Origin of the sequence: Streptomyces sp. NPDC057743, assembly GCF_042798755.1 — a bacterium.
Lineage (GTDB): Bacteria > Actinomycetota > Actinomycetes > Streptomycetales > Streptomycetaceae > Streptomyces.
The window spans coordinates 57,672-113,315 of sequence record NZ_JBHVJX010000018.1 but is presented as its reverse complement, the minus strand read 5'-3'; the positions used below and the strand labels follow the sequence as shown (position 1 = coordinate 113,315).

Below are 55,644 nucleotides of genomic sequence, written 5' to 3'. Positions count from 1 at the left end.
CCCATCCTGGTTGCGGCGAACCACGACCCCCGCCACTACGCCGACCCCGCCCGGCTCGATGTCACCCGCCACCCGGCTGGCCGGGCCGAGGACCACGTCGGTTTCGGCCACGGCATGCACTACTGCCTGGGGGCCAGCCTGGCCCGGCAGGAGGGCGAGGTGGCCTTCGGCAAGCTACTCACGCACTATCCGGACGTGTCGCTGGCGGTGGCGCCGGAGGAGCTCCGACGCATACCGCTGCCGGGCAACTGGCGGCTGAGCGAGCTCCCGATCCGGCTCGGCTGAGCCCTCGGGGCACGGGCCGGGCTCCTCCACTCCTCTCCGTGGGGCGACGGAGCCCGGTTCCGCCGTGGGGCGGCGCGGCCGGGTGGGATTGGCTTGGCTTGATGCGGCTTAGTCTGTTGCGAATTGGATTGATACGGCTGGGCTTGTTGTGGATTGACCTTGTTGTGGTTTGGCGGGGCGTGGTGTGTGGCGGTGTGCGGTGCGGGGTCATCCTTCGTTGGGCGGGGAACGTCGGTTGGAAGGCGTCGGGTTGGGCTCCGGGCCGGGAGGCGGTGCTTCTCTACGGGCCGTAGTGGGCGTGGGCCGCCCATTGGTTCGGTTGCGTGGGGGCGTTCGCCCGGAGGGTGCGGACGGTCTGGTGGAGGGCGCGGGCGGGGGTGGGTTGGAGGCTGGCGTGGAAGAGGCGAGCGGTGTGGGTGGCGATGGTGTCCGTTACGGGCCAGAGGGGCGCGACGACCTGGGTGAAGCCGGCGAGGTGCATGGCGGCACCGAGGTGGACGGCTTCGTCGGCGAGGCGGTCGGGGTCGGTGGTGGTGCAGGTCGAGAGGTAGCAGAACTCGGCGTCGGTGAGACGGAGTCGGGATATCTCGGAGAGGGTGAGCGGCTGGTCGTGGAGGACCAGGTGGTCGATGTGGGGGTGGGTCGGGTCGGCGACCGTATGGCCGGCGAAGTGGAGGTGGCTGGTAGTGGGGAGGGCCGCCAACAGCCTTGTGTGGGTGGCTTCTTCGTCGTCTAGCAGCAGGGTGTCGGGGCCGTAGTGGTGGGCGGCGTCCTGGGCCTCGGTCGGGGCGCCGGGCAAGGGTGCGAAGCCCAGGGTGCGGGACATCGCCACCGCCAGGGGTGCGAGCGGGCGCGGCTGTGTGCCTCGGCGGGAGGCGGTGCGGACGGCCACGGCGAGTGCCGCGATGGTCGGGGTGTAGGAGGGGACCGCGCGGTCGAGGAGGGTGCGGGTGCCGTCCGGGTCGGTGTGGTGGCCGGCGGCGTGCAGCGGGAGCAGGGCCAGGGGGCCGGTGGCGGAGAGCCAGATGCGGGGCAGTTGAGCGGCGTCGGTGTGGTGGTCGAGGGCGTGGTGGTCGGGGGTGTGGGCGAGGTGGTTGAGGACGGGGAAGGCCGTGGTGTCCCAGAGCCATTCCAGCGTTGCGCGGAGGTACACCTGGGCTGCGTGACTCTCGGCCGGTGCAGCGTCGGGGCTCTCGGCGGTGCGCCATGCCTCGACGAAGCGTGCGGCGCGGGTCTTCGCCTCGTCGTACGAGAGGCCAGGGAGCGGTACGGCGGTCACTCCGCTGCTGGTGAGGATCAGCGCGTCACAGCGCAGCGGGCTGGTGTTGACGGTCACCACCGGGCCGCCGGCGGCCGCCGGGCGGAGTGCGGCGAGCCGTGGCGGTCTGCGGAAGCCGTCCAGGCCGGGCAGGTGGCGGATCTCGGCGAGCAACGCGTTCCACTGCTCAGCCAGTTGGTGGCGCCGGTCGAAGGTGGCCGGGGCGGTGGCGAGGGCGATGCGCAGCTCCGCCAATCGGGCCGCGAGCTGCGGGGCGGTGGCCCGGAGGCCCTCGGCCTCGCCGTGGAATCCGAGGGCGCTGGTGAGCAGGGTGCCGCGGGCCCGTTCGAGGAGTTCCAGGGCGCGGGCGGGGGCGTCGGGGCCGCCTGCAGTGAGGACGGCCGCCGCTGTGTCGGCAGCCAGGCCGCGGGCGTGCCCGTTCAGTTGGGTCTCCGAGGTGCTGCCGTGTAGTTGGTGGGGCACGACCTGGGGTAGCGGCGCGACGGCCCGGGCGTACGCCGCGGCGGCCTCCCGGTGACGGCCGGTGGCGGTCGCCAGCTCCGCCAACGCGCGGTGGAGCCGGACCAGTTCGTGCGGAGGTCCGGTGGCGTTACGGGCGGTGGCCTCGGCGAAGGCGTGTGCCTCCCGCAGGAGCTTGGTCTCCGGTGCGTCGCCCTCGGTGTGCCGTTGGCGTTCCAGGAGGGCGGCGGTCAGGTGGGCCAGCATGCCCGAGCGGATGCCGTGGGTGGGGCGGGCAGTCTCAATGGCCTCGCGCAGCAGGGCAATCGCCTCGTCGAGGGCTTCCGGGCGACCGGTCCGACGGGCCCGCTCGCGCAGGCTGCGGGCGAGGTCGCGGAGGTAGCCGGGCCGTTGCGGGTCGTCGGCCCCGCACACCGCCACCGCTTCGCGGTGCACCGCGATCGCCTCGCGCAATGAGGGCGGTTCGGCGGGCCGTTGGTCGGCCGGGGTGGGGGCAAGGTAGGTGGAGTGGGCGGGGCCATCAGGTGGGGCGAAGTGGCTGGCCTGGTCGGGAGGATCGGGAGGGTCGGGGTGGACCGGGCTGTTGGGCTGGTCGAAGTGGTCGGCCTGGTCGGGGTCGTCGAGGTGGTCGCCGGTGAGGGTCTCGGCGCAGTGGTCGTGGAGGGCGTTGCCCAGGCGGCTGAGGGCGCTCGCCAGGGCGGTGGGGTTGCCGCGGCGGGCCCGTCGTTCCTCGGCCGCCTGGCGGTACAGCGCGATGGCGTCATGCAGCACGTCCGCCAGCCCGGTGCGCCGATATTGGGCGTGCAGCACCTCCGCGTGGTGGTCGAGGACCCCGTCCCGGCCCGGGGCGGGGAGCGGTTGGGGCTCGCCGCGGACCAGTTGCACGGCCTCGTCCAGTGCGGCTCCATCGCCGGTGGCCCGATGGCGCTTCACCAACAGGCCGGCCAGGCGGGCCCGGTAGGGCGTGACGTCCGGGGAGCCGGCGGGGGCAGCCCGGACGGCGCCGCGGCAGGCGTCGATCGCCGCGCTGAGATCGGCGATGGTGCCGGTGACGTCGTGGCGCAGCGACAGGTGCAGGCCGAAGGCGTCCAGTCGGGCCGCCAACCGCTCGCTGTCCGGCGGGGTGTGTCGGAGGGCTTCCCGGCCGCGGTCGATCGCCTCGTCGAGGTCGTGGCGCTCGTGGGTGTGCCGGTAGTGGTCGCCGATCACCTGGGCGTGGTGGGCGACGGCGTCTGCCCATTGCGCTCCGCCGGCGGGGATGAGCAGCAGCAACTCGCGGCCGAGGCGGACGGCCTCGGCCAGCGCGGCGGCGTCGCCCGTCTCGCGGTACGCCGTCTGGAGGGTGACCGTCAGCAGGCGCAAGGAGCGTACGCGGTCCGGACGGTGACGTGGTGTCAGTTCGAGGAAGGGGCGGAGGACCGCGGCGTCCCGGTGTGGTCGACCGCCACGAGGATCGAGCCCGCGGGCGGCCGTGACGAACTCCTGGGAGAGTTCCTCCCGTCGTCGCAGGCCGGCGAGCACCTGGCGGCGCACCTCCCGGGGCACCCTGGGGCCGTTCAGACGGCGCCCGGACCGCAGCGCCTCCAGTACCGCGGCGGCCTCGGACGGCACCGCGTCCCGCTCCCGGGCGTAGACGTGGGCCAACGGCCTTAGGGACGCCTCCCGTTCGGCGTGATACGCGCCCTCTGCGCCGGCGACGTGCTGGAGCCAGCGGGCCATGCCGATCGCGTGCAGGGCCGCGAGGTCCGGCCAGTTGGTGTCGGCCGTGGTGATCACCAGCCGGGTGATCGAACCCTGTCGTTCCAGCAGCCGGAGCTCGGCGAGATCGCCGGTGTCGCGGACGGCGGCGATGGCGTGCCGCACCGCGATGAGCAGCCGGTCCCGTGAACCGTCCCGTGAGGAGTCCCTCGCCGGGTCCCGTGAAAGCTCTCGCATGGCGCCTCCGTTGGACCGAGAAGGCGGTGGCCGGTATTCACCCCCGTGGAGCCGCACGGCGGTTCCCCTCCCGCCCGGCCCCTGCGGACTCCTTAAGCAGCACAGCATAGGACTCATCGGGCCGGCAGCACATGCCCCCCGCAGCGCCGATGGGGGGTGGCGAAGAATCCGCGCGGCGGCCGTCGTTGCCTGCCTCAACGCGCCGCGCCAGGAGCCCGGGCGGCGCCGGACTCGGGGTGCCGTCGGGGGCTCACCCGCTGGGTTCCAGACATAGCCGTGGCCACGGGTGCGGAGGCGAGCGACGTTGTGGCTATGGCTATGGATATGGATATCGCTGTGGCTGCGGCCTAGATTCCGATTGTGGGTGTGGGTCTGGTTGCCGACGTGGTCGTGGCTGGGGTGGATGGTACGGCTGCTGGGCCGTGTGGGCGAGAGTCGGTTGGTTTCGATCACGACACAACCGTGCCTTGCGGAGCAGGTCGGTCGCGTCAACCCGTGGTTCGCACGTGGCGGGCCCGTCGGCTCAACCCCAGGTATGAGGCTTGCCCCCCGGTACCAAGGTGGCGGGAAGTGGGGCCGGGTATGAAGGTGGTTTCCCAATTCGCTCGTCGGCAAGTCGAGTTGGGGGCATCCTCCGGCTCATGCCGCGGTGGCGTGCTCGGTTCGTGGGGCCGTCGACGAGCAGTGCGGGCGCCCCGATCGGTCCGACTGCCCGCGCAAGTCGGACAACCGGTCCAGGAGTTGGTCGCGGACGGCGGCCAGCTCGTCTATGCGGCTCTGGAGCAGGGCGAGCCGCTGCTCGAAGACCTCGATCTTGGGGTTGGGGTCGGCGCAGGCGTGCGAACCGGTCAACTCGTCGCGCAGGCAGCCGTCGAGCAGCCGCAGGTCGTCGGTCGTCAGGCCGGCGGCCAGGAGCAGTCGGATGTTCGCCACCACCCGCACGGCACCCTCGCCGTAGCTGCGGTAGCCGTTGGTTGAGCGGTCGGGACGGAGTAGGCCCTGCTCCTCGTAGTAGCGCAGCGCTCGGGTGGTGGTGCCGGTGGTGCGGGCGAGTTCCCCGATGCGCATGGTGTTCTCTCTTCTGGCGGCTGGTGTCCAGAGGGAGGGTAAACCTTGCCGTCGACGTGAAGGTCAAGTTGGGTGGGGTGGTGTGGGGTGGAGTGGAGTGGCAGTGAAGCCGGGGCGTGGTCAAGTCGGGTCGTAGTCAAGCCAGGGCCTCGGCGAGTGGGAGCTCGTCGAGTGGGGTGAGGACGACGACCGGGATGGGGCGTCCGGCGCGCTCCCGGAAGGTGGCGAACTGCGGGTCGGCCGCGACCTGTCGGTGCCAGAGGTGGTCCCGGTCGGCCCCGATGGCCTCGGTCGCGCGGGCCCGGTAGATGCGGGTGCCGACCTCCACGGTGACCTCGGGATGGGCGATCAGGTTTCGGTACCAGGCCGGTGGGATGGTCGCGCCCCCGTTGGAGGCGAAGACGGCGAACCGCCCCGGGGCGTCGGTCAGATAGCAGACCGGCGTGGTGCGCGGCCGGCCGGTCCTGGCCCCCCGGGTGGTCAGCAGGAGCAGCGGCCGCCCCGCGAACGGGTCGCCGACCGCGCCCTCGTTGGCGCGGAACTCCGCGATGACGCGACGGTTGACCTCGTTGTCCCCCGAGGCGAGGTGGTTACGGTGCGATTCCCTCGGAGCGCTATGGGCGTCGTGGAGGTCATGGACGTCATGGACGTCATACAGTTGCTGGCCGGATTCGTGTGGCGGTCGCTCGGTTTCATGCGGCTTCCAGTCAGCTGCATTTTCATGCGGTTGCCCTGCGTAGCTGTCGCGGTTCTCGTCCACGGTGGCGTACTCCTGGTCGTCGTGTTGTCGTGTCGGCTGATGCTGCTCACGCGGGGGCGTGGGCAGGTGGTGGGCTGGTGACTACGCGCTGGTGGCTCTGGGCCGTGCGCTGCGCACGGCGCTGGGGCTGGGGCTGGGTCTGGGGATTAGCGCTTGGGCTTCATGTGGCGGCGCTTCATGTGGCGGCTCCGGTGGGCGAGTTGGGGTTCCGTTCGCCGCCGTGACCCCCGCCGACGGCGTTCCGGGTCGCGTTCCGGGTTTCGTTCCGGGTTGCGGTCGAGGCCGTTCGGCGCCGTTCGCTTCGGTGTTCGGCGCAGGCGACCGCCAGGGCGAGGAGGGCCACCAGCCCGCCGGCCACGGGTACCCAACGCAGCGCCGCCCCCATGGCGATCACCTGGCCGCCGAGCCAACCGCCCGCCGCGATACCCAAGTTGAATGCCGAGCTCTGCGCGGTCAGGGCCAGGTTCCTGGCCCGCTGCGATGCCACGTTCAGCATGCGGGTGTTGACCGCGGGGATGACGGCGTAGTACGCGGCCCCGAAGAGGAAGAGGGATGCGATGGCCACGGGCCGGACGTTCGCCGACGCCCCCAGGAGGAGCAGCGATCCGGCGAGCACCAGTACGCCGAGGCGCACCGCGCCGGTCACCGAACGGTCCGCCAGCTTCCCGCCGATCAGGTTGCCGGCCGTGCCGCCGATACCGAAGAGCAGCAGCAGGACGGTGACGGCCGGGGCGCTGACGCCGAGGGTGTGGGTGAGCAGGGGCGTCACATAGGTGTACGCGGTGAATGCGGCGGCGGCGCTCAGTGCGGTGACCGTCACCACGGACTGCACCCGGCGCTCCCTCAACACCCGCAGTTCACCGGCCCGGGGACGGTCGGCGTCGGCGCCAACGTCTGTGACGACATCCGTGACGACATCCGAGGCAGCACCCGAGGCGGCATCCGTGACGACATCCGAGGCGGCATCGGAGGCGGCATCCGAGGCGGCATCGGAAGCAACGTCCATGGCGACATCGATGGCGAGGCCCGAGGTGGCGTTCGCGGCGTCGGCTGCGGCGGGCCGCTCGTCTCGGGCCAGGGCGAGCACGGGGCCCGTGACGGCGGCGGCGAGGAGCGCCACGGCCACGAAAGTAGCGCGCCAGGACAGCCATTGGCCGAGAGCCGTGCCGATCGGCAGGCCGGCGATCATGGCCAGGCTGAGGCCCAGGGAGACCCGGGCCACCGCCGTCCCGCGTTGGTGCGCGGGCACCGCGTCCGCGGCCAGGCCGAAGAAGAGCGGCATCAGACCGGCGTGCGCCAGCGCGGCCACGACCCGGCCGACCGCGATCACGGGGAAGGCCGGTGTCGCGGCAGACACCGCGTTGCCCAGGACAAACAACGTCAGCAACACGGCCAGTAGGGTCCGTCGGCGGGCCCCGGTGGTGGCCAGCGCCAGCAGCGGCCCGCCGACGACCACGGTCAGCGCGAAGGTGCTGACCAACAGGCCGGCCGTGGACAGGGAGATGCCGGCATCCGCCGCGAGTTCCGGCAGAATTCCGGCGATCATGATCTCGCCGGTGCCGAGGGTGAAGGCGCACAGCGTCAACACGGCCAGCGCTGTTGGAGCCGCGGAGGTCGGCTCGTCCCACGCCCTGGAGGCGTCCGAGGTGTTCATGGGTGCCACCCTCGACGTTCACGCCGGGGTGAAGGTCAAGTCGTCCCTCCCCGCTCCTTCCCCACCCGCAATTGGCTGGCACCGGCCATCCGTCCCGTTGACCATCGACGGATGGATGTCTTTCTGGCCACCGGCCGTCTCGCGCTCCGTCCGTTCACCGACACCGAGTCCGACCTCGACCTGGTGGTGGAACTCGACAGCGACCCGGAGGTCATGCGGTACCTCACCGGTGGCCATCCGATGACGCGCGAGGAAATCCGGGCCGAGTCCTTCGAGCGGATGCTGTCGGGCGGCTTCTGGGCCACGCAGCTGCGCGCCACCGGCGCATTCCTGGGCTGGCACTGCCTCAGCCCGGTCAACGACAGCCCGGTGAACACGGCCGATCTGGGGTACCGCCTGCGCAGGTCCGCCTGGGGCAAGGGGTTCGCCACCGAGGGCGCGCTCGCCCTCGTCCGGAAGGGCTTCGGCGAGCTGGGGTACGACCGGATCATCGCGGACACCATGTCCGTCAACGCGCGCTCCCGCCGCGTGCTGGAGAAGTGCGGACTCTCCTACGTCCGCACCTCCTTCGAGGACTGGCCCGACCCGATCGCGGGCGCCGAACAGGGCGATGTGGAGTACGCGCTGACCCGCGAGGAGTGGCTGGAGCGGATGGAACGGAGGGAACGGAGGGAACGCCAGTAGGGGACGCTCCCGGCCCGTGGGGACGATAGACGGCCCCGGCCCAGCCAGCCCAACCGCGCGCCGGCACCACGCCCCTCCCGCCCCCCAACTCCCCTACTCACCCCACCCATTGACGAAAGGTATGGACCAATCTACGGTGTGCGCACCACCCCCCGTTCCCCCCACCCCATCCCCCAATTCCCCGCCCTGATCCCCCGTCACTGACGCTGACGCATTCCGTCGGGGCGCGAAGGGAGCCCAGCATGACCGGTCGGATAGCGCGTCTGCTGAGAAGCGGCCTGGCGGCCGTCTGCCTCCTGCCGATGCTGGGTGCCGCGGCCCCCGGCGCGGCCCCCGCCACCGCCGCGCCCCGCGACGACACCTGCGCCGTCAAGCCGAAGCCCGCCGGCAAGGTCCTCCAGGGGTACTGGGAGAACTGGGACGGCGCGGCGAGCGGCGTCCACCCGCCGTTCGGCTGGACGCCGATCACCGACCCGCGGATCGGCGCCCACGGCTACAACGTCCTCAACGCCGCGTTCCCGGTGATCAGTTCGGACGGCACCGCCCTCTGGGAGGACGGCATGGACGCGACGGTGAAGGTGCCGACGCCGGCCGAGATGTGCCAGGCCAAGAGCGCCGGCGCCACGATCCTGCTGTCCATCGGCGGCGCGACGGCCGGTATCGACCTCAACTCCACGTCGGTGGCGGACCGTTTCGTGGCGACGATCGTGCCGATCCTGAAGAAGTACAACTTCGACGGCATCGACATCGATATCGAGACCGGCCTGTCCGGTAGCGGCGACATCAACCAACTCTCGCCCTCGCAGAGCAACTTGATCCGCATCATCGACGGCATCCTCGGCCAGATGCCCGCCGGCTTCGGCCTGACGATGGCCCCCGAGACCGCCTATGTCACCGGCGGCACCGTCACCTACGGCTCCATCTGGGGCGCGTACCTGCCGATCATCAAGAAGTACGTCGACAACGGCCGCCTGTGGTGGCTGAACATGCAGTACTACAACGGCAGCATGTACGGGTGTTCCGGCGACTCCTACGAGGCCGGCACGGTCGAGGGCTTCACCAAGCAGACCGACTGTCTCGCCAACGGACTGACCGTCCAGGGCACCACCGTCAAGGTCCCCTACGACCAGCAGGTACCGGGCCTGCCCGCCCAACCGGGCGCGGGCGGCGGCTATATGTCCCCGGACCTGGTGAGCCAGGCATGGGGCACCTACCACAACGGGCTGAAGGGCCTGATGACCTGGTCCCTCAACTGGGACGGCGCGAAGGGCTGGACCTTCGGCGACAACGTCAAGGCCGCCCAGGGCCGTTGAACCGCGGGCCCGTCACATAGGAGGGGCTACGACCGTCGGCGCGGTCCGCCGCGCCGGCCACCGCCCTTGGTGCCGCCGGCCCCGCGCCGCGCGGTGCGTCCGCCGCCGGCCGGCTTCCCCCGCGCGGCGCCGCCCTTGGGGCCGGCCGCCTTGGGCTTGCCCGTGGACCGGGCCTTGTCCGCGGCCTTGTTCGTGGCCTTGTTCGCGGCCTTGTCCGTGGACTCGGCGGTCGCGGGGCGGCGGCCCCGCGTGCTGTTCACCGTCCGCCCGCGGACGATCCCGATGAAGTCCTCCACCTGGTCGGTGGTCCGGTCCTCGGGCCAGGAGAGCGCGACCCGGGACTGGGGGGTGCCGGTGATCGGCCGGTAGGTGAGGTCCCGGCGGTGGTGCAACCGGGCCAGCGACTGCGGGACGATCAACAGGCCCACGCCGGCCGCGACCAGTTCGATGGCATCGGCGGTCGTGGCGGGGCGCTCGACCGCGGGCCGGCCCGGCGGGCGCTCCCACTCCAGGACGTCGTCGAGCGGGTGCAGCACCAGCTCGTCAGCGAGGTCGTCGGCGGAGACCTCTTCGAACGCGGCCACCAGATGGTCCTTGGGGACCACGACCACGGTCGTCTCGGTGTAGAGCGGGATGGCGCTCAGGTCCGTACGGTCGATCGGCAGCCGCAGGAGACCGGCGTCGGCGGTGCCCTCGCGCAGCGCCCCGGTCGCCTCGGCGGCCGACACCTGGAGCAGGGTGAGGGGGATCTCCGGCAGGCGCTCGTTCCAGATCCGCACCCACTTGGCGGGTGTCACTCCCGGTACGTACGCGAGCCGGAACGAGAGGGGTGCTTCCGTGCCTGTCACCCCGCCAGGTTACCCGCCGTGGTCGGAGCCCGTGGTCAGCGGCGGTGTCCACGCTCGATACCCTGGAACCATGAAGTCGCACCAGACCACCCAGACGATGAAGCCCGCCACCGCGGCGAAGAAGCTGGGTGTGTACCTCCAGGCCACCCCCGCAGAGTTCCAGGAGGGCGTGGTCTCGCGCACCGAGCTGAACGCGCTCCAGGCGGACCCGCCCGAGTGGCTGCGCGAGCTGCGGCGCACCGGCCCGCACCCCCGCCCGGTGGTCGCGTCGAAGCTGGGCGTCTCCATCTCCGGCCTGGCCCGCGCCGGGATCACCGAGGCGCTCACCACCGAGCAGATCGACGCTCTCAAGGACGAGAACCCGGAGTGGCTCCAGAAGGAGCGCGCCACCCAGGCCGACGTCCGCAAGGAGGCGGTCCGCCTCAAGGAGAAGAAGCAGGCCCAGGCCCAGGACCGCGACGAGGCGTGAGCACGCCGTTACGGCCGGCGGCCCGTTCCGCGGGCCCGGCCGGCATCGGTCCGGCTCGGCCGGTGACCTCGGACATCGGCCCGTACGTTCGCGGGTCCGCACGGCCCGTAACACTCCGGATGAGGGGCGCATGACGACCACCACGACCGTGCCGGTACTCGTCTACGACGGCGACTGCGGGTTCTGCACCACCTCCGTGCGGTACGCCGAGCGGCATCTGCGGCCCCGCTGCACGATCACCGCCTGGCAGTTCGCGGACCTCGACGCGCTCGGGGTGACGGAACGGCGTGCGGTGCACGAGGTGTTGTGGATCACCCCGGCGGGCGCGGTGTACGGGGGCGCCCAGGCCGTCGCCAAGCTGCTGCTGAGCGCGGGCGGCCCTTGGTCCGTCGCGGGAGCCGTCCTCACCCTCCCGCCGGTGCGCTGGCTGGCCCACGGCGTCTACCGCCTCGTCGCCAACAACCGCCACCGCATGCCCGGCGGCACCGCGGCCTGCGCCCTGCCGGCCAACGGCCGCCCGGGCCAGGGGCGTTGAGGACGCGACACCGCGCACCGCAGCGCGCCAGAACTCAACTCATCGCGCGCACGCGGCGCAGCGCATCCCAGCACCCGGCAGGGAGCCAGACACACTCGCGCGCCTGACGAACTTCCCGCCAGACGCACCGCGCGCCCCATAACAAGGGCGCGCGGTGCGCCCATGAGCGGTCGGAACCCGGCAGGCCGACGGAGACCGGCATGCCTACGGAAGCCAACGGGCCGGCCACCCAGCCGCGCTCAGACGCCCCCTCCCCGTCAGCCCTGGCCCCCCGCCGCCCGCCGCTCTCCCCACTCCCGGACGAGGGTCTGCACGGCGGACACCGCAAGGAGAACGTCGCCATCGCGCTCGCCGTCGCCGAACTCCTCGGCTTGGAGCGCCGCACCGCGCTCCAAGGCATGTACGACGCACCGCCGGACCCCGGGGTCCTCTCGGTGGAGCGGTACCGCACCCCCGAGGGCAAGAAGCTCCGCTTCGCCAACGTCTTTGCGGCCAACGACCCCGAGTCGACGCTGATGAACATCAACCAGCTGCTCGACCTCGGCGCCATCCACCGCCCGCTCAACGTGGTCATCAACTGCCGCCCGGACCGGGTCGAACGCAATGGCCAGATGGGCGAGTTGATCCCCGACCTCGACCCGGAGCAGGTCTTCGTCATCGGCCACCCGGCCAAGTCCGCCATCGACGCGATCCCGGCCGCCTTCCGGGACCGGGCGGTGGACCTCGGCGGTGACCGGCGCGATCCGGCGGAGTTCATGGGCCAGTTGCTCGACCGGCTCGGCCCCGACTCCTCGCTCGTCGCCATCGGCAACATCCACGGCCAGGGCGAGGTGCTCCTGGAGCACCTCGCGGAGCTCGCCCCGGACGAGGAGGGCACCGACCGCACCGACGGGGACGCCACCGCGCCCGACCCGACCGAGCCGCGGTACGCCCCGCACCTCGACCCCTACCAGCACTACCCCCAGGCGCACGAGGAGCGGTACGCCGCCGCGCCCCACCGGCCCTCGCCCCCGTCCCCGGGCGGATCCGGAGCGCTCGAACCGGCCCGGGTCCGGGGCCCGTTCGAGCCCCCGGTCCCGCCCGCGCGCCCCACCGACGACGCCCCGCAGTGGCACACCCCAGGAGAGCAGCACCGTTGATCCCCTCCGTCCTCACCCCCGAGATCGCCGCGATCGGCATCGCGATCGGGCTGCTCTTCTCCCTGGTCTGCTACCTGACGACCAACCTCTCCCCCGGCGGCATGATCACCCCGGGCTGGCTGGCCCTCACCCTCGTCGAGGACCTCCAGCGCGCCGCGATGGTGCTCGGCGTCACCGTCCTCACCTACCTCGGCACGCTCCTGATGCAGCGGTACGTGATCCTGTACGGCAAGCGGCTGTTCGCCGCGGTCGTGCTGCTCGGCGTCACCCTCCAGGCGACCGTGATGATCGTGCTGTCCATGGAGTTCCCGCTGATGTACGCGAACCAGACGCTCGGCTTCATCGTGCCGGGCCTGATCGCCTACCAGTTGGTGCGCCAGCCCAAGGGCCCCACCCTCCTGGCCACCGGCTCGGTGACGCTCATGGCCTATGTCGTCCTCACCGCCGGAATCCTCCTCGGCGTCATGCCGTCCGCTTGACCCCTCCCCCGGAGCCCACCGCATGCCCCCCAAGAAGCGCCCCCTGCTGCACACCGCGACCGTCCTGACCCTCCTGGCCGGCAGCGCCTACCTCACCGTGGAGCTGCGCAAGGACGAACAGGACAAGGCGCCCCGGGCCCAGGCCGTCACCGACACCCCGCTCGGCGGCTCCGCCTCCGGCGAGCAGCGCGGGCAGACCTGGGAACGCCTGAAGAACCCGGACCGCACCGTGCTGCGCGGCGCGGGCGGCCAGGTCCTGGCCACCTTCACCGACCGGTCCCGCACCGCCACCCTCAAGGGCCCCTCGCGCACCTTCAGCGAGGCCGAGAACACCGCGACCAAGGTGGTCACCGAGGACTGGGTGCGCCTGATGCCCGAGGCGTGGCGCGCCGGCGCGGAGAAGGAGCGCTGGTTCAAGGAGTGGTTCCGGCGCTACCACGGCAGCCAGGAGGACGACCTCTTCGCCATCGCCTTCCAGTACATCACCGGAGCGCCCGCCAAGAAGGACGAGCGGGGCGTGGTGTACGCCGGCGACGCCAAGTTCGGCCCGGTCAACCCCGACCTGGCCAAGCACCGCGGCACGCCGCTGCTCGAACAGTCCGACTTCTTCGACTACTTGGGCATCCCGTACACCTTCCGCGACGGCACCGCCAAGCGGCCCGAGGCGGCCCGCTACCGCGCCGTCGACTGCTCCGGCTACATGCGGCTGGTCTTCGGCTACCGGGCCCGCTACCCACTGGCCCCCGCCGACGGGAAGGGCGACGGCCTGCCCCGCACCGCCAACGGGATGGGCCGCTCCCAACTGGGCGCCGAGATCATCCCGTTGTCCGGCCCGGCCCCCTGGTACGAGCGCCCGCAGAACATCGACGTGCTCCAGCCGGGAGACCTGGTCTTCTTCAAGATGGACCACCACACCGGCAACCGCCTGGACCACGTCGGCCTGTACCTGGGACCCGACACCGAGGGCCACAAGGTCTTCCTCTCCAGCCGCAAGGAGGTCAACGGCCCGACCATCGGCGACAAGGGCGGCGTGTCCCGGCTCGACGGCAACGGCTTCTACGCCCAGCTCCTGCGCAACGCCAAACGCCTGTGAGGCATGGGGCGTTGGGGCCGGCCCCTACGGGGCAGCGCGCTAGCTGATGGAGTGCGGGGACAGCGCCGTGAACCAGAGCAGGACGACGGTGGCGACGCCCATGATCGGGGTCAGTATCTCCGTCTCCACCTTGTTGCCGCTGTGCTTGATGAGGACGATCTCGTAGCGCGTCTTCAGCGGCCACAGCCACGGCGCGCCCATCTTCGTGATGGAGTCGCCGAGCAGGTGTGCCAGGCAGCCGAGCCCGATGGCGTACGGCAGCCAACCGGGCGCCGACGGGATGAACTTGGCGATGACCCCGGTCCCTATTCCGGCCATGGCGACGATCGTCGCCCAGGCGGAGAAGCCGTGGCCGGGCGGGCAGAGGTTGAGCGCGCGCACGGCGAGGGCCAGCAGGAAGAAGGTCATGCCCAGGGTGAAGGGCCGGCCCAGGTACGTCACGCCGGCCCAGCTGCCGACGGTCATCAGCACCACGAAGAACAGCGAGTGGGTGGCATGGCGGTGCCCGCCGGAGATCCAGGCCACGAACCGGCACAGGATCTTGGACACCGGGCCGAGGAAGTTGGCGATGGTGCCGTCGTGGTGGTCCAGGTCGGGCAGCAGCGCGGCGCCGGCGCACAGCACGGTGCCCATCAGGATCTCCTGGGGCATCAGGTGGGTGTGCATCAGCAGCGGGGGCAGGAACGGCGTGGTGCCCGCGAAGAGCAGCGCGCCGCTCACCGCATGCGAATGACCCATCATGGTGCGTCGTCCTCCCCGTATGTGGCGCGTCGTTGACGCGCCCTCAGCCACGGCGGAGACGGTACCAGCGCGATCACGGCGGTGGCGCCACGGGGCGGCGAGGCGCGACCGCGGGCGTTACCCGGCCCCGCCCCCTTCCAATCCCACCGGGCACTTGTCCCATCTCACCATCCGCATACTGGACGACGTCCGGCGTGCCGCGGCCCCGCCCCGTAGGGTGACCGGTGCAGCTGGTTCGCCCCGTCCGCCAGACGGGAGGCGTCGCAAGAGGGAACCCGGTGGGAATCCGGGACTGCCCCGCAGCGGTGAGCGGGAACGACCGCCGTCATACGCACTGGACCCACCCGGGCCTGGGAAGCGACGGCCACTAGGAGCCTCGGCACGACACGAGGCGCGCCCGCGAGTCCGAAGACCTGCCAACTGCCCGCGTACGGACGACCCGTGCGCGGAGTCCCGGTGACCTTCGAGGGCGGGTCGGGAGCGCTCCGGACACCGTCCGGGGCGCAGGCACCAGCCGGTGCCCGTGTCGCGCGCCATGCCATGCGCCGCGCCATACGGGTCGCCGCATCCGGTGCGTACCGTCACCCTTCGCGCGCTCGTCCCCGTCCCCGGGATCTCAGGGATTCATCTCGCGAAGGAGATCTCCGTGACCACCAAGTCCGCAGCCGCGGCAGCACGGGCCACCGTGTACGGCTACCCGCGCCAGGGCCGGCGCCGGGAGCTGAAGAAGGCCATCGAGGGCTACTGGAAGGGCAAGGTCACCGCGGACGCGCTGCGCGCCACTGCCGCGGAACTGCGCCGCACCACCTGGCAGGAGCTGGCCGACGCCGGCATCGACGAGGTCCCGACCGGCGACTTCTCGTACTACGACCACGTCCTGGACGCCAGCGTCATGGTCGGTGCGATCCCCGAGCGCCACCGCGCGGCCGTCGCCGCCGACCCGCTGGACGGCTACTTCGCCATGGCCCGCGGCGCCCAGGACGCCGCGCCCCTGGAGATGACCAAGTGGTTCGACACCAACTACCACTACCTCGTCCCCGAGTTGGGACCGGACACCGTCTTCTCGGCCGACTCCACCAAGCAGGTCACGGAATTCGGGGAGGCGCTCGCCCTGGGCCTGACCGCCCGGCCGGTCCTGGTCGGCCCGGTCAGCTACCTCCTGCTCGCCAAGCCCGCCCCCGGCGTGGCCGACGGCTTCGACCCGCTCACCCTCCTCGACCGGCTGCTGCCGGTGTACGCCGAGGTCCTCGCGGACCTGCGCGCGGCGGGCGCGCAGTGGGTGCAGCTCGATGAGCCCGCCCTCGTCCAGGACCGCACGCCGGCCCAACTGGACGCCGCGGAGCGCGCGTTCCGCTCCCTGGGTACCCTCGCCGACCGGCCCAAGCTGCTTGTCGCCTCGTACTTCGACCGGCTCGGCGACGCCCTCCCGGTGCTGGCCAAGACCCCCGTCGACGGGCTCGCGCTGGACTTCACGGAGGCGGCCGCCGGCAACCTCGACGCCCTCGCCGCCGTCGGCGGACTGCCCGGCAAGCGCCTGGTCGCCGGCGTCGTCAACGGCCGCAACATCTGGGTCAACGACCTGGAGCGGTCGCTGTCCGTGCTGGGCACGCTGCTGGGGCTGGCCGACCGGGTCGACGTGGCGGCCTCCTGCTCCCTGCTGCACGTCCCGCTCGACGCGTCGCTGGAGCGGGACATCGCGCCACAGATCCGGCGCTGGCTCGCCTTCGCCCGCCAGAAGACCGCCGAGCTGGTCACCCTCACCAGGGGCCTGACCCGCGGCACCGACGCCATCGCCAGCGAACTGGCCGCCAACCGCGCCGACCTGGCGTCCCGGGCCAGCTCCCCGATCACCCACGACCGGGCGGTGCGGGGCCGTACCGCGGCGGTCACCGAGGCCGACGCGCGCCGCTCCCAGCCGTACCCGGAGCGGGCCGCCGCCCAGCGCGCCCACCTCGGCCTGCCGCTGCTGCCGACCACCACCATCGGCTCCTTCCCGCAGACCGGCGAACTGCGGGCCGCCCGCGCCGACCTGCGCGCCGGCCGGATCGACACCGCCGGCTACGAGGAGCGCATCAAGACCGAGATCCACGAGGTCATCTCCTTCCAGGAGAAGACCGGCCTGGACGTCCTGGTGCACGGCGAGCCCGAACGCAACGACATGGTCCAGCACTTCGCCGAGCAGCTCACCGGCTACCTCGCCACCCGGCACGGCTGGGTCCAGTCCTACGGCACCCGCTACGTCCGCCCGCCGATCCTGGCCGGCGACATCTCCCGTCCCGAGCCCATGACGGTCCGTTGGACGACCTTTGCCCAGTCGCTCACCGAGCGCCCGGTCAAGGGCATGCTCACCGGCCCGGTCACCATGCTCGCCTGGTCCTTCGTCCGCGACGACCAGCCGCTCGGCGAGACCGCGCGCCAGGTCGCCCTCGCCCTGCGCGACGAGGTGCGCGATCTGGAGGCGGCCGGCACCTCCGTCATCCAGGTCGACGAGCCCGCGCTGCGCGAGACCCTGCCGCTGCGCACCGCCGACCGCCCCGCGTATCTGGCCTGGGCCACCGAGGCGTTCCGCCTCACCACCGCCGGGGTGCGTCCCGACACCCAGATCCACACCCACATGTGCTACGCCGAGTTCGGCGACATCGTGCAGGCCATCGACGACCTCGACGCCGACGTCATCAGCCTGGAGGCGACCCGCTCCCACATGCAGGTCGCCCGCGAACTCGCCGCCCACGGCTACCCGCGCGAGGCCGGCCCCGGGGTGTACGACATCCACTCGCCCCGGGTGCCGAGCGCGGAAGAGGCGGCGGACCTGCTCCGCATCGGCCTACGGGCCATCCCCGCCGAACGCCTCTGGGTCAACCCCGACTGCGGCCTGAAGACCCGCGACTGGCCGGAGGTCCGCGCCTCCCTCGAACACCTCGTCACCGCGGCCCGGACGGTACGCGCCGAGCTGTAGCCCGCACCCGCCGAAGGACGCGGAACGGCGCGCCCGCCCCGGCACTGGCCGGGGCGGGCGCGCTCCCACCGGACGTCATCTCGCCCCCCTGAGGGGGAAGTTGGTGCCGATCGGGAGTGACCGTGCGTGGGGCGGTCGGTCAGGAAGTGGGGCCGCTCCAGTAGGCGTCGTCCCACTCCATCGCGTCCGGCGTGAACTCGACCTCCATCCGGTCGGCCGCGTCCGCCGGCAGCGAGAAGGCGTACTTGCCCACGACCTCCTTGCCGGGCAGGACGTACCCGGTGATGACCTTCTGCCGCCCGCTCCCGTCGATCACCAGCTCCGCCGACGCACCCTTCGCGTCGTTGACGTCGGGCAGCCCGGTCTCGACGGAGATCCGCTTGCTGCTGGTGTTGACCACGGTGACGGTGACCTGGACGGCCTTGTTCCCCTTGGCGTGCCCGTGGGCGAACGCGTCCGGCTCGAACGGCTCGGGCTTGGCGACCGTGACCTTCAGCCCGTTCTCGAAGGTGTACGACTCGCCGAAGGACAGATGCCGGGCCTTCTCCTCGGCGGCCGCCGACTCCTCGGCCGCCTTCTTCTCGACCCGCTGCTCGGTCTTGACCTCCTTGGTGCGCGTACGGGCGTCATCAACCAGCACGACGGTGAACACCGCGCCCGCCACCGCCGCGAGGACGCCGATGATGCCCAGGACGAGGCCGGCGACCGCCATGCCCTTGTTGGTCGCCCGGCCGGCGCGCGCCTGGCTCAGCCCGACGCCCCCGAAGATCACGGCCAACACCGCCGGCAGCCAGGACAGCCAGAACAGGAAGATCAACACCCCGAGCGCACAACCCACCAGGCCGAGCACCAGGGCCGCGACGCCCATGCCGTTGCTGGGCTGCGCCATCCCGACCGCCGGAACGTAGGGCGCCCGCGGCGGCTCGTGCGCGACACCCTCCGCGCGCGGCGGGGCCCATGGGTCGCGGTCCGGCGGCGACGGTTCCCCGGGCGCGGAACCGCCGGGAGAGACGGGCGTGGTCATGCAGATTCCTTCAGCCAGATCAGGTCGGGGTGGTGCGGAGTGGTGCGGGGTGGATCAGTCAGTTCGGGACGACTCGGGTCGTTCCAGGTCACCTCATTCGGTGAATTTCCGACCCTACCAGGAGTTTTACGTTTCTATTACTTCCCTCTCCATCCCTGATCAACTCCCTTACGCTCCAAGGAAGTTACGCATCCACGTACTCATATACGGCAGAGGGCGAGCGCCCCGCCCACCCCTCACTCCACCTGCGCGGCGATGATCCGGGCGCACTCCATTGACTCGGCGCGCGCGGTGTCCACCTCCAGGTCGTAGACCATCCCCCGGTGGACCGACTCCGCCTGGGACGCGGCCATCCCGATGATCCGGTCCCCCCGCGCCACCTCACGGCCGGCGGCAACCGCACCATCACACCTGACGCCCACCCACAGCACCCGCAGCTCCCCCAGCGCCTTCTGCCACCGCCGTTGGGAGTCCCCTCCCCCGAGGAAGACCTCATCGAGAACGATCCGGGCACCCGCCCGCGCCATCGCGGCGACCCCCTCGATCCAGGCCGCCTCCAACGCCCGGAACTCCGGCCCGACAACCACCTCGCCGTCCGGCGCGAACTCGATCCCCCCGCTCGCCGCCTGCATGGCCGCCGGCATCGCCGCCACCAGCGCGTCCGTCCCGAGCGCCAGCCACGGCTCCGGCAACACCGCCTGTAGACACCGCACGATCCCGGACTTCCCCGAGCTGGAACCACCGTTGAGCACGATCACCTGAGTCAGCACGGCGCCACGGTATAGGGGGCGCGGCCCCACCGAAACGGATTTCCTCCCGCCCAGGGGCGCGCACCCCACCCGCCAACCCGCCCGGCATGGCGGGGGCGGCTGAGCACGCGCCCACGGCCGTAACCGCGTACTTACCGTCCTTACCGTCGCTCAGCGGCGCGTCAACTAACCGCGGTGAGCGCGTAGTACAGCGCGTACAGAATCGCGGGCAGCGCGCCGACCAAGCCCGTAATGGCCGCGATGACCACGGGGAGTCGGCGTGTGGACCGCAGCGTCTTGGCCAGATAGCCCACGAGAACGAAATAGGCCAGGGCGACAACCACCCCGGCCAGGACCCATGGTGGACCCAATGCGTGCATGACAGCTCTCTTCTCTTGTGCGGACGTGCCCAGTCCGGATCGGCGACACGCGCGGCAGAGCGTCCGTACGCGGCTCGTGGCATGGCGAGCCCGAAATCGCTTGCAGCGACGTGACGTTGGAAAGGACAGTAGTCCAAATGGCCGCCGATAGGCCAGAGTTGAGGGAACGCGAGGGAGGAGCAGGGCCCGGGGATGCCGCCCCGGGATCCACTGCCCTCGTCAACTCCGGACTGGGCAAGCCGAAGAGACTGCGTGAGCGGCAAGCCTCTCACCACCAGATATACGATCCATATACGTGCCCTCGATGGCGGTGTACGGTTGCCGGAAGAGGGGGGGTGACGGCGGTGCAGGAGGCGGAGCAGCAGGCGGAACTCCGCTTCACCGTGCTCGGTCCGGTACGGGCCTGGCGCGGCGATACCCCGCTGCCCACCGGCAGCCCGCAGCAACGCGCGCTGCTGGCCGCACTGTTGTTCCGCCGGGGCGGCATCGCCACCCTTCCGGAGCTGATCGACTGCCTGTGGGGCGATGAGCCACCGCACAGCGCCCTGCCCGGCATCCGTACCTACGCCTCGCGGCTGCGCAAGGTGTTGGGCCCGGAGGTGGTCGTCAGCGAGTCGGGCGGCTACGGCCTCCGGGTCGCGGACACGGCGTGGGATCTCGGTGCGGCCGAGCGGTTGGTGGCGGAGGCGCAGCGGGCGGCGCGCTCCGGTGACCGGGCATCGGCGCACCGACTGCTCCAGGAGGCACTGGACCTGTGGGACGGCGAGCCGCTGGCGGGGCTTCCCGGCCCGTTCGCGGAGAGCCAGCGGACACGACTGTGGGAGTGGCGGCTCCAACTCACCGAGGAGCGGCTGGAGCTGGACCTGGAGGCTGGCCACCACGCCGAGGCGGTCACCGAACTCACCGCACTGACCGCCGCCCACCCGCTGCGCGAGCGCCTGCGCGAGCTGCTGATGCTCGCCCTGTACCGCAGCGGCCGCCAGGCGGAGGCCCTGGCCGTCTACGCGGACACCCGCCGGCTCCTCGCCGACGAGTTGGGTGTGGACCCGCGCGCCGAGCTGTCCGACCTGCACCAGCGCATCCTCCGGGCCGACCCCGGGCTGACGGACCATGCCTCGCAGGGGGCGACAGGCGAGCGCTCATCGCGCCTACGCCCCAGTCAACTCCCCTCCTCTGTCCCCGACTTCACCGGCCGCTCAACCATGGTGAACGCACTCACCGAAGAGCTACGGGCCGCGCAGCTCGACGGCGGATCCGTGATGGCGGTCTGGTCAGTGGCCGGCCTCGCCGGGATCGGCAAGACGGCGCTGGCCGTTCATGCCGCACACGCCGTGCGAGAGCATTTCCCGGACGGCCAGCTCTACGCGGACCTCCGGGGATCGACCTCGCAGCCGGTCGCTCCGGAGGACATCCTGGGGTCGTTCCTGCACGCACTCGGCATGCCCCTGAGCGAGATCCCGGACGGCCTGGAGGCCCGCTCGGCCTGGTACCGCTCCCGGCTCGCCGGACTCCGCATCCTCGTCCTCCTCGACGACGCCCGCGACGCCGCCCAGGTCCGCCCGCTGCTGCCGGGAACAGCCGGGTGTGCGACGCTGATCACCGGACGCAGACGGATGATCGACCTCTTCGGCGCCCACCTCATCGACCTTGATGTGCTGCCACCGCAGGAGGCCCTGGCGCTCTTCGCGAGGGTCGTGGGCGAGGAGCGGGTGGGGGCCGAGCGCAACGCCGCCATGGACATCATCGCGGCCTGTGGCTTCCATCCGCTGGCCATCCGGATCGCCGCCGCCCGCCTGGCGGCCCGCCGCACCTGGACCGTCTCCCTCCTGGCCCACAAACTCACCGACGGACGGCGCCGCCTGGACGAACTCCTCGCCGGCGACCTCTCGGTCCGGGCCGCCTTCGACCCCGGCTACGGGCAACTGGGCCCGACCGCGGCCCGCGCGTTCCGCCTGCTCGGCCTGGTCGACGGCCCCGACATCTCCCTACCCGCCGCAACCGCCCTGTTCGACAACGACATTGACGAAACCGAAGAGCTCCTTGAGTCACTCGTCGACTTCGCGCTACTGGAGCCCACGTCACCCGGCCGCTACCGCTTCCACGACCTCGTCCGGCTCTACGCACGGTCCTGCGCCGAACAAGACGAGCCCGCCGCTGCGCGCGCGGCGGCCCGATCCCGCCTCCTGGACTTCTATCTGGCCATGTCGACCGCGGTGTACGCGTTGGAGCACCCGGCCGGCGCCCCCTTGACCGGACGCCCGAAGCCCACGGCTCCGCCCGGCCGCCGCCTCTTCCAGGACTCGGAAGAGGCCCGAGACTGGCTGTACACAGAGGCGGACAACCTCCTCGCGTGCGCGCGGAGCGCGGCCGCGAACGCTCAAGTCGCCCCGGCCACCGACCTGTTGTGGGTGACGAGGGAAGCCCTCGCGGGGTCCGGACGCAGCGGGCGCGCCTACGTCAGCACGGCGGAGGCCGTCCGGGACGCGGCCCGAAGTCCCCGGGACGCGGCGCGCGCCCGTATGGCGCTGGCCGGCGCGCACCTCATACAGGGCCGCACCGACCAGGCACACGACGAGGCCGAGCAGGCAGCGGCGCTGGCCGAGGAGACCGGAGAACCGGCCCTGCGGTCCTGGGCGCTCAACATCCTTGGCTCGACCGCCCTCAGCCGGGGCCAACTGCTCGACGCCGAGCGCTCACTGCTCAGAGCCTCCGAAGGTTTCCATCAGACGGGAGACCAGTCCGGTACGGCGGCCACGCTGGCGCAGCTCTCCCGGCTGCGCCTGGCCCAGGGAGACACCAACGGCGCGGTCGACGCGGCCGAGGAGGCCGTCACCCGCTATGACCGTCTCGGGGACGACGTGCACGCCGCCATGGCGCGCTATGCCCTGGGCACGGCGCTCACGAGCGCCGGCCGCCTTGAGGCGGCAACGGACCACCTCGCCCGATCCCTTGAGGTCTTCCGCAACGCCCGGCGACGCGCGTGGGAGGGACTGACCCTCTTCCGAATGGCCGAGGTTCACCTCACCGCAGGTCACGCCGCACAGGCCGCGAACCTGGCAGAACTGTCACTGGCCGCCATGCGGTGGACTGACAACACCTGGCATCGCGTCACCACACTGACGCTCCTCGGCAGAGCCCTCGCAGACCTCGGCCACCGCGACCGAGCCCGCGTCTGCTGGCAGGAGGCTCTGTCCCTCCACGAAACCCTCAACTCCCCGGAAGCGCACGCCCTTTCGGCCCTGCTCGACGCCCAAGCGCAGACCTCCGCAGCCTTGTAACGCGCGATCTCGACTCAGGGGGCCGGCAGGATTGCTGCCCGCGCCGCCGGCTCCTGCGTTGCTCGCACCGCTCAACCTCTGACGGGGCCCTGACGCGTCTACCGGTCACGCGCGGGGACGAGTGACCCGTCGGAGGCGGCGGGCAGGCGTCGGCTGGAGAAGCTCTGGCCCGTGTTTGCGGGGGTGTTGTTGAGGTCCGCGTGGATCTTGCGGGCGAGGTCTTCGATCACCTTCACGCTGGCGGGCATGCTGGCGTGACCGGAGGTCAGGACCGTGATCCCATAGTCATGGTCGCCTCCGGTGAATGCGCCAACGCTGTGCACCCGCCAGCCGCCACCGGTGCGCTGAAGCCAACCGTTCTTCACATGGACCCGCACTCCGCTCGGCGCGCCGGCCGGAACTCCCCAACGCTGTTCGGGAATCACCTGGTTCATCAGGTCCAGCGCGTAGGCCCGGGAGTCGTCGGTGAGGACGGAGTTCGTGGCGGTGAACAGCTTCATCAGCGTGAGCTGGTCGGCGGCGTTGATCTGGGTCAGGCCCCAGTGGCCGTCGGGGTCGGGAACGGTGTGCCGCATGCCTGCCAGGCGCAGGAACTCCTGGATGCGGGTGAGGCCGAGCTGTTTCCACAGGGCGGTGGTGGAGTCGTTGTCCGACCTCGTGATCATTTTTGTGGCGAGGTCGCGCTCGACTTCGGTCATGTCGCGGTGCTCGTCCTGGACCTGGCGCAGCAGCGCGCCCAGCACGATGACCTTGACGGCGCTGGCCGAGTCGTGTTGCCGGTCCGCGTCGTAGGTGCAACTGGTCTTGGTGGTGCGGTCGTATAAGGCGAGCGAGGTGTGCCCCTTGGCGTCGGGGGAATCCACCAGGGCGCCGAGGTCCTCGGTGAGTCGGTCGGCGAGGCCCGACTTGGCGGAGGTGCAGGCGACTTGGGGTGCCGTCCCGCCGTTCACGGCGGGCGAGGCTGCGCTCGCCGGGGTGGCGGCCACCGTGATCGGCGCGGCCACTGCCATGAGGACCGTCACGGCCAGCGAACGCCGCACGCCGCCGGCAGGGGCGGATATTCGGTAGGGCAAAACGAGTGTGCCTTTCGATTCATCGTCGCGGGGCCCGCCAACTGCCTTGGCTGACTGGCCCCTCGACCGGTAAGTCATGATCATCTAGCGCTAGTCACTCTACGTCGCGCTCATGCCGTGCAGTGCCGTGCCGCCCCAGTCGGTCGCCGGTCCGGAGGTGGTGCGGCCGAACGGGTCGGCGTGTACGGTGATCCGCCAACTGCCGTTCCTGGAAGGGGTGATGAGCCACACCCCGACGTGCTCCCGGGCGGCGGTGCCGTCGTCCGTGGCCGGCCACGGGCCCGCGTGGTGACTGGCGAGGAACGGCCCGCACCGCCCCGCTCTGTACCCCCACCCCCCCAACCCCACCCGGAGGGCCTCTTGAGAACCATCAGATCCGTCCTGCGCGAACTCCCCGCGCTGCTCGTCGCCGCGCTGCTGGCCGCGGCCGTCCCCGGAGCCGTCGCCGCCGCGGACGCCGCTCCCGCCTCAGCCCCCGCCCCGGCTCCCGCCGCGTCGACCGGCGGCGAGTTGGCGGCCTCGTGGACCGGCCCGCTCAGCACCCGGGGCCGGTACATCGTCGACGCCAACGGCGACCGCTTCAAGCTCAAGTCCGGCAACTGGGCCGGCGCCCAGGGGACATACGTGGGCAGCGGCGACGCCGACGACGTGGCGAACCACCAGGCACACCAGAAGTCGAACAACATCCCGCTCGGCCTGGACCGCACCCCGATCGATCGGATCATGGCCGACTTCCACGGCCTCGGCATCAACAGCATCCGACTGCCGTTCGCCAACGCGCTGGTGCACGACAAGACCGTGGTGCCGGACAGCGCGGTCGCGGCCAACCCCCGGCTCAAGGGGAAGACGCCGCTCCAGGTGTTCGACGCCGTCGTCGAGACGCTGACCGCCGACGGCTTCGCGGTGATCCTCAACAACCACACCACCAGCTACCGCTTCTGCTGCGGCCTGGACGGCAACGAGCGTTGGAACAGCGGACAGTCGACCCAACAGTGGATCGACGACTGGGTGTTCATGGCCAAGCGTTACCAGGCCAACAAGCGCGTGGTCGGCGCCGACCTGCGCAACGAGGTCCGCCGCGACACCTGGGACGACGCGAACTGGGGCTGGGGCGACGCCCACGACGAGTACACCGCCTTCGAGCAGGCCGGCAACGAGATCCTCCAGGCCGACCCCGACCTGCTCGTCATCATGGAGGGCATCAACTGGCAGGGCATCCCCGCTGCCGGCCTCCCCCACCAACGCCCGGACCTCAAGCCGGTCCGCACCCTCTCCCACACCCTGATCGACTCGAACAAACTCGTCTACGCGGTGCACTTCTACGGCTACACCGGCCCGGCCAACACCGGTGCCGGCAGTGGCCCGGGATCGACCAACGATCCACGCTACGAGGACTTCACCCCCGACCAGCTCGCCCAAGTAGTGCACAGCGAGGGGCTGTTCGTCACCGAGGAGGGCAAGCACTTCACCGCCCCGGTCTGGGTCAGCGAGTTCGGCGCCGCCGGGCGCGGCTCCACCGACACCAAGGAAAGGACCTGGTTCAAGAACTTCACCGACATCCTGGTGAAGAACGACACCGACTTCGCCCAGTGGCCGCTGGTGGGCTGGAGCGACGCCAAGGGCACGCCGAACGACAACTGGGCACTGCTCTCGTACGACGCGTCCGGAAAGAAGACCGGCGTCGAGGACGGCGGTGACTGGCGGGCTTCTGACTGGAACAAGTTGGTCAACGCCCCGGCCAAGACCGGCCGCATCGCCCCGGTCAACCACTGGAACATCGTCTTCCTCGACCACGGCGACTGGAACCTCTCCCGCACCATGCTCGCCAAGGCGGACTGGAGCCCGGGCAACTCCAAGGGCAACTGCCCCGATACCGAGCGCCTGATCGGCCTCAGCCACGGCTACGGCCGCGGCCTGTGCACCGACGTCGCCGAGCCGCGCAAGGCGGCGGGTGCCTGGGAGATGGTCAACGACGAGCGCTACGTCAAGCAGGGCGATTGGGCCGTCGGTTACGACAAACGCCAGTGCCCGGTCAACAGCTTCGCGGTCGGTTACAGCATGAACGGCCCCGCCATGGTCTCCCTGCTCTGCGCCCCCTCCGCCACCCCGCTGCCCACCAAGGGCCGCAGCGTCTGGTTCGACCAGGGCGACAACCGCCCCACCACCGGCGGAGCCAAGGACAGCGACTGGGCCGCGAGCGACTACAAGGGCCAGTGCACCGACAACGAATACCTCGCCGGCGTAGCCATGACCTGGAAGTCCCTCCAACGAGGCCGCCCCGCGGCCTTGTTGTGCCGTCCGCTCGCCTAATCCCCCACCCGCACCGACCTCCCACCGACCCACGTGAGGGACCCATCCCGCAAGCACCCCACGAAACCGAGGCGGAAACCGGTATTGCTGGCCGGAAGGGGCTCCATGGCTGAGGTTCAGGCGCCCAGTTCGCGCGTCTTGGCCCGGCTGGTGTGCAGGAAGTGGGCGCCGTGGTGGTCGTCTCCGCCGATCAGCGCGAAGACGGCATGACTGCCATGGTGTGGTGCGGCGGTGATCAGGGCGTCGTCGTGCAGCCGGACCACCTCCAACCGCCCGGGGCCGGGTATGAGCTTGGCCTCGTCGGTGCGCGGGACGGTCTCCAGCCAAGCGCGGCCCTCGGCGTCGACATCGACATCGACATCAACGACGTACTCGAACATCGCCGAGCGGTAACGCCCTCTGGCCCGGGCGGCGTTCACCGGTTCGGGGTGAGGGGTGGCCGGTGGGGTTCCGGCAGGTGGACACCGGCGAGGTTCTCCAACAGCCCGCCGATGGTCTCCTGGTAGAGCGGCAGGGCGTTGCCCCCGCTGGTCAACAACGCGACGGCGACGCCTGCTTGGGGGACGTTGCGGCCCGGTGCGCTGAGTGCGCCGGGCCGCGGCCGCGTGGATCAGCCAAGGGCGGTCGAACGGCGTGGGGGTGGGAGGCGGTCCAGTAGGCCCCACAGGGGGCGGGAGCCGGCGGCCCACTCGCCGAGGCAGCCACCGCACGACGGCGGCCGCAAGGCCGAGCGCGACGACCGCAGCGATCAGCCGGGCGAGCTGCTGATCCTGCTTCTCGGAGCGGCGAGTTGGGTGCCGGCGGGCGGGGCGGCGGCTCATCGGGCCCCACCAGCGTGGGCCGGGGCGGCGGAAGTGGGGCGGTAGGCCGGTGGCGTCTTGGCCTCGCCTTTGACCTTGACGCCGCCCTGAGAGGCTCCCCAGAGCAGGATCACGATGATGGCCGCGATCGTGAGCTGGCGTCCTGATCCGGGAGGGGAACGGGTGTGGGCCTGTACCGGGACGCCGCCCCGCACGTGCGCCTTCACCTGCACCACCATGAAGCAACTCCCCCTTTTTGCAAGGTTCTTGAGGTATTCCTGCGCAGGTTGATGAGAGCACGTACCAGTGACAATCGACTTGGAGATGATCACTGGGAGTCATGGGTTTCGGTCAGCGCAAGCCGCCTACTCCCTGCGTCGCACACCGGTGACCAGCGCGTTTCATGACTCGATCAATCAGCTTCAGCCATTTCACGACGTCAACGGGCACGCTGTTCTGGGCGGCACCTGGCGTCGACGACGACGAACCGGCTGCGGCGCCGACGGACTAACGGACTACAGGCCAGCCCTCACCCGCGCCGGGGCACGGAGCCGACGAGCAGTCTGGTGTACGGGTGTTCCGGAGCGTCCAGCACTCGGCCGGCCGGCCCGGTCTCCACGGCCCGGCCCTCCTTGAGCACCAGCACCTCGTCCGCGACGTGCCGGACCACGGCCAGGTCGTGCGTGACGAAGAGGTAGGAGATCCCCGTCTCGCGGCGGATCGTGGCGAGCAGATCGAGAATCTGCGCCTGGATGGACACGTCCAGCGCCGCGACCGCCTCGTCGAGGACGAGGACCCGCGGCTCGACCGCGAGGGCGCGCGCGATGGCCACCCGCTGACGCTGCCCACCGGACAGCCGCCGGGGCAGCGCCATCGCCTCGCGCTCGCCGAGGCCGACCTGTTCCAGGAGCGCGCGCACCCGAGCGGTGCGGGCCGCCGGGGCGAGTCGGGTGTGCAGTCGCAGCACCTCCGCCACGCAGTCGGCCACCGTCACCCGGGGGTCCAGCGAGAGGTACGGGTCCTGGAAGACCATCTGCATCTCCCGGGCCCGGGCCAGCCGTTCGCTCCGGCTGCGGGCCCGCGCCGAGCGGTCCCGGCCGTCGAGGCGCACGGTGCCGCCGTCGGGACGTTCCAGGCCGACGAGCATCCGCACGGTGGTCGTCTTGCCGCTGCCGGACTCCCCGACGAGGGCCAGGCAGGCGCCCGGGGCCAGGGTGAACGACACGTCGTGGACCGCTTGGTGGTCGCCGTACCGCTTGTGCAGCCCCTCGACCACAAGGCCGTTCGCCGTCGTTGCCGCCGTTGTCGTCGTTGTTGCCGTTGCCGCCGTTGCCGTCTCCGCTCGCCTCACAGCGTGATCCCTTCGTCGGCGCGATGGCACGCGGCGAGACCTGCGCCGTACCGCGCCAGTACGGGGGGCTCCTCGATGCAGCGCGGCAGCGCGTGCGCGCAGCGCGCGGCGAAGGCACACCCCGGTGGGGCCTCGGCCAGGGAGACGGGGCGGCCGGGGATGGGCCGGGGCGGCGGCGCGTCCCGTTCGATGCGGGGCGTGCAGGCGAGCAGCCCCGAGGTGTACGGGTGGCGCGGCCGGTCGAACAGCTCGCCCGTCCGCCGCGTTTCGACGATCCGGCCCGCGTACATCACGTACACCCGGTCGCAGATCGCGGCGGCCAGTTCGAGGTCGTGCGTGACGAACAGCAGACCGATGCCGTGCTCGGCCCGCAGCCTGGTGAGGTGCGCGATGATCTCCGCCTGGGTCGTGACGTCCAGCGCGGTGGTCGGCTCGTCGGCGACGAGCAGCGCGGGTTTTGCGGCGAGCGCCGCGGCGATCACCACGCGTTGCAGCATGCCGCCGGAGAACTCGTGCGGGCGGCGGCGCAGCGCGCCGTGCGGATCGCGGATGCCGACCGCGTCGAGCAGTTCCTCGGCCCGCGCGGTCGCCGCCGCGGCGGAGGTCCCGGCCGCGCGCAGCCCCTCGGTGAGGAAGTCCCCGACGCGGCGCAGCGGATTGACCGAGGCGCGCGGGTCCTGGAAGACCATGGCGACCTGACGGGTCCGCAGCGCAGTCAACTCCGCGCGACTCATGGTGAGTACGTCCCGGCCGGCGACCCGCACCCGACCGGTGGTGCGCGCGCCGGACGGCAGCAGGCCGAGCGCACTGCGGCAGGCCACCGACTTGCCGGAGCCGGACTCACCGACGAGGCCGACGGTCTCTCCCGGAGCGACCCGCAGGCTCACCCCGTCGAGGATCGGGCGCCCGGCCTGACCGTCGGGCAGCCGGATGCCGAGCCCGTCGATCTCCAAGACAGGGGCGGCGCCGGAGACTTCGGGAGAAGCGCCGGTGCCGTGCGCGGGGGTCTGCTGTCTCGTCATGGGGTTCACCGCTCCCGCCGTGCGATCCGGTCGGCGAGGCCCTCACCGACGATGCCGAACGCCACCACGGCCAGCACGATGCAGGCCGAGGGCGCGAGAGCGGGCAACATCGCTCCCTGAAGGACGGCCGCCTGGCCGTCGTTGATCATCGCGCCCCAGTCGGCGGTCGGTGGCTGGACGCCGAAGCCGAGGAAGGACAGCGCCGCGAGGTCCATCAGCGCGTACCCGAAGTTCATCGCGGACTGCGCGAGCACCGTCGGCGCGATGTTGGGCAGCAGATGCCGCAGACAGATGGTCCAGCCCGACCAGCCCTGCACCCGGTAGGACTCGATGTAGGGACGCGCCTTCTCCTGCCGTGCGATCCCGCGCACCAGCCGGCCCGCGTACGGCGTGTAGGCCACGGCCATGGCGACCACGGGCGCCGTCATGCCGGAGCCGGCCACGGCGACCAGCAGGATCGCGAGGAGGAGCCCGGGGATCGCGAACACCAGGTCCATCGACCGGGACAGGAACGTGTCCGTCCAGCCACCCCGCCAGGCCGCGACCGTGCCGAGCACCGTGCCGAGGGCGGTGGAGACGGCGACGACGAGCAGCGGGCCGAGCAGCCCGGTGCGCGCGCCGTGGATGAGCCGGGAGAGGATGTCCCGCCCGGACTGGTCGGTGCCGAGCAGATGCTCGCCCGATGTCCCGGCCAGGCTGGCCGAGAGGTCGAGCGCCTCGGGATCGTACGGCGCGATGACCGGGGCGAGCGCGGCGACCAGGACGAGCACGGTCAGCACCGCGACACAGATCGCGAACAGCGGGCCCTGGCCGAACAGTTGCAGGCCGCGCAGGCCCGGCCGGCGGGACAGCGCGCGGGGCGAGCGCGCCGCGTCGGCCGCGGTTGCGGGTGCGGGTGCGGGTGAGGTCATGAGGAGCCTTCCCCCCGGAGGGACAGACGGGGGTCGATGAGCGGGACCAGCAGGTCGACGACGACGTTCACCACGGCGAAGGCCGCCACGCTGAGCAGCGTGATCGCCTGGACGACGGCGAAGTCCTTGGCGGTCACCGACTGCACGAGCAGGGATCCGAGGCCGGGGACGTTGAAGGCGGTCTCGACGATCGACGTGCTGATGAGGAGTCCGGCGAGCATCGTTCCGCCGACGGTGACGACCGGGCCGAGTGCGTTGCGCAGGACGTGCCGGCGCACCACGGTCCGCGCTGCGACGCCACGGGCCCGGGCCACCTCCACGTGTTCCCGGCCCAGTTCGTCCAGCATCGCCGAGCGGGTCACCCGCGCGAGCAGCCCCGCGAAGGTCAGCGCCAGGGCGAGCGCCGGGAGCGTCAGGTGGTACAGCCGCTCCCCCAGGCCGGTGGGCGTGCCGCCCGGGCCGGGGAACCAGCCGAGGCGTACGGAGAAGACCGACACCAGCACGATGGCACTGACGAACGCGGGCGTCGCGGTGGCCACCCCGGTAGCGATAAGCACGGCGCGGTCGAACAGCCCGGGACGCAGTGCGGCGCCGATGCCGGCGGCCACCCCGAGCAGCACCACGAGCAGCGCGGAGTACCCGATGAGGAGCAGCGTCCCCGCCATCCGGGAGCCGATGAGGGACGACACGTCCTGGTGGTACTGGGTGGAGCGGCCGAAGTCGCCCTGGAGCGCGGAGCCGAGCCACTTGACGTACTGCACGGGCAATGGGTCGTCCAGGTGGTACTGGGCGCGCAGCGCCGCCACCGCGTCCGGGGTCGCCGGACGGCCGTGCAGCAGGAAGGACACCGGGTCGCCGGGCGCGAGATGGACCGAGCCGAAGACCACGAGGGAGGTCACGAAGAGCACGGCCACCAGGCCGAGCAGCCGTCCGGTGAGGAAGCGGGTCATGGTTGCGCCGCCCCGATGGTCGCCGCCCACGGGTAGTAGAGCTGGGCGATGCCGGTCGGCGCACCGGTGATGCGGTTGCCGAGGAAGACCGAGTACGGGGCCTCGTACACCGGGATGCTCGGGAGGTCCTGCAGGGCGATCCGCTGGAGTTTGGTGGTCAGTTCGGCGCGCGTCGCCGGATCGGGTTCGGCGTTCGCCCGGTCGAAGGCGGCGTCGAACGTGGGGTTGGAGTACTTCCCGTAGTTCCCGAAGTCGCCGGTGCGCAGGTACTGGTAGAACTCCAGCGGGTCCGGGGTGTTGTCGTAGCCGTTGGTGAGCACCAGGTCGAGACCTGCGCGTGCCGACGGGTCGGTGAAGATGCTGCTGTACGCGTCCGGGGAGACGGTCTTGAGGCTGACGTCGAGGCCGATCTGCCGGCCGGCCGCCTGCACGGCATTGGCGACGACGCTGATGTCGGGAGACAGGGAGCTGGTCACCATCGTGACCTTCTTCCCGGTCGCACCGGCCTCGGCCACGAGCTTCCTCGCCGCGGCGACGTCGTACCGGGGCTCGGGAAGCGCGTCGTAGAAGTCGTGGGTCTTCTTCGGGACCAGTGCCCAGGCGCCGCGTGCCGCCGGGGCTTTGGCGGGGACGCCCACGCCGGCCGCCGCGGCTTTGATGATCGCCTTGCGGTCGAGCGCCCATGACAGGGCCCTGCGGACCCTGACGTCGCCGAGCGGGCCCCTGAAGTTGAGCACGGCGAGGTCCGAGGCCGCCGTGTTGGGTCCGAACAGGACCATCCCCTTGCCGCTGCCGCGCAGTTGGGCCAGGGACGCCGACGGCAGGAGGTAGCTGCCGTCGGCGGTTCCGGAAAGGAGCGCGTTGGTGCGCGCCGCCGGGTCCTCGATGAAGGTGAACTTCACGGACGTCGACTTGGGGACGAGCGAACGGTCCCAGTAGCGGGGGAACTTCTTCAGCGTCACACTGTCGCCCCTGGCCCACTTGTCGAGGGCGTACGGACCGGTGCAGTCGACCCCGCCCTGCGCGGTGCCGTACCTCTTGCCGGCCTTCTTCAGGTACGCGGCGCTCTCGACGGTGCCGGGCGACGCGGCCATCAGCTCGTTGAGCAGGACATCGGGCCTGGCCAGACGCAACGTCACTTCCAACGGGCCGGTCTTCTCAATGGCCTTGACGTTCTTGAACGCGGAGGCCCAGGGGGAGCCGACGGCCGGGTCCAGGTGGCGCTTCAGGGAGGCGACCACGTCGTCCGCCGTCATGGTCGTGCCGTCGTGGAACGTGACGTTCGGGCGCAGCGTGTAGACGAGCGTGCGGGGGTCGGGACGGTCGTACCTGACCGCCAGGCCGGGCTCGATCGTGTGCTCGGGGGTGACCCGCAGCAACTGCTCGCAGACGTTGGCGAGGACGGTGTTGGGCGGGTAGTCGTAGGCGAGGGCGTAGTCCAGGGTGTACGGCTCGGCGTAGAGGGCCCAAGTGACGGAGCCCAGGCCGCTCTTGGCGGGAGGCGAGGTCGGGGTGACCTCGTAGTCGGACACGGTCTGCCGGGAGGCGTTGGCGCCGGAGCAGGCGGTGGCGGCGGCCGCGAGGGCGGCGGTGCAGACGAGCGAGGTGACGGTTCTGCGCAGGCGCATGCTGACCAACCCCTTTACGGGTGTTGTGACGGGCGCTGTGGGTGGGAGCGAGTATTGATGCGGGAACGTTCCCGCACAAGGCTTTGCGGGAACGGTTTTGCCGAGGTCGCGAGGGTGGCACCATCGCCCTCATGACCGAAGCCCCACGCCAGGCAGGGCAGCCCGCGCAGGCCCGCCCGCGGGTCCGACTCGTCGACGTCGCCCGCGAGGTGGGCCTGTCGAAGACCACCGTCTCGGCCGCGCTCAACGGCACCGGACGGCTCTCCCCCGCCGTACGCGAGAAGGCGCGCGAAGCCGCGCGGACGATGGGCTACCGGCCCAACGCCACCGCGCGTCAACTGCGCGCAGGACGTGCCCGGTTGATCGGATACGTGGTCGGGGAGATGGCCCACGCCCCGTGGACGTTCCTGGAGTCTCCGTACTTCGCCCGGCTGACCGGTGCCACCGCCGCGACCGCGCTCCGGCGCGGCTATGCGGTGGTGCTGCTGCCCGCCGGGTCCTTGCAGCAGGAGTGGGCCGACCTGCCGCTCGACGCGGTGGTCGTCGCCGACCCCGTCGCGGGCGACCGGATCATCGATGACCTCCTCGCCGCCGGCATCCCGGTGTTCAGTGACCGCTCCGTCGAGGGCCGGGCGGGCGCCCACTGGGTGGACGTCGACGCGGCCGCGGCGACCCGCGAGACGCTGGACCACCTCCGCGGGGAGGGGGCCCGGCGGCCCGCGATGGTGCTGCCCGACAGCACAACCGGGTTCCATACCGGGGTACTTGCCGCGTACCGGGACTGGTGCGCCGCGCACGACCTGCCGGAGCGGATCGCCCGTGCCGCGACACCCGGGAACGGGCCGGTGGTGGCGGCGGTCGAGGCGGCACTGACCGGCCCGGCGGAGCAGGGCGGGCGCCCCGACGCCCTGTTGGTGGTTGCCGAGGCGAGCCCACCCCTCGTCCTGGAGGCGGCCCGCCGCAACGGCTACCAGGTCCCGGGCGACCTGCTCCTGGTGTGCGTGAGCGAGGACCCGGCGGCCGAGCACACCCGACCGCCGGTGACCACGCTCAGCCTGCGGCCCCAGGAGGTCGCCCGAGCCGGCACCGAACACCTCGTGAACGTCCTGGAGTTGGGCCGCACCGAGCCGTCCGGCGTGCTGGTGGCAACCCGGCTCGACGTGCGGGAATCCTCGCGGCGGGCGCGGCCCCGCTGAGCGGCGCGGCAGCCGGAGCCGTCCCGGCCGCGGTCCCACCCGTCAGACCGCGTGGACGAGCCGGCCGCCCACATACGTCCGCTCCACCCGCGCCTGCGCGATCTCCTCCGGTGGTGCCGTGAAGATGTCCCGGTCGAGGACCACCAGGTCGGCGAGGTGACCGGCGCGCAGACTGCCCGCCTCGTCCAGGCCGTTCACATGGGCGCTGCCCGCGGTGTAGGAGGCGACCGCCGTCTGGAGGTCGATCCGCTGCTCGGGCAGGAAGACCCGGTCGTCGGTGGCCTCCGGGGCCCTGCGGTTCACCGCCACATGGATGCCTTCGAGCGGTGCCGGGCTGCTCACCGGCCAGTCGCTGCCCGCCGCCAGCGTCGCGCCGGCCCGCACCAGATCGCCGAACGGGTACTGCCGGGCGGCGCGTTCGGGCCCGAGGAACGGGATGGTCAGCTCGTCCATCTGCGGCTCGTGGGCGGCCCACAGCGGCTGGATGTTGGCGATCGCGCCGAGCCGGGCGAACCGGGGGATGTCCTCGGGGTGGACGACCTGGAGATGGGCCAGATGGTGGCGGTTGCCGCGCCACCCGTTGGCGGCGAGCGCGGCCTCCACGGCGTCGAGGGCCTCGCGAACCGCGCGGTCGCCCAGCGCGTGGAAGTGAACCTGAAAGTCGAGCGCGTCGAGGCGCCCGACGTACTCCCGCAGCGCCACGGGGTCGACGAAGCTGAGGCCGGTGTTGGCGGTGGCGCAGCCGCAGCCGTCGAGGTACGGAGCGGTCATCGCGGCGGTGAAGTTCTCCGCGATACCGTCCTGCATGATCTTCACGGAGCCCGCGCGGAACCGCCCGTGGTGCAACTGTGCACGCAGGGCGACCAGTTCGCCGATCTGTTCGGCGCCGCGCTCCCGGTCCCACCACAGCGCACCGGCCACCCGGGCGGTGAGCGAACCGTCGCGGGCCGCCGCCAGGTAGGCGTCCGACGGATCGGGCTTCCCGCCGGACACCCCGAGCATCGCGTCCTGCCAGCCGGTGACACCGAGGGAGTGCAGCAGTCCCTGCGCGCGCAGCAGCCCGGCGAGGCGGTCCGCCGGGGTGCTCGGGGGCACCAGCCGGGCAACCAGGGCAGTCGCGCCCTCCTGGAGCATCCCGGTCGGCGTGCCGTCCGGGGCCCGCTCGATCCGTCCGTCGGCCGGGTCGGGGGTGTCCGCGGTGATCCCGGCCAGCTCCAGCGCGCGGGTGTTGGCCCAGGAACCGTGGTGGTCCCGGTTCGCGAGGAGCGCCGGGCGGTCCGGGACGACCGAGTCGAGCAACTGCCGGGTGGGCAGCCCGCCCTCGAAGCTCTCCAGGGACCAGCCGCCTCCGGTGATCCATGTGCGGTCGGGATGGGTCTTCGCGTACGCCCCGATCAGGTCCAGGTACTCGGCGACTCCGACCGTCCCGGTCAGGTCACACTCGGCCAACTCGACGCCGGCGTACACGGCGTGGATATGGGCGTCCTGGAACCCCGGCAGCAGGAGCTTGCCCCGCAGGTCCACGACCTCGGTGGCGGGACCGATGAGCTGGCGCACCTCGTCGTGGCCGACGGCGGCGATCCGCTCGCCGACGACGGCGAGCGAGGAGGCCCGGGTGCGGGCCGGGTCCGCGGTGAAGACGGGGCCACGGGTGAAGACCAGATCGGCTGTGGTCATGGGCTGCTCCAGAGGGCTAGGGAGAGGGGAGGTCGGCGCAAAGCGGCGGGCACGCAGGGAAGTTGGCGACCACCGGGGAGAGGCGACGGGCCTCATGGAAGGGGGAGACGGTTCGCACGTCAATGGTGTTGACGTAAGTTGGCGGCATGGCCGAACGAGTGGTTCCCGAAGGCAGGCGGCAGCGCCGCAGGCCCACCAAACAGGGCGCGGTGCTCTCCGAGCGCCTGATCGTCGAGACCGCGTTGAACCTGATCGCGCAGCACGGTGCCGAGGCGCTCTCCGTGCGGCGGCTCGGCGCCGCGCTGGGCGCCGACCCCAGCGCGCTGTACCGCTACTTCCGCAACACCGACGCCCTGTTGCTCGCCATCGCCGACGAGCTGATCGGCCGCGCCCAGCGAGGCTGGACCGCGACCGGCTACTGGCGGGCGGACCTGCGCAGCATCGGCCTGCGCATCCACGCGTCGTACCGCTCGAACCCCCGGGCCGCAGCGCTCGCGGCGCACCGGACGACCGGTCGCCCGCACGAGATCCGCGCGGTCGAGACGGTCCTGGGCGTGCTGCGGGACGCGGGCTTCCCGGACGGGCTCGCGGTGCGGATCTACCACGCCTTCGTGGATCAGGCCCTGGCCTTCGCCGCCCAGGACGCCGCGGCCCTCGCCCTGCCGCCGGCCGCCCAGGCGGCCGACTCCGAGGTCTGGCAGGAGGTGTACGGCAGGCTGACCGCCGACACCCACCCGCACATCACCGCTGTCTTCCCGCTGCTGGCCGCCGACATGCGGGGCAGCGGCTACCCTTTCGCGCTGGAACTGATGCTGGACGCGGTGGCGGCACTCAAGCCGGTGGCCGAGCGGGAGTAGGCAGGCCCGGTCTCTGTCCGGCTACGCGGTCCTACGTCAACACTATTGACTTTGAACGAGACCCCGCCCTGGCGGCGGCTTCGGCGCCGGGCGCGGGGCCCGGCCCGTAGTGGGTGAGTTCCGCGTCAGGCGGACGGGAACGACGAAGGGGGCAGCCCGAGTTCGCGGAGGAGCTCGACCGCGCGGGGCCAACGGCCGTGCCCGGCGGCGGGGTTGAGATGTCCCACCGGGCCGACGTCCACCAGGCGGCTTCCCCCGTCGCGGGCCAGCTCACCGACGCGCGGGAACGACGCCAACGGGTCGTTCGTGCTCGCCGCGACGGTGCTGGGGAAGGGCAGGCGCTGTCGCGGCACCGGCAACCAGCCGTGCCGCCGCAGCTCCTGCCGCGAGGGATACCCGTCCGGCAGTACCGCGTCGAAGTCCGGCGGAGCGACCAGCAGTGCGCCGTCGTTCCCGTGGTGCGGCCCGCTTCGAGGGCGCGGTGCACCCGTGCCGCTTCGTCCAGTGCGAAGCGCTGGTTGACCGGGACCGTGATCCGGCCGGCCGCCACATGGCCGAACAGTTCCTGGGAGAGCGCGGCCCGCCCGGCGGGCTCCGCGAGGTAGTCCGCGAGCGCGGGCCGGGTCACGAACAGCGAGCCGTGCAGGACCAGTTGCATCGCGTCCAGGGGCGGCACTCCCGAGGACGTGCCGAAGCACACGAGGAGTCCGCGGCGGCGCAGCGAGGCCATCGAAGCCTCGACGGTGCCCTTGCCCACGCTGTCGAAGACGACCGGGACGCCCTCGCCGCCGGTCACCTCACGGACCTGGTCGGCGACGTTCTCGCGCCGGTAGTTGATGACGCGGTCGCAGCCGTGCGCGAGGGCCGGCGCCGCCTTCTCCTCGGTGGAGACCGTGCCGATGACGGTGAGGCCGAGGAGCTTCGCCCACTGCGTGAGGATCAGCCCCACGCCACCGGCCGCCGCGTGCAACAGCACGGTGTCGCCGGGCTTCAACGGGTGGATGCGGCGCAGCAGGTACGCCGAGGTCAGGCCCCCGCATCGTCATGGCCGCCGCGGCGTCGAAGCCGATGGCGTCCGGCAGCTTGATCAACGAGTCGACGGGCATCACCCGCTCCGTGCTGTAGGCGCCGAGCGGGCTTCCGGTGTACGTCACCCGGTCGCCCTCGGGGTGCAGCAGCGGGTCCGACTGGCGGTGGGGCGCGTCGAGGTCGGTGGGGCGTGTCGAGGTCGGTGGGGCGCAGCACGATCCCGTTGAACTCCGTCGGACCGAGACCCAGTACCCGATCAAGATCTACAACCGTGCGGATGGTCGACGCGAGCCGGCTGGGGACGAAGTCCAGGTCGGGGTTCTACCCCTGCTGAGGGACCCGGCCGGGGCGCCAACTGTCGCTGCTCCAGGGAAAGTTAGCCTGCTGCCCACTCACCGTCCTGCCTCTCCGTATCATCACGGCCCGCACCAAGGTCAGTTGACTGCCCGCGGGCCGCGAGCGCGGAGCCAGCGGCTGCGGGCCGCCACGACGCCCAGCGCCAGCGCCACCAGGTGCCCGGCGTCGGCCAGTTCCTGGTTGATCGCCCATGCTGCGGCGAGGAAGACGGCAAGCATCGGCAGGCCGTAGCGCCGGGAGCGTCTGCTGCCCAAGAAGAGTAGACACGCGATGGTGGCCACCAGGCCGTAGCTGATTCCGACGTCCCTGGCGCGGGCGAGGGCACCCGGCAGATGCATGAGCCGCATCAGCCACATGATGCCTTCGGTGACCAGGGTCGCCGCCACGTGTCCGAAGAGAAATACGCCCATGCCGCGTGCGCTGCCCCAGCGCCACTCGGCCAGTCCGAGTGCGGCGGCCACTGCACCGATGCCGAGCAATACGGGGACACCGTCGACCACCAGGCCACTGGTGAGCACGGTCCACCACTTGCCGACTTCGAGGTGGTGCACATTGCTGCTGTTGTGGCGTACGAAGCGCGCCTGTTCGCGGAACGGCTGGAGCGCCAGCCAGGCGGCGGTGGCGAAGAGCAACAGGACGTACACCGTGGTTGCGGGCAGTCCCCGGACCATGGTCCACGACCGAAATGCCATGTGCTTCAGTGTCATCCCCCACTGCCGCGTCGAATCGCCGCCGGAATTATCCTCAAAACGACGTGAAGCCTAGCTCAAGTACCTGGTTACAGAGGCATAAGCAGCGATGCGGGCGCGCAGCAGGCCATCGGTCCCGTGGCTGTCGCCGGCCGGGCAGGCAGCGTAGGACCGGCGCCTGGGCCCGGCACGGCCTCGCCGTCGCGCCCACGGATGTGGATCCCTCCGCGCGGCTGCGCGGAACCATCGCAGACCACCGCAGACCACCGCCAGGCACTTGCCGGGGATGAACCGCCCTCGGCCTGGCGCGGTTTGCGGTCGCCGCACCTAGCGTCAGTGGCGGAGGGGGCGCGGTGTTGTGGTCGCGGTCGCTGATGCGACGAAAGCCCGCCCTATTGGAGCGGGGCGGAGCGGGGCGGAGCTCTATCTGGTCGAGATCGAGTCCACGTCAGGCAGGTCGGCGATCGCTGCCTCCCCAAACTGCTGACGATGCAGGGAACTCGGCGAGTATGTCGGCCATGGCATGCGTCAGGGCGACGACCTTCTCGTAGGGCCTCATCTCTTTGATCCACCCGATCATGTGCTTCCCGTGCAGCCGCCAACCGCACTTGGTATCTGCGGTCATGCGAACCACCCGTTCGGTGATGACCAGCTCGGCGAAGGTGGGGTCGACGGAGCACTTGACCATACGGGGTGTGCGGCCGGAGGGCAGATGAACGGGAATTCCCGCACTGGGTGGAAAGGGCTCGGTGTGGAGCACCTGGACCAGGCTGGCAATGGAGACCGCGGTGTCGGGGAGGCTGTACGGCAGGGTCAGCACCGCCACTGAGTACCTGTTGACGTCGGTGACGTAGCGGCCACCTCTACGGACGCCGGCCAGGTGGAAAAGCGTCGTGGGGTATCCGCGTGCCTGCCCTTCGAGCACATGTAGCGCGTGGTTCCGCAATGTACCGAAGGGGTAGCCAGGAAGTCCGAACTCCCGTACCCAGTCGCGGGATTCCCGTTTCCGGTAGTGATGCCAGTCAGGATCCTCGCGATATCTACTGATGCTCTTCCTCACCCGCCACATGCCTACGATTCCCCTTGCGTGTCAAACGCGCCCTGTGGATCGGTCAGCGAAGAACCCGGCTTATCAAACGGGCTCTTGTGCTTGGAGGTGATGTCGTTTTCGTTGGCGTTGGCGTCTCCGTACACCGTGCAATTGGCGGCGGCCTGTCGTCCGGGGCCGAACTCGGGCCCGCTTTCGGGGTCTCGGTGGCGTCCCCCTCCGCCGTACTTGTATCGGGTCTCGCCGCCGTGCACCGCTGCTCCGCCCGCTGCTCCGCCGCCGGCACTGGTGAGCAGGTCGGGGATGAGACTGTCGGTGGTCTTGCCGCCGAGGTGGAAGGGGATGTCGACGCCGTCAGCAGCCATCTGGCCGCCCGCGCCGGTAACGGCGCCGTTGGCCGCCTTGCCCAAGAATCCGTTGCCTGCGAGGGCATCGTGAAGCGCGCTGGGTACCTTCCCGCTGACCGCCTTGCCTGCCGCACCGCGTGCAGTGCCGACTTCGGCTGCTGCGGCTGCTGCGGCTCCTGCGGCGACCGCGTCGGAGAAGCCGGCGGTGATGAGGGTGAGACCCAGGCCCACGGCCGCGGTGACGGCGAGCTCTTCGAGGACGTGCTCGACCTGTGTGTTGGTGTCCTCGATGCGATCGGCCGCTTGATCCAACTCTTTGGCGACGCGCTCGAAGTTGGGGAGGGCATGGTCGACTTGCCGCTTGGTGTGCGTCCAGTGCTCGTGGAACGCGGTGGCAGCCCGGCCGTCCCAGTCCGCGCTGCTGAGGTCTTTCACCTGTTGGTCGAGATCACGTCCGGCTGCCTGGAGGTCGTGGGCCATCTGCCGCCAGGCTTCGGCGCACCTGCGGAGCGCTACCGGGTCGCCCCAGGCTTGAGGATGTTGAAGCTCTTTTCGATCTGCGGCTGTTGCTCGGCCATGTTCACTCCCCCCGGAGCTCGGCGGCATGTTGTGCGTCGGTGTGTTCGTAGTTCGCGGCTGTACGGTTCAGTCCGGCTGCGTAGCCGGCCAGTTGCTTGTGGAGCTGCTGAAGGCTCTTGACGGTCGACTGCGTCATCGCTACGTATTTGGCCAGTGCCTCGGTCGACTCGCTGAGGACGCCGAATGCGTCGTCGACGTTTTCCGCCTTACCGGCGAACTTGCTCACCTGCCCCTCCAGTCGACTACCGACGTGGGTGAAGTCGGCGGATAACTCACGGAGTTTGTCTGGATGGGCGGCGAAGTGGTCGTGCGCCATGTACTGCTCCCCGTAGCGCTCTCGTGATTTTCAGGCTGAACACGCTATCCGCCGGCCGGGCGGCTCCGCCGAGCTGTCGCATCAAAGACTCAACAAGACCGTTGGGAACCCTGAACATTAAGGCCAATCGTGCGGAAACGCCGCGTATGCCGGACCAAATCGGAGCAGGTAGAGGATACGGGAATTGCGCCGGCACCCTTCCCAAGCAGATCGTGGAGAAGGCGTTACGGGAGCGGTCGTTGAGGGGCCACTCCGGGTCGAGAGTTCACGGCCCAGGGCGGCGTACCGCTCGCGGAACCAGGCGGCGTCATCGGCGGCGTCGTAGAGGCCGGCCTCACGGTCGGCCCGCAGCCGCTCCCGGGTGGCGCGCACTTCCGCAATGCGCTCGTCGACGCCGTTGCCCGGGTCGTAGACGGTCTCGAAGATCATGCCGTCGCCGAACCGCTGGAGGAACCACTCCTCGACGCACTCGTCCAGCATGCGTACGCGGATGAGCGGCGCGGGGCGGCAGTTGCGGGCGCTGGGCCAGCCCTTGTTCCGGGCCGTGCAGACGTACCGCGGTGGCACGTCGGCAGCCGTCTGCTCGGGTGCCAGGCAAGGGCCTTCGGCTGTTTGCTGTATATGACGGCGAGGTGGTTGGCTGGTCCCAGTTCGCCAGCGCGGTTGAGCCGGGCGGCCTCGCTGGGTTGCCGAGCTTGGGACGGGTCATCGGGTCGGTGGCCCCCGAGACCTCCCAGTCGTCGGCCCAACCGATGATGTGCGCCCCGACGGATGCGGCGGCCGCCAGGACGTCTTCCCGTTGGCGCTCCGGGGAAGACGTGGCCGCCTTCACGCGGGAGAGCCGGCGCACGCCGAGAAGGCACTTTCCGCAACCGTCATAGGGGCGTTCGATCAACATCTGGTCCGTACCGCGCAAGGTTTCTCCGTTTCGCGCACGAAGGGTACGGAGAATGCGCGGCCACCCCCAGGATGATCTTGGGTCAGCCCAGGAAGCTCAGTCGAACCTTGCGGTTGACGTTAGAGATGTTGGTGTCGACCAAGCAGATCGATTGCCATGTGCCCAGGGCCAGGTGGCCGGCGAGGACGGGGAGGGTGGCGTGGGGTGGGACCAGGGCGGGGAGGACGTGGTCGCGGCCGTGGCCGGGGGTGCCGTGGCGGTGTTGCCAGCGGTCGTCGGCCGGGAGGAGGTCGTGGAGGGCGGAGAGGAGGTCCTCGTCGCTGCCGGCGCCGGTTTCCAGGAGGGCCACGCCCATGGTGGCGTGCGGGGTGAAGACGTTGAGCAGTCCGTCCCGGCCGTGGGCGGCGTCGCGGAGGAAGGACTCGCACTCGCGGGTCAGGTCGTAGACGGTTTCCCGTGAGCCGGTGCGGATGTCGAGCTCTCGTGTCGTGAAGTTTTCGGACATGAGGCGATCTTCTCAGGATTCCGGCGACGGGCGCTGCGGGTGGCGGGGCATACGACGACGTCGGCCTTCAGGACCGCTGACGGGTGCTGAAGGCCGACGTGTGGTGGTGTCTCTCAGCCGCCGATCGGGCCCAGCGGGATGTCCTGGACGGAGAGGCTGACGGACTTTATGGAGCCGCCGGTCAGGACGGGCACGCCGTTGGGGCCCGGGGCGAACTTGGCGGTCAGGCCGTCCAGCGAACCACTGACGGAGAGACCACCCGCGACGTTGTCGAGGTCGTCGTCGGCAATTTCGCGGGTCTCAATGCCGGGGGTGTTGCTCATGGTGGCGAGCATCCTCTTTCTGTGGTGATGGGTGGCACCGCGCAGGGTGCGCAGTGCGACGGGGACCAGATCCGTTGAGCGACCCCGTCATGGTCCAGATTGCACTGTCGCGGGGGTCGCGGGGCGTGAAACGCCAGTCTCTTCACTCGCCGTGCACATGGGGGCCTTAAGCGGAAGAGGCGCGTCACATAAGGGCGTTGACCGTGGCACGGGGCGGGCAACGGGCCGGCAATGCCGTGGAAACAAAGGTCCAGCAGGCGAGATGGGGGTTTGACCCTGCTTCGCGGACCGGGCTACGTTCGTCGGCATGTTGACGTCAGCCCTGCTCACCACGCGCGGTCACATCGACCTGCTGCGGGTGGCGTCTGCCGCGTGTCGTCACCGCGGCCACTGTTGTTGCTGACGCTCTCGGGAGAGTCCCTGGCGTTGGGGTTCCGCTCGTAGGGGTACCGCTCGGAGGCGTTCCTCTCATAGGGCTCCGCTCGTCGGGCTCCGCTCGTCGGGCTCCGCTCGTCGGGGTTTCGCTCGGGGTGCTTTCCGTTGGGATTGGTCAATTCCCGCTGGATGTCTTCCAGTTGGGGTTCCTTCGTTTGGTGTCGGGTGCGTTGGTGCCGGGCGTGATGACTGCGTGGGGGCGCGGCGTCGCGGTGCGGTGCGGCGTGGGTCCGGTGCCCGTGTGAGTGGGTGGGTTGTCGATGAGCGGTGAGGGGCAGGTCGCCGTGGCCGGGCGGGTTCCGGTCGGGGCGTCGGGGGCGTCGGGCGGTGCCGTCGAGTTGTGTCGCGTGGTGCCGGTGTCCGGGCGGCGATGGGGCGTGCCACGGTGGGTGCGGCGGGCCGTGGGGCCGGTCGGACTGGTCGTGTTGTGGCAGGCGTTGAGCTCCGGCGGGGTGCTGCCGGCCGACATGTTGGCGTCGCCGGTGGACATCGCGCGGACGGCCGGCGGGATGGTTGCGGACGGGACGCTGCCGTCGGCGATGGGGGTGTCGCTCCAACGGGTCGTTGTGGGACTGGTGTTGGGCGGGATCGCCGGGGTCGCCTTGGCGTTGGTGTCGGGGCTGTCGCGGCTGGGCGAGGACCTGGTGGACGCGACGGTGCAGATGTTGCGGTCGATTCCGTGGGTGGGGGTGATTCCGCTCTTCATCATCTGGCTGGGGATCGGGGAGGCCCCGAAGATCGCGTTGATCTCGGTCGGGGTGGCGTTCCATCTGTATCTGAACGTGTACGCCGGAATCCGGGGCGTGGATGCCCAGTTGGTGGAGGCCGGGACCTCGCTGGGGTTGGGCCGGTGGGGGCTGATCCGGCACGTGGTGCTGCCCGGGGCGTTGCCGGGCGCGATGACCGGGCTGCGGTACTCGTTGGCGACTGCCTGGCTGGCGCTGGTCTTCGGTGAACAGGTCAACGCCGACGACGGGCTGGGTTTCCTGATGAACCAGGCACGGGAGTTCTTCCGCACCGACGTGATCGTGGTCTGTCTGGTGGTCTATGCGGTCCTCGGGCTGCTCGCCGATTTCCTTGTCCGCACCCTCGAAAGGCTGTTGTTGCAGTGGCGACCGACGTTCACGGGGCAGTGAGTCCCCGCACCCCCGGCACTCGCGATACCCCCGGCACTCGCGATAACCCCGCCAGCCCCGATGCCCCCGACACCCCCGGCACCCGTGCCGAGGAGCATCGCCCAGGATCTCGTGAAATCGCGGTCCACGTACACGAGTTGGTACGGGAGTTCAGCCGGCGGCGGGTGATCGATGGGTTGGAGCTGGAGATCGGTGCTGGTGAGTTCGTGGCGCTGTTGGGGCGCAGTGGGTGCGGGAAGTCGACGTTGTTGCGGGTGTTGGCCGGGTTGGACCGGGAGATCGGGGGCGAGGTGCTGGTTCCGCGGCGCCGGGCGGTGGCGTTCCAGGCACCGCGGTTGATGCCCTGGAAGCGGGTCTGGCGGAACGTGCTGCTGGGGTTGCCTGGGAGGCACCAACGGGCGGATGCGGTACGAGCGTTGGAGGAGGTCGGGCTCGGGCGCCGGGCGGATGCCTGGCCCAAGACGCTCTCCGGGGGCGAGGCACAACGCGCCTCGCTGGCACGGGCGTTGGTGCGCGATCCCGATCTGCTGCTGCTCGACGAGCCGTTCGGGGCGCTCGACGCGCTGACCCGGATCAAGGCGCAGCGGTTGGTGGCCGAGCTGTGGCGGGAGCGGGGCTGTGCGGTGCTGCTGGTCACCCATGACGTGGAGGAGGCGCTCCTGTTGGCCGATCGCGTGCTGGTGATGGAGGAGGGCCGGATCGCGTACGAGACCGAGGTGTCGCTGCCCCGGGCGCGGGAGGTCACCGACCCGCGATTCGGTGAGCTACGCGCCCGGCTGCTCGGCCGACTGGGCGTGGCGGACGAGGACGGTGACGGGGTCGAGAGCGGGGGCGGGGCGCCGCGCGGGCCGCGGGAGCGGGCGGTCGCCTGAAGTCGCAAGCGATCAGCGGCATGGGCCCGGCCCCGACCGCGAGCACCAATGCAGCCCCACTCCCCATCCGATGCCTCCCGCACGGAACCGGCAGAACGGACCGCACCCTATGAGACCTGACACCATGAGACCTGCACCAGTCATGAGCCCCGCACCAACCACGAAATCCGCACCGACGACCAGACAGGCAAGCAGGCAGACACCCAGACAACCACCCGGCCGCCACCGACGAACTCTCGCCCTGGCCGCCCTCCCCCTGGCGCTGTTGCTGAGTGCCTGTGGGGGTGCCTCGCGCGCCGACGGGGCCGGTGGCGGGATCGGTGGGCACACCGACGGCAAGGGGGCACTGACCCTCAACGTCGGTGACCAGAAGGGGGGTTCGGAGGCGATGCTGCGGGCCGCCGGCGAGCTGGCCGACCTGCCCTACCGGATCAAGTGGTCGACCTTCACCTCGGGGCCGCCGCTGCTGGAGGCGATCAACGCCGGGGCGGTGGACGTCGGGGCGGTCGGCAACACCCCGCCGGTCTTCGCGGGCGCGGCGCACTCGAAGATCAAGGTGATCGCCGGGACGCACAGCCGGGCGGACGGCGAGGCGATTCTGGTGAAGAAGGGGTCGCCGCTGACCTCCCCGGCGCAGTTGAAGGGGAAGTCGATCGCGGTGGCGCAGGGCAGTTCCGCGCACCTCCAGTTGGTCTCGTCGCTGAAGCGGGCGGGGTTGTCCCCCGGGGACGTCACGCTCAACTACCTCCAACCGGCCGACGCGCTGGCCGCGTTCACCCGGGGGAAGGTCGATGCCTGGGCGGTGTGGGACCCGTACACCTCGCAGGCGCTGGCCCAGGCGGACGCACGGGTGCTGACGACCGGTCAGGGTCTGGTGAACGGGTTGGGTTTCCAGGTCGCGGCGCCCGCCGCGCTGGACGACAAGGCGAAGGCGGCGGCGCTGAAGGACTACACGACGCGGCTGCGGCGGGCCCAGGACTGGGTGTTCAAGCATCCGTCGGCCTGGGCCGGGGCGTGGGCGAAGGCGACCGGGCTGCCGGAGAAGGTGGCGTTGGACGCGGTCCGGCGCACCCGGGCGACGGCGGTTCCGGTCGCCGTGGACAAGGGGGCGGTCGCCTCCGAGCAGCAGATCGTGGACACCTTCGCGCAGTTGAAGCTGATCCCGCGCGCCTTCGACTTCGGGGAGTTGGTCGATCCCCGGTTCAACGGCGGTCTGCCGCCTTCGGATACGGCGCCGCGTAGCTATGGAAAGGCCCAGTGATATGTCCGTACACCTGCATTGGTTCCTGCCGACCGGCGGCGACGGGCGGACGCTCGTCGACCGGCACGCGTACACCGACGGGGGCATCCGGCGGGACCGGATCACCCCGGTGAGCGGGGTACGCGCCCCGGACGTGGAGTATCTGGCGCAGATCGCCAAGGCCGCCGAGCAGTTGGGGTTCGAGGCGGTGCTCACGCCGACCGGGACGTGGTGCGAGGATGCCTGGCTGACGACGATGGCGCTGTCGCAGGTCACCGAGCGGCTGAAGTTCCTGGTGGCCTTTCGGCCGGGGGTGATCTCGCCGGTGTTGGCCGCGCAGATGGCGGCCACGTTCCAACGGGTCTCCCGGGGGCGGCTGTTGCTGAACGTGGTGACCGGCGGGGACTCCACCGAGCAGCGGCGGTTCGGGGACCGCCTCGACCACGATCAACGGTACGCCAGGACCGACGAGTTCCTCCAGGTCGTGCGGGGGGTGTGGGGCGGGGCGCCGTTCGACTTCCGGGGCGAGCACTACCAGGTCGAGGGCGGTCTGACGGCACTGCCGCCGGACCCGCTGCCGGAGATCTTCTTCGGGGGGTCCTCGCCGGCGGCCGGGCCGGTGGCCGCGCGGAACGTCGATGTCTATCTGACCTGGGGCGAACCGCCGGAGCAGGTGCGGCAGAAGGTCGAGTGGATCCGCGGGCTGGCGGAGCAGGAGGGACGGACGGTCCGGTTCGGTATCCGACTGCACACCATCGCGCGGGACTCGGCGAAGGAGGCGTGGGCGACGGCGAACCGGCTGCTGGACGACCTCGATCCGGAGACCGTCGCGGCCGCCCAACAGGCCCTGGGCAAGAGCGAGTCGGTGGGGCAGCAGCGGATGCTGGCGCTGCACGGCGGCTCGCGGGACAAGCTGGAGATCTCGCCGAACCTGTGGGCGGGGGTGGGGTTGGTGCGCGGTGGCGCCGGCACCGCGCTGGTCGGCAGTCACGCCGAGGTGGCGGACCGGATCGAGGAGTACCACGCGCTGGGCATCGAGCACTTCGTGCTGTCCGGGTACCCGCACCTGGAGGAGGCGTACTGGTTCGGGGAGGGGGTCCGGCCGGAGCTCGCCGCGCGCGGGCTGCTGGACGCCGGGCCGTCGCCGTTGGCCGGGGTGCCGGCGGTGAACGGGCGGCCGGCGTCGGCGCCGGGCGGTGCGCCGCTGCTGGTGTCGGGCGGGCGCTGACCGGGCGCCCGCGCGGGCGGTGGGGCCGGGCGGGAAGATCCCGGCCCCACCGCGAGTTAGTAGAAACATGAACTACACCGGGGTGCGCGAGGTCGAGGTCGTGGTGATCGGCGCCGGACAGGCCGGGCTGGCGGCCGCCTTCCACCTGCGACGCAGCGGCTACCGCCCGGACCGGGACTTCGTGGTGCTCGACCACTCCCCCCGGCCGGGCGGCGCCTGGCAGTTCCGCTGGCCCACCCTCACCTACGACACGGTGCACGGCATGCACGCGCTGCCCGGCATGGCGCTGACCGACGCCGATCCGGCGCGGCCGTCGGCCGAGGTGATCGGCGGGTACTTCGCGGCGTACGAGGGGCGGTTCGGGCTGCGGGTGCACCGGCCGGTGAGCGTCACCGCGGTGCGGGACGCCGGTGACGGGCGGCTGCGGGTGGAGACCTCGCGGGGGACGTACGCGGCGCGGGCCGTGATCAACGCGACGGGGACCTGGGACCGGCCGTTCTGGCCGCGGTTCCCGGGCCAGGAGGGCTTTCGCGGGCGGCAGTTGCACAGCGCGCAGTACCGCGGCCCTGAGGGGTTCCGCGACGCCCGGGTGGTGGTGGTCGGGGGCGGCACCTCCGCCGTCCAGCAGTTGATCGAGATCGCGCCGGTCGCGGCGGCGACGACCTGGGTGACCCGGCGGGAGCCGGTGTTCCGCAGCGGGCCGTTCGGTCCCAACGAGGGGCGGGCCGCGGTGGCGCTGGTCGAGGAGCGGGTCCGGCAGGGGCTGCCGCCGCGCAGCGTGGTGAGCGTGACCGGGCTGGCGATGACCGAGACGGTCCGGCGGGCCCGGGAGAGCGGCGTGCTGGACCGGCTGCCGCTCTTCGCGCGGATCACCCCCGAGGGGGTGGCCTGGGACGACGGCCGCACCGTCGAGGCCGATGTGCTGCTCTACGCCACCGGCTTCCGGGCCGCCATCGACCACCTGGCGCCGCTGCGGCTGCGCGAGGCGGGCGGCGGCATCCGGATGGCCGGGACGCGGGCGGAGCGCGACCCCCGCGTGCACCTCGTCGGCTACGGGCCCTCGGCCAGCACCATCGGCGCCAACCGGGCGGGGCGAGCCGCGGTCCGGGAGATCCGGCGGCTGCTGGCGGGGGCCGCGCCGCCGGGGTCCGGGCAGGGGAGTTGGGCCCTGGAGGGCCCCGGTCCCGGCCCGGTCCACGCGCTCTTGGGAGGCGGCGCCGGCTACGCGGCGGGGGCGGCGGCCGACTCCCCCACCGGGACGCGGCTGAGCTCGGCCGCCCGCAGCTGGGCGTAGCCGGGGCGGATCACCTCGTTGATCAGGGCGGTGCGCTCGTCGAAGGGGAGGAACGCGGCCTTGGCCGCGTTGAGCGTGAACTCCTCCAGCTCGGCGGCGCGGTAGCCGAAGGTCTCCTGGAGGTGCTGGAACTCCCGCGTCATGGTGGTGCCGCTGACCAGGCGGTTGTCGGTGTTGAGGCAGACCCGGAAGCCGAGTCGGCGGAGCAGGTCGATGGGGTGCTCGGGGTAGCTGGCGGCGGCACCGGTCTGGAGGTTGGAGGTCGGGCAGACCTCCAGCGCGATCCGCTGGTCGCGGACGTAGGAGGCGAGGCGTCCGAGGGCGACATTGCCGTCGGCGTCGATCGCGATGTCGTCGGTGATCCGGACCCCGTGGCCGATGCGGTGGGCACCGCAGCGCAGCACCGCCTCGCGGATGGACTGGGCGCCGACCGCCTCGCCGGCGTGGATGGTCACCCGGGCGCCCTGGCTGCGGAGGTAGTCGAAGGCTTCGGCGTGCCGGGCGGCGGGGTTGCCGATCTCGCCGCCGGCGATGTCGAAGCCGGCCACCCCGCGGTCGCGGTGGGCGACGGCGAGTTCGGCGATCTCCCGCGCGCGGTCGGCGTGCCGCATCGCGCACAGCAGCGCCCCGACGCGGATGCGCCGGCCGGTCGCCGCGACGCGCCGCTCGCCCTCCCGGAAGCCGGCGTTGACCGCCTCGACGACCTCGTCGAGGGTCAGGCCGCCGGTGAGGTGCTGCTCGGGGGCGTACCGGACCTCGGCATAAACCACGCCGTCGGCGGCCAGGTCCTCGGCGCACTCCGCCGCGATCCGGTACAGCGCCTCGGCGGTCTGCATCACGGCGCAGGTGTGCGCGAACGTCTCCAAGTACCGCTCCAGGGAACCGGAGTCGGCGGCGTCCCGGAACCAGGCCGCCAGTTCGACCGGATCGGTGGTCGGCAGCGCCTGGTAGCCGATGGCGGCTGCCAACTCGATGATCGTCTCCGGGCGCAGGCCACCATCGAGGTGGTCGTGGAGCAGCACCTTGGGGGCGCGGCGGATCCGCTCCGGGTCGAGCACATCGGCGGGCTGCGGGGCAAGCAACTTGTCAGACAACGTCATGGGGCGCGAGTATGACACGTCCCGCCGCCACCGGGCGACCGGGTATCGGCGAAGGACGGGCCGGGGCGCGCGTCGGGCGATGTGGGACGTCAGCGCGCCTGCCACACCGGGAGCGCGGGGGCGCCCGGCGGCAGCATGTGCTTGGCGGCCAGCAACGGGGTGCGATCGAGCCGTACGACCTGGGTGACCAGGACGCCGGGGGTGTCCGCGGGGCGGCCCAACTGGGCGCCGCGCTGCCGGCCGAGGGTGGTGGCCACGATGGTGCTGCCGCCGGTCAGCGGCAGCCCCCGCCCGGCGTCCAGCAGCAGCCGCAGCATCGACGACGTCCGCGCGCCGGCCCCGTCGAACGCCGCGACGGCGTCCGGCAGCAGCTCCGCGACGGTCTCGTCCGCGGCCCACTCCTGGGTCAGACAGGCCGGCACGCCGTCGACCTCGATCACGCTCTCCCAGAAGCGCACCTCGCCGTGGGCCGGCAGGACCAGGTGCTGGGTGGAGAAGTCGGTGGGCTCCTCGCGGGTCCGGGCCAGCGGCACGGTCGCGGTCTGCCGCCCCTCCCCCAGGAGTTGCTCCACCGGCTTGAGGAACTCGAAGCCGCGCGGCGGCAGATGGCGGCTGACCGTGCGGCCCACCCCGCGCCGCACCGTGATCACGCCGTCCTCCTGGAGCAGGATCAGCGCCTCGCGCAACGCGGGCCGGCCGACGCCCAGTTCGGCGGCGAGCCGGGGCTCGGTGGGCAGGGTGGAGCCGGGCGGGTAGGTGCCGGCGCGGATGGCCTCGACCATCCGCTCGTAGAGCGCGACGACGGGGCGTCGCCGCTGGGGTTGTCCGGCAGCCATATCCCTCTCCCGAGTCCGTTGTCGGACCAGCCCACAGGCCGTCCGTGTGCGCCGCGCCGCGCGGCTTTGGCCCGTACCGCGGGAGGAGTTTCCCATCGATCGGCGCCCTGGCGGTGCCCGCCGGGGCGCGAGCCGGCATCCGCGACCCCTGCGCAACGCTTCTTGTCTGACAAGAACCACTTCATGAGGAGACACAGCCAGATGAACATCGTCACCAACCCGCTTGCCGGCACCCTCCACTTCGTGGGTTGGCTCGTCTGACGGATTGGCAGCACGACAGGGCGCCGCTCCTCCTCGTCCCGGGGGGAGCGGCGCCCTCCGCGTGCGCCGGCCGCGTGCGACGGGCGCGTGCAACGACCGTGTGGGGCGGCCCCTTTAGCGCTCCAGCGGTCGCCGCGCGGTCTCCGGGAGCGTCAGGTAGACGACGAAGGAGACCAGGCAGAGCGCCGAGACGTACCAGGGGAAGAGGTCCGGGTGGCCGGCCTGCTTGAACCACGTGCCGACGTAGGGGGCGGTGCCGCCGAAGAGGGCGACGGTGGCGGAGTACGGGAAGCCGATGCCGGCGGCGCGCACCCGGGCCGGGAAGATCTCGGCGTTCACCGCGGCGGCGACCGCGGTGTAGCCGGTGAGCAACACCATGCCGACGCACTGCACCAGCAGCAGGGAGGCGAACGCGTCGGTGACCAGGTGGAGCAGCGGCACCGCCAGCACGGCGAAGCCCAGCGCGAAGGTGAGCAGCAGCGGCTTGCGTCCGATGCGGTCGGAGAGCAGGCCGCCGAGCGGTTGCAGCACCGCGAAGAAGGCCAGCGACAGGGTGCCGACCAGGAGCGCGTCGCCCTTGTCGAAACCGGCGTTGACCTGGGCGTAGGTGGGGAGGTAGGTGGTCCAGGTGTAGTAGGCGAGGGTGCCGCCGGCGGTGATGCCGCAGATCAGCAGCGACTGCCGGGGGTAGCGGCGCAGCGCCTCGAAGAGGCCGGGGCGCTCGGCCGGTTCCCCGTCCCGGACGGGGGCGAGGGTCTCCTGGGCGCCGCGCCGGATCCACAGCCCGAGCAGGCTCAGCAGGGCGCCGCCGAGGAAGGCGATCCGCCAGCCCCAGCGGCCCATTTGGTCGTCGGTGAGCAGCGCGGCGAGCAGTGCCCCGATGCCGGAGGCGAGCAGTTGGCCGATGGTGGTGGAGATGTACTGGAAGCTGGAGAACAGGCCGCGCCGGCCCGGCCCGGCGGACTCGACCAGGAACGTGGTGGAGGCCGCGAACTCGCCGCCCACCGACAGCCCTTGGACCAGCCGCGCGAGGACCAGCACGACCGGGGCGAGCAGTCCGGCCGCCGCGTAGGTCGGGGTGAGCGCGACCAGCAGGCTGCCGCCGCCCATCAGCAGGATGGTGACGGTCAGGGCGGTGCGCCGGCCGCGCCGGTCGGCGACCGCGCCCATCAGCAGCCCGCCGACCGGACGCATGAAGAAGCCGACGGCGAAGACCGCGAAGGTGGACAGCAGCGGCACCAGGGAGTTGCCGGCGCCCTTGGGGAAGACCTGGTCGGCGAAGTAGACCGCCAGGAAGGAGTAGGCGTACCAGTCGTACCACTCCACGGCGTTGCCGATGGAGGCGGCGGCCAACTGCCGTGTGCGCGACGGTGGGCGAGCACCGTCGGGCACCCGGTCCTCGGCTATGGGCTGTGCGTTCGACATGGTCCGTGGACTCCCCGTTCCTTGTTCCTTCTCCTCGGCCCCCTACTGGGGCAGGATGACCCGACAGGTGATCATGTACCGGTGAGGCGGGTGTACGCCAGGGGTGCGACGGTGACGTCGCCGCCGTCACGCCGTGGCAAGGCGCCGGCAACGTGCGGCAATGCGGCGGCAACACCCGGCCCGCGCCACCCCGGGCCGGCCCGCCGCGACCCGGTACCGGCCGACCGCCGGCGGGATGGCCGGGAGGAGAGCGAGGAGGCACACCGTGCGGGTAGCACTGTTCGTCACCTGCGTCAACGACACGCTCCGACCACGGACCGGGCAGGCGGTGGTGACCCTGCTGGAGCGGCTGGGCGTCGAGGTCGACTTCCCCGATACGCAGAGCTGTTGCGGCCAGCCGCAGTTCAACACCGGCTACCGGCACGCCACCGAGCCGCTGGTACACCGCTTCGACCGGGCCTTCGCCGACTACGCGTACGTGGTGACCCCGTCCGGGTCCTGTGCGGCGATGGTGCGGGACAACTACCCGCGGATCGGGGCGCGGGCCGCGGCCGAGGGGCGCGGCCGGGAGCTGGCCGGGGCCGCGGCGCGGGCGGTGCCCAAGACCTTCGAGCTGACGGAGTTCCTGGTGGACGTGCTGGGGGTGACCGACGTCGGCGCGTACTACCCGCACACCGTCACCTACCACCCGACCTGCCACGGGCTGCGGTTGCTGGGGCTCGGCGACCGGCCGCGGCGGCTGCTGGAGCGGGTGCGGGGGCTGACGCTCAGGGAGTTGCCGGGCGCCGAGGAGTGCTGCGGTTTCGGCGGGACGTTCGCCGTGAAGAACCCGGCGGTGTCGGCCGCGATGGGCGCCGACAAGATCCGGGCGGTCACCGGGACCGGCGCGGAGGCGATGTGCACGGTGGACAACTCCTGTCTGCTGCACATCGGCGGCATGCTCACCCGGCAGGGCTCGCCGGTCCGCCCGGTGCACCTGGCGGAGATCCTGGCCAGTACCGAGGCCGATGCCCAGCCGGGCGAGGCCACGGCGGGGGGTGCCCGATGAGCCGCAACTTCCTCGGCATGCCGGCGTTCCCGCGGGCCGCGGCGGTCTCCACCCGGGACACCCGGCTGCGGGCCAACCTCACCCACGCCACCCACACCATCCGCGACAAACGGGCCGGTGCGGTGGCCGAGTTGGACGACTGGGCACAGTTGCGGGCCGCGGGCGCCGCGATCAAGGACCGCACGCTCCGCCATCTCGACCACTATCTGGAGCGGTTGGAGGAGTCGGTGACGGCCGCCGGCGGCCGGGTGCACTGGGCGGCGGACGCCGACGAGGCCAACCGGATCGTCACCCGGCTGGTCCGGGAGACCGGTGAGCGCGAGGTCGTCAAGGTCAAGTCGATGGCGACGCAGGAGATCGGGCTCAACGAGGCGCTGGCCGAGGCCGGTATCCGGGCCTACGAGACGGATCTGGCGGAGCTGATCGTGCAGCTCGGCGACGACCTGCCGTCGCACATCCTGGTGCCGGCGATCCACCGCAACCGCGGGGAGATCCGCGACATCTTCCGGCGGGAGATGGGCAGTTGGGGCCGCCCGGCGCCCGAGGGGCTGTCCGACTCCCCTGCCGAACTGGCGGAGGCGGCCCGGCTGCATCTGCGCGAGAAGTTCCTCACCGCCAAGGTGGGGATCTCCGGCGCCAACTTCATGGTCGCCGAGAGCGGCACGCTGGTGGTCGTGGAGTCCGAGGGCAACGGCCGGATGTGCCTGACCCTGCCCAAGACCCTGATCTCCGTCGTCGGCATCGAGAAGTTGGTACCGACCTGGCAGGACCTGGAGGTCTTCCTCCAACTGCTGCCGCGTTCGTCCACCGCGGAGCGGATGAACCCCTACACCACCACCTGGACCGGGACCACGGACGGCGACGGGCCGCGGACCTTCCACCTCGTGCTGCTCGACAACGGGCGGACCGACACCCTGGCGGACACCGTGGGCCGGCAGGCGCTGCGCTGCATCCGCTGCTCGGCCTGCCTGAACGTCTGCCCGGTGTACGAACGGGCCGGCGGCCACGCGTACGGCTCCCCCTACCCGGGGCCGATCGGCGCCATCCTCACTCCCCAACTCCGGGGCATGGCAGGCCCGCTGGAGCAGTCACTGCCGTACGCCTCTTCACTCTGCGGGGCGTGCTACGAGGTGTGCCCGGTGGCCATCGACATCCCCGAGGTGCTGGTGCATCTGCGGGAGCGGGTGGTGGAGGGCGGTCCGGTCACCCGGCGCGGGGCCCGGGTCGTGCTCAAGCCGGCGAAGGGGCATGCCGCGGAGCGGGCCGCGATGCGGGCCGCGGCCTGGGCGTTCGACCACCCGGGGGCGCTGCGCGGCGGGATGCGGCTGGCTGCGCGGACCCGGCGGCTGCATCCCGGGCGACTGCCGGGTCCGGGCCGGGCCTGGTCCGACACCCGCGCGCTGCCGGCGGTGCCCGCAGAGTCGTTCCGCGACTGGTGGCAACGCACCCGGGGCGGGGCCGACGGGTCGAGGCGAGGAGGCGTCAAGTGAGCAGCAGGGACGTGGTGTTGGCGCGGGTGCGACGGGCACTGGCCGATGTGCCGCGGGGCGAGGGACCCTACGACCCGCCGGTCCCCCGCGACTACCACCGGGTGCACGGAGCGCGGACGACCGAGGAGACCGTCGAACTGCTCGCGGAGCATCTGGCGGACTACCGGGCGGTGGTGCACCGCTGCTCCGCCGACGACCTGCCGGCGCTGATCGGCCGACTGCTGGCGGAGCGCGGGGCGCGAACAGTGGTGGTACCGCCGGGGCTGGACCCGCGGTGGCTGTCCG

52 protein-coding genes, 2 pseudogenes and 1 riboswitch (2 of these 55 running past the window's edge) are annotated in these 55,644 nt (G+C 71.5%); of the genes and pseudogenes, 22 read left to right on the top strand and 32 right to left on the bottom strand.

Annotated features, from left to right (window positions below; genetic code table 11):
• Positions 1-285, top strand: partial view of a cytochrome P450 gene (locus tag ACFVFQ_RS21895; protein WP_383418539.1) — the 3' end only. Its footprint begins 1,005 nt before the window's first position; only the last 285 of its 1,290 coding nucleotides appear in the window; its start codon lies off the left edge, out of view; it ends in the stop codon at positions 283-285.
• Between the two features lie 280 nt (positions 286-565).
• Here the strand turns inward: ACFVFQ_RS21895 and ACFVFQ_RS21890 are convergent, their stop codons facing one another.
• The 4 genes from ACFVFQ_RS21890 to ACFVFQ_RS21875 all read right to left on the bottom strand — a co-directional run bounded on the left by ACFVFQ_RS21890 (position 566) and on the right by ACFVFQ_RS21875 (position 7,440).
• Positions 566-3,958 carry a CHAT domain-containing protein gene (locus tag ACFVFQ_RS21890; protein ID WP_383418537.1) on the bottom strand — a complete coding sequence of 1,131 codons (3,393 nt, stop codon included), beginning with the start codon at positions 3,956-3,958 and terminating at the stop codon, positions 566-568.
• Between the two features lie 639 nt (positions 3,959-4,597).
• Positions 4,598-5,026, bottom strand: a complete 429-nt coding sequence (locus tag ACFVFQ_RS21885) for a MerR family transcriptional regulator (RefSeq protein ID WP_383418535.1) — start codon at positions 5,024-5,026, stop codon at positions 4,598-4,600.
• A gap of 136 nt (positions 5,027-5,162) precedes the next feature.
• Complete coding sequence (locus tag ACFVFQ_RS21880) at positions 5,163-5,786, bottom strand: nitroreductase family deazaflavin-dependent oxidoreductase (protein ID WP_383418533.1); 624 nt, start codon at positions 5,784-5,786, stop codon at positions 5,163-5,165.
• Between the two features lie 175 nt (positions 5,787-5,961).
• Positions 5,962-7,440: an MFS transporter gene (locus ACFVFQ_RS21875; RefSeq protein ID WP_383418531.1), complete on the bottom strand. Its 1,479-nt coding sequence runs from the start codon at positions 7,438-7,440 to the stop codon at positions 5,962-5,964.
• Positions 7,441-7,551: 111 nt separating this feature from the next.
• Here ACFVFQ_RS21875 and ACFVFQ_RS21870 point away from each other — a divergent pair, with 111 nt between their 5' ends.
• Both ACFVFQ_RS21870 and ACFVFQ_RS21865 read left to right on the top strand, forming a co-directional pair.
• Positions 7,552-8,124 (top strand): GNAT family N-acetyltransferase, encoded by a 573-nt coding sequence (locus ACFVFQ_RS21870; protein WP_383418529.1) that lies wholly within the window; start codon positions 7,552-7,554, stop codon positions 8,122-8,124.
• A 242-nt stretch (positions 8,125-8,366) separates the two neighbouring features.
• Entirely contained in the window at positions 8,367-9,437 is a 1,071-nt protein-coding gene (locus tag ACFVFQ_RS21865) for a chitinase (protein ID WP_383418527.1), read from the top strand.
• 26 nt (positions 9,438-9,463) lie between these two features.
• Here the strand turns inward: ACFVFQ_RS21865 and ACFVFQ_RS21860 are convergent, their stop codons facing one another.
• Complete coding sequence (locus ACFVFQ_RS21860) at positions 9,464-10,285, bottom strand: LysR family substrate-binding domain-containing protein (protein ID WP_383418525.1); 822 nt, start codon at positions 10,283-10,285, stop codon at positions 9,464-9,466.
• Between the two features lie 70 nt (positions 10,286-10,355).
• On the opposite strand from ACFVFQ_RS21860, the gene ACFVFQ_RS21855 reads away from it, so the two are divergent.
• From ACFVFQ_RS21855 to ACFVFQ_RS21835, 5 genes and pseudogenes are all read left to right on the top strand, one after another.
• A complete protein-coding gene (locus tag ACFVFQ_RS21855; RefSeq protein ID WP_383418523.1) occupies positions 10,356-10,754 on the top strand; it encodes a DUF5997 family protein in 399 nt (132 codons plus the stop codon).
• Between the two features lie 130 nt (positions 10,755-10,884).
• A complete protein-coding gene (locus ACFVFQ_RS21850) occupies positions 10,885-11,289 on the top strand; it encodes a thiol-disulfide oxidoreductase DCC family protein (RefSeq protein ID WP_383418521.1) in 405 nt (134 codons plus the stop codon).
• A gap of 326 nt (positions 11,290-11,615) precedes the next feature.
• Positions 11,616-12,428 (top strand): annotated as a pseudogene (locus tag ACFVFQ_RS21845) (poly-gamma-glutamate synthase PgsB); the annotation flags it as partial.
• Positions 12,425-12,907, top strand: a complete 483-nt coding sequence (locus ACFVFQ_RS21840) for a poly-gamma-glutamate biosynthesis protein PgsC/CapC (protein ID WP_383418519.1) — start codon at positions 12,425-12,427, stop codon at positions 12,905-12,907. The pseudogene ACFVFQ_RS21845 and the gene ACFVFQ_RS21840, both read left to right, overlap by 4 nt.
• A gap of 22 nt (positions 12,908-12,929) precedes the next feature.
• A complete protein-coding gene (locus ACFVFQ_RS21835) occupies positions 12,930-14,000 on the top strand; it encodes an NlpC/P60 family protein (RefSeq protein WP_383418517.1) in 1,071 nt (356 codons plus the stop codon).
• A 39-nt stretch (positions 14,001-14,039) separates the two neighbouring features.
• Here ACFVFQ_RS21835 and ACFVFQ_RS21830 read toward each other — a convergent pair whose 3' ends face one another.
• Complete coding sequence (locus ACFVFQ_RS21830) at positions 14,040-14,741, bottom strand: metal-dependent hydrolase (protein ID WP_383418515.1); 702 nt, start codon at positions 14,739-14,741, stop codon at positions 14,040-14,042.
• A gap of 214 nt (positions 14,742-14,955) precedes the next feature.
• Positions 14,956-15,177, top strand: a riboswitch (cobalamin riboswitch).
• 210 nt (positions 15,178-15,387) lie between these two features.
• Between ACFVFQ_RS21830 and metE the strand changes: the two genes are divergently transcribed.
• A complete protein-coding gene (gene metE / locus ACFVFQ_RS21825) occupies positions 15,388-17,697 on the top strand; it encodes a 5-methyltetrahydropteroyltriglutamate--homocysteine S-methyltransferase (RefSeq protein ID WP_383418513.1) in 2,310 nt (769 codons plus the stop codon).
• A gap of 139 nt (positions 17,698-17,836) precedes the next feature.
• On the opposite strand, the gene ACFVFQ_RS21820 is transcribed toward metE, so the two are convergent.
• The 3 genes from ACFVFQ_RS21820 to ACFVFQ_RS21810 form a co-directional block, all read right to left on the bottom strand.
• Positions 17,837-18,721, bottom strand: a complete 885-nt coding sequence (locus tag ACFVFQ_RS21820; protein ID WP_383418511.1) for a DUF4190 domain-containing protein — start codon at positions 18,719-18,721, stop codon at positions 17,837-17,839.
• Between the two features lie 236 nt (positions 18,722-18,957).
• On the bottom strand, positions 18,958-19,491 hold the full coding sequence (cpt, locus tag ACFVFQ_RS21815; RefSeq protein WP_383418510.1) for a chloramphenicol phosphotransferase CPT: 534 nt from the start codon (positions 19,489-19,491) through the stop codon (positions 18,958-18,960).
• 161 nt (positions 19,492-19,652) lie between these two features.
• Positions 19,653-19,850, bottom strand: a complete 198-nt coding sequence (locus tag ACFVFQ_RS21810; RefSeq protein ID WP_383418508.1) for a hypothetical protein — start codon at positions 19,848-19,850, stop codon at positions 19,653-19,655.
• A 335-nt stretch (positions 19,851-20,185) separates the two neighbouring features.
• Here ACFVFQ_RS21810 and ACFVFQ_RS21805 point away from each other — a divergent pair, with 335 nt between their 5' ends.
• The gene (locus ACFVFQ_RS21805; protein WP_383418506.1) at positions 20,186-23,128 is read left to right on the top strand and encodes a BTAD domain-containing putative transcriptional regulator; all 2,943 of its coding nucleotides are present in this window, start codon (positions 20,186-20,188) and stop codon (positions 23,126-23,128) included.
• 98 nt (positions 23,129-23,226) lie between these two features.
• Here the strand turns inward: ACFVFQ_RS21805 and ACFVFQ_RS21800 are convergent, their stop codons facing one another.
• Together ACFVFQ_RS21800 and ACFVFQ_RS21795 are read right to left on the bottom strand one after the other, a co-directional pair.
• Positions 23,227-24,138: a serine hydrolase gene (locus tag ACFVFQ_RS21800; RefSeq protein ID WP_383418688.1), complete on the bottom strand. Its 912-nt coding sequence runs from the start codon at positions 24,136-24,138 to the stop codon at positions 23,227-23,229.
• Between the two features lie 162 nt (positions 24,139-24,300).
• Positions 24,301-24,549, bottom strand: coding sequence for a hypothetical protein (locus ACFVFQ_RS21795; protein WP_383418504.1), 249 nt, complete (start codon positions 24,547-24,549; stop codon positions 24,301-24,303).
• Between the two features lie 12 nt (positions 24,550-24,561).
• Here ACFVFQ_RS21795 and ACFVFQ_RS21790 point away from each other — a divergent pair, with 12 nt between their 5' ends.
• Positions 24,562-26,511: a glycoside hydrolase family 5 protein gene (locus ACFVFQ_RS21790; protein ID WP_383418502.1), complete on the top strand. Its 1,950-nt coding sequence runs from the start codon at positions 24,562-24,564 to the stop codon at positions 26,509-26,511.
• A 116-nt stretch (positions 26,512-26,627) separates the two neighbouring features.
• Here the strand turns inward: ACFVFQ_RS21790 and ACFVFQ_RS21785 are convergent, their stop codons facing one another.
• The 8 genes from ACFVFQ_RS21785 to ACFVFQ_RS21750 form a co-directional block, all read right to left on the bottom strand.
• Complete coding sequence (locus tag ACFVFQ_RS21785) at positions 26,628-26,891, bottom strand: hypothetical protein (RefSeq protein WP_383418500.1); 264 nt, start codon at positions 26,889-26,891, stop codon at positions 26,628-26,630.
• Positions 26,892-26,926: 35 nt separating this feature from the next.
• A complete protein-coding gene (locus tag ACFVFQ_RS21780; RefSeq protein ID WP_383418498.1) occupies positions 26,927-27,049 on the bottom strand; it encodes a hypothetical protein in 123 nt (40 codons plus the stop codon).
• Between the two features lie 279 nt (positions 27,050-27,328).
• Complete coding sequence (locus tag ACFVFQ_RS21775) at positions 27,329-27,550, bottom strand: hypothetical protein (RefSeq protein ID WP_383418496.1); 222 nt, start codon at positions 27,548-27,550, stop codon at positions 27,329-27,331.
• 290 nt (positions 27,551-27,840) lie between these two features.
• On the bottom strand, positions 27,841-28,662 hold the full coding sequence (locus ACFVFQ_RS21770) for an ABC transporter ATP-binding protein (protein WP_383418495.1): 822 nt from the start codon (positions 28,660-28,662) through the stop codon (positions 27,841-27,843).
• Positions 28,659-29,684 (bottom strand): ABC transporter ATP-binding protein, encoded by a 1,026-nt coding sequence (locus ACFVFQ_RS21765; protein ID WP_383418493.1) that lies wholly within the window; start codon positions 29,682-29,684, stop codon positions 28,659-28,661. Before ACFVFQ_RS21765 ends, ACFVFQ_RS21770 begins: the two co-directional genes overlap by 4 nt.
• 5 nt (positions 29,685-29,689) lie before the next feature.
• Positions 29,690-30,595 carry an ABC transporter permease gene (locus ACFVFQ_RS21760; protein WP_383418491.1) on the bottom strand — a complete coding sequence of 302 codons (906 nt, stop codon included), beginning with the start codon at positions 30,593-30,595 and terminating at the stop codon, positions 29,690-29,692.
• Positions 30,592-31,545: an ABC transporter permease gene (locus ACFVFQ_RS21755; protein WP_383418489.1), complete on the bottom strand. Its 954-nt coding sequence runs from the start codon at positions 31,543-31,545 to the stop codon at positions 30,592-30,594. Before ACFVFQ_RS21755 ends, ACFVFQ_RS21760 begins: the two co-directional genes overlap by 4 nt.
• Positions 31,542-33,173: an ABC transporter substrate-binding protein gene (locus tag ACFVFQ_RS21750; RefSeq protein WP_383418487.1), complete on the bottom strand. Its 1,632-nt coding sequence runs from the start codon at positions 33,171-33,173 to the stop codon at positions 31,542-31,544. The genes ACFVFQ_RS21755 and ACFVFQ_RS21750 overlap by 4 nt, the downstream gene beginning before the upstream one ends.
• Before the next feature lie 131 nt (positions 33,174-33,304).
• Here ACFVFQ_RS21750 and ACFVFQ_RS21745 point away from each other — a divergent pair, with 131 nt between their 5' ends.
• Positions 33,305-34,369, top strand: coding sequence for a LacI family DNA-binding transcriptional regulator (locus ACFVFQ_RS21745; RefSeq protein ID WP_383418485.1), 1,065 nt, complete (start codon positions 33,305-33,307; stop codon positions 34,367-34,369).
• Positions 34,370-34,411: 42 nt separating this feature from the next.
• Here the strand turns inward: ACFVFQ_RS21745 and ACFVFQ_RS21740 are convergent, their stop codons facing one another.
• Positions 34,412-36,046, bottom strand: coding sequence for an amidohydrolase (locus tag ACFVFQ_RS21740; RefSeq protein WP_383418483.1), 1,635 nt, complete (start codon positions 36,044-36,046; stop codon positions 34,412-34,414).
• A gap of 146 nt (positions 36,047-36,192) precedes the next feature.
• On the opposite strand from ACFVFQ_RS21740, the gene ACFVFQ_RS21735 reads away from it, so the two are divergent.
• Positions 36,193-36,903, top strand: coding sequence for a TetR/AcrR family transcriptional regulator (locus ACFVFQ_RS21735; RefSeq protein WP_383418481.1), 711 nt, complete (start codon positions 36,193-36,195; stop codon positions 36,901-36,903).
• Between the two features lie 125 nt (positions 36,904-37,028).
• Here ACFVFQ_RS21735 and ACFVFQ_RS21730 read toward each other — a convergent pair whose 3' ends face one another.
• The 9 genes and pseudogenes from ACFVFQ_RS21730 to ACFVFQ_RS21690 form a co-directional block, all read right to left on the bottom strand.
• Complete coding sequence (locus ACFVFQ_RS21730; protein WP_383418685.1) at positions 37,029-37,310, bottom strand: RBBP9/YdeN family alpha/beta hydrolase; 282 nt, start codon at positions 37,308-37,310, stop codon at positions 37,029-37,031.
• A gap of 104 nt (positions 37,311-37,414) precedes the next feature.
• Positions 37,415-37,852: pseudogene (locus ACFVFQ_RS21725) on the bottom strand (zinc-binding dehydrogenase); the annotation flags it as partial.
• 514 nt (positions 37,853-38,366) lie between these two features.
• Positions 38,367-38,981, bottom strand: a complete 615-nt coding sequence (locus tag ACFVFQ_RS21720) for a rhomboid-like protein (protein WP_383418479.1) — start codon at positions 38,979-38,981, stop codon at positions 38,367-38,369.
• Between the two features lie 445 nt (positions 38,982-39,426).
• Complete coding sequence (locus ACFVFQ_RS21715; RefSeq protein WP_383418477.1) at positions 39,427-40,038, bottom strand: hypothetical protein; 612 nt, start codon at positions 40,036-40,038, stop codon at positions 39,427-39,429.
• Positions 40,039-40,049: 11 nt separating this feature from the next.
• Complete coding sequence (locus ACFVFQ_RS21710; RefSeq protein ID WP_383418475.1) at positions 40,050-40,979, bottom strand: WXG100 family type VII secretion target; 930 nt, start codon at positions 40,977-40,979, stop codon at positions 40,050-40,052.
• Entirely contained in the window at positions 40,954-41,268 is a 315-nt protein-coding gene (locus ACFVFQ_RS21705; protein ID WP_383418473.1) for a WXG100 family type VII secretion target, read from the bottom strand. The genes ACFVFQ_RS21710 and ACFVFQ_RS21705 overlap by 26 nt, the downstream gene beginning before the upstream one ends.
• A gap of 117 nt (positions 41,269-41,385) precedes the next feature.
• Complete coding sequence (locus tag ACFVFQ_RS21700; RefSeq protein WP_383418471.1) at positions 41,386-41,835, bottom strand: hypothetical protein; 450 nt, start codon at positions 41,833-41,835, stop codon at positions 41,386-41,388.
• 413 nt (positions 41,836-42,248) lie between these two features.
• Entirely contained in the window at positions 42,249-42,671 is a 423-nt protein-coding gene (locus ACFVFQ_RS21695; RefSeq protein ID WP_383418469.1) for a secondary thiamine-phosphate synthase enzyme YjbQ, read from the bottom strand.
• Positions 42,672-42,784: 113 nt separating this feature from the next.
• Positions 42,785-42,994: a hypothetical protein gene (locus ACFVFQ_RS21690; protein ID WP_383418467.1), complete on the bottom strand. Its 210-nt coding sequence runs from the start codon at positions 42,992-42,994 to the stop codon at positions 42,785-42,787.
• Between the two features lie 307 nt (positions 42,995-43,301).
• Between ACFVFQ_RS21690 and ACFVFQ_RS21685 the strand changes: the two genes are divergently transcribed.
• From ACFVFQ_RS21685 to ACFVFQ_RS21660, 6 genes are all read left to right on the top strand, one after another.
• Complete coding sequence (locus tag ACFVFQ_RS21685; RefSeq protein WP_383418465.1) at positions 43,302-43,397, top strand: putative leader peptide; 96 nt, start codon at positions 43,302-43,304, stop codon at positions 43,395-43,397.
• Positions 43,398-43,689: 292 nt separating this feature from the next.
• On the top strand, positions 43,690-44,565 hold the full coding sequence (locus tag ACFVFQ_RS21680) for an ABC transporter permease (RefSeq protein WP_383418463.1): 876 nt from the start codon (positions 43,690-43,692) through the stop codon (positions 44,563-44,565).
• On the top strand, positions 44,538-45,437 hold the full coding sequence (locus ACFVFQ_RS21675; protein ID WP_383418461.1) for an ABC transporter ATP-binding protein: 900 nt from the start codon (positions 44,538-44,540) through the stop codon (positions 45,435-45,437). Before ACFVFQ_RS21680 ends, ACFVFQ_RS21675 begins: the two co-directional genes overlap by 28 nt.
• Before the next feature lie 142 nt (positions 45,438-45,579).
• Positions 45,580-46,698, top strand: coding sequence for an ABC transporter substrate-binding protein (locus ACFVFQ_RS21670; RefSeq protein ID WP_383418459.1), 1,119 nt, complete (start codon positions 45,580-45,582; stop codon positions 46,696-46,698).
• 1 nt (position 46,699) lies between these two features.
• Positions 46,700-47,905, top strand: a complete 1,206-nt coding sequence (locus ACFVFQ_RS21665) for an LLM class flavin-dependent oxidoreductase (RefSeq protein ID WP_383418457.1) — start codon at positions 46,700-46,702, stop codon at positions 47,903-47,905.
• A gap of 67 nt (positions 47,906-47,972) precedes the next feature.
• Positions 47,973-49,199 (top strand): NAD(P)-binding domain-containing protein, encoded by a 1,227-nt coding sequence (locus tag ACFVFQ_RS21660; RefSeq protein ID WP_383418455.1) that lies wholly within the window; start codon positions 47,973-47,975, stop codon positions 49,197-49,199.
• On the opposite strand, the gene ACFVFQ_RS21655 is transcribed toward ACFVFQ_RS21660, so the two are convergent.
• The 3 genes from ACFVFQ_RS21655 to ACFVFQ_RS21645 form a co-directional block, all read right to left on the bottom strand.
• Positions 49,127-50,299: an adenosine deaminase gene (locus ACFVFQ_RS21655; protein ID WP_383418453.1), complete on the bottom strand. Its 1,173-nt coding sequence runs from the start codon at positions 50,297-50,299 to the stop codon at positions 49,127-49,129. The genes ACFVFQ_RS21660 and ACFVFQ_RS21655 overlap by 73 nt on opposite strands.
• Positions 50,300-50,388: 89 nt before the next feature.
• On the bottom strand, positions 50,389-51,135 hold the full coding sequence (locus ACFVFQ_RS21650; RefSeq protein WP_383418451.1) for a GntR family transcriptional regulator: 747 nt from the start codon (positions 51,133-51,135) through the stop codon (positions 50,389-50,391).
• A gap of 375 nt (positions 51,136-51,510) precedes the next feature.
• The gene (locus tag ACFVFQ_RS21645; RefSeq protein WP_383418449.1) at positions 51,511-52,821 is read right to left on the bottom strand and encodes an MFS transporter; all 1,311 of its coding nucleotides are present in this window, start codon (positions 52,819-52,821) and stop codon (positions 51,511-51,513) included.
• A gap of 265 nt (positions 52,822-53,086) precedes the next feature.
• On the opposite strand from ACFVFQ_RS21645, the gene ACFVFQ_RS21640 reads away from it, so the two are divergent.
• The 3 genes in view from ACFVFQ_RS21640 to ACFVFQ_RS21630 are tightly spaced (each overlapping or abutting the next) and all read left to right on the top strand, a layout consistent with a single transcriptional unit that may run on beyond the window.
• Positions 53,087-53,869, top strand: coding sequence for a (Fe-S)-binding protein (locus tag ACFVFQ_RS21640; RefSeq protein WP_383418447.1), 783 nt, complete (start codon positions 53,087-53,089; stop codon positions 53,867-53,869).
• Positions 53,866-55,359: a lactate utilization protein B gene (locus ACFVFQ_RS21635; protein ID WP_383418446.1), complete on the top strand. Its 1,494-nt coding sequence runs from the start codon at positions 53,866-53,868 to the stop codon at positions 55,357-55,359. Before ACFVFQ_RS21640 ends, ACFVFQ_RS21635 begins: the two co-directional genes overlap by 4 nt.
• Positions 55,356-55,644, top strand: the 5' end (the start) of a protein-coding gene (locus tag ACFVFQ_RS21630) for a lactate utilization protein C (RefSeq protein WP_383418444.1). 368 nt of this gene lie beyond the right edge of the window; the window shows 289 of its 657 coding nt (coding positions 1-289); its start codon is at positions 55,356-55,358; its stop codon lies off the right edge, out of view. The genes ACFVFQ_RS21635 and ACFVFQ_RS21630 overlap by 4 nt, the downstream gene beginning before the upstream one ends.

What these genes read in the sequence shown, in the direction of transcription:
- ACFVFQ_RS21890 (WP_383418537.1), bottom strand. Translation starts at nt 3,958, where the DNA reads ATGCGAGAGCTTTCACGGGACCCGGCGAGGGACTCCTCACGGGACGGT.
- ACFVFQ_RS21885 (WP_383418535.1), bottom strand. Translation starts at nt 5,026, where the DNA reads ATGCGCATCGGGGAACTCGCCCGCACCACCGGCACCACCACCCGAGCG.
- ACFVFQ_RS21875 (WP_383418531.1), bottom strand. Translation starts at nt 7,440, where the DNA reads ATGAACACCTCGGACGCCTCCAGGGCGTGGGACGAGCCGACCTCCGCG.
- ACFVFQ_RS21870 (WP_383418529.1), top strand. Translation starts at nt 7,552, where the DNA reads ATGGATGTCTTTCTGGCCACCGGCCGTCTCGCGCTCCGTCCGTTCACC.
- ACFVFQ_RS21865 (WP_383418527.1), top strand. Translation starts at nt 8,367, where the DNA reads ATGACCGGTCGGATAGCGCGTCTGCTGAGAAGCGGCCTGGCGGCCGTC.
- ACFVFQ_RS21855 (WP_383418523.1), top strand. Translation starts at nt 10,356, where the DNA reads ATGAAGTCGCACCAGACCACCCAGACGATGAAGCCCGCCACCGCGGCG.
- ACFVFQ_RS21850 (WP_383418521.1), top strand. Translation starts at nt 10,885, where the DNA reads ATGACGACCACCACGACCGTGCCGGTACTCGTCTACGACGGCGACTGC.
- ACFVFQ_RS21835 (WP_383418517.1), top strand. Translation starts at nt 12,930, where the DNA reads ATGCCCCCCAAGAAGCGCCCCCTGCTGCACACCGCGACCGTCCTGACC.
- ACFVFQ_RS21830 (WP_383418515.1), bottom strand. Translation starts at nt 14,741, where the DNA reads ATGATGGGTCATTCGCATGCGGTGAGCGGCGCGCTGCTCTTCGCGGGC.
- ACFVFQ_RS21820 (WP_383418511.1), bottom strand. Translation starts at nt 18,721, where the DNA reads ATGACCACGCCCGTCTCTCCCGGCGGTTCCGCGCCCGGGGAACCGTCG.
- ACFVFQ_RS21810 (WP_383418508.1), bottom strand. Translation starts at nt 19,850, where the DNA reads ATGCACGCATTGGGTCCACCATGGGTCCTGGCCGGGGTGGTTGTCGCC.
- ACFVFQ_RS21800 (WP_383418688.1), bottom strand. Translation starts at nt 24,138, where the DNA reads ATGGCAGTGGCCGCGCCGATCACGGTGGCCGCCACCCCGGCGAGCGCA.
- ACFVFQ_RS21785 (WP_383418500.1), bottom strand. Translation starts at nt 26,891, where the DNA reads ATGTTCGAGTACGTCGTTGATGTCGATGTCGATGTCGACGCCGAGGGC.
- ACFVFQ_RS21775 (WP_383418496.1), bottom strand. Translation starts at nt 27,550, where the DNA reads ATGGTGGTGCAGGTGAAGGCGCACGTGCGGGGCGGCGTCCCGGTACAG.
- ACFVFQ_RS21765 (WP_383418493.1), bottom strand. Translation starts at nt 29,684, where the DNA reads ATGACGAGACAGCAGACCCCCGCGCACGGCACCGGCGCTTCTCCCGAA.
- ACFVFQ_RS21760 (WP_383418491.1), bottom strand. Translation starts at nt 30,595, where the DNA reads ATGACCTCACCCGCACCCGCACCCGCAACCGCGGCCGACGCGGCGCGC.
- ACFVFQ_RS21755 (WP_383418489.1), bottom strand. Translation starts at nt 31,545, where the DNA reads ATGACCCGCTTCCTCACCGGACGGCTGCTCGGCCTGGTGGCCGTGCTC.
- ACFVFQ_RS21750 (WP_383418487.1), bottom strand. Translation starts at nt 33,173, where the DNA reads ATGCGCCTGCGCAGAACCGTCACCTCGCTCGTCTGCACCGCCGCCCTC.
- ACFVFQ_RS21745 (WP_383418485.1), top strand. Translation starts at nt 33,305, where the DNA reads ATGACCGAAGCCCCACGCCAGGCAGGGCAGCCCGCGCAGGCCCGCCCG.
- ACFVFQ_RS21740 (WP_383418483.1), bottom strand. Translation starts at nt 36,046, where the DNA reads ATGACCACAGCCGATCTGGTCTTCACCCGTGGCCCCGTCTTCACCGCG.
- ACFVFQ_RS21735 (WP_383418481.1), top strand. Translation starts at nt 36,193, where the DNA reads ATGGCCGAACGAGTGGTTCCCGAAGGCAGGCGGCAGCGCCGCAGGCCC.
- ACFVFQ_RS21720 (WP_383418479.1), bottom strand. Translation starts at nt 38,981, where the DNA reads ATGGCATTTCGGTCGTGGACCATGGTCCGGGGACTGCCCGCAACCACG.
- ACFVFQ_RS21710 (WP_383418475.1), bottom strand. Translation starts at nt 40,979, where the DNA reads ATGCCGCCGAGCTCCGGGGGGAGTGAACATGGCCGAGCAACAGCCGCA.
- ACFVFQ_RS21705 (WP_383418473.1), bottom strand. Translation starts at nt 41,268, where the DNA reads ATGGCGCACGACCACTTCGCCGCCCATCCAGACAAACTCCGTGAGTTA.
- ACFVFQ_RS21695 (WP_383418469.1), bottom strand. Translation starts at nt 42,671, where the DNA reads ATGTCCGAAAACTTCACGACACGAGAGCTCGACATCCGCACCGGCTCA.
- ACFVFQ_RS21690 (WP_383418467.1), bottom strand. Translation starts at nt 42,994, where the DNA reads ATGAGCAACACCCCCGGCATTGAGACCCGCGAAATTGCCGACGACGAC.
- ACFVFQ_RS21685 (WP_383418465.1), top strand. Translation starts at nt 43,302, where the DNA reads ATGTTGACGTCAGCCCTGCTCACCACGCGCGGTCACATCGACCTGCTG.
- ACFVFQ_RS21680 (WP_383418463.1), top strand. Translation starts at nt 43,690, where the DNA reads ATGAGCGGTGAGGGGCAGGTCGCCGTGGCCGGGCGGGTTCCGGTCGGG.
- ACFVFQ_RS21670 (WP_383418459.1), top strand. Translation starts at nt 45,580, where the DNA reads ATGAGCCCCGCACCAACCACGAAATCCGCACCGACGACCAGACAGGCA.
- ACFVFQ_RS21665 (WP_383418457.1), top strand. Translation starts at nt 46,700, where the DNA reads ATGTCCGTACACCTGCATTGGTTCCTGCCGACCGGCGGCGACGGGCGG.
- ACFVFQ_RS21660 (WP_383418455.1), top strand. Translation starts at nt 47,973, where the DNA reads ATGAACTACACCGGGGTGCGCGAGGTCGAGGTCGTGGTGATCGGCGCC.
- ACFVFQ_RS21655 (WP_383418453.1), bottom strand. Translation starts at nt 50,299, where the DNA reads ATGACGTTGTCTGACAAGTTGCTTGCCCCGCAGCCCGCCGATGTGCTC.
- ACFVFQ_RS21650 (WP_383418451.1), bottom strand. Translation starts at nt 51,135, where the DNA reads ATGGCTGCCGGACAACCCCAGCGGCGACGCCCCGTCGTCGCGCTCTAC.
- ACFVFQ_RS21645 (WP_383418449.1), bottom strand. Translation starts at nt 52,821, where the DNA reads ATGTCGAACGCACAGCCCATAGCCGAGGACCGGGTGCCCGACGGTGCT.
- ACFVFQ_RS21635 (WP_383418446.1), top strand. Translation starts at nt 53,866, where the DNA reads ATGAGCCGCAACTTCCTCGGCATGCCGGCGTTCCCGCGGGCCGCGGCG.